Here is a 56,365-nt window from a genome sequence, read left to right on the forward strand (position 1 = left end):
GCGATGCGGGCGAGATCCGGGTCGTCGGGGAAGTCCCACATGGTGCCGTGGCCGCCCGCGAAGACGATTACGTCGTACCCGGCCGGGTCGACCTCGGCGGCCTTCGGCGTGTCCGTCACGCCGGCCGTCGTGAGGAAGGCGTTCTGGGTCTCGTCATCCGGGTCGTGGCCGTCCACCGGCGGGTGGCCACCGGCCACGGAGACGAGGTCGACGTCCCATCCGGCGGCGCGGAACACCTCCCACGGTTCGGCGGCCTCACCGACGTAGAAGCCGGTCTCGCGGCCGGTGTTCCCGAGCTGGCGGTGACTGGTCAGGGCGATGAGTGCACGAGTCATGCCGACCATGCTGGCGCGCCGATCCATAGCTGACCAATAGGCGAAGCGCACCACTGCGATAGGTTTCGTGATGTGAAGGTCTCGCTCGACCTGCTCCGCAGCTTCCTCGCCGTCCACCGCACCGGGTCGGTCACCGGCGCGGCCCAGCTGCTCGGGCTCGCGCAGCCGACCGTCACCGCCCAGCTGCGGGCGCTGGAGGAGGCGGTGGGCCGGCCGCTCTTCGACCGCCTGCCGCGCGGAGTGGCCCCGACCCCCGCCGGTGACGAACTGGCGCGACGGGTCGCCGAGCCCCTGGACCGGCTCGACGAGGTGCTGGCGGAGGACCCGGGCGAGCCGTACCCCCGGACGGTCTTCCTCGGCGGACCAGCCGAGTTCCTGGCCGAGCGGGTCCTGCCGGCGCTCGCGGGGCTGGTCGCCGACGGGTTGGAGCTGCGCGTCACCGCGGGCCTGCCCGAGCGGCTCTCCGACGACCTCGCCGCCGGCCGGCTCGACCTGGCGGTGACCAGCGTCCGCCCGCGTCGGCGCGGGCTGACGACCGAGGCGCTCTACGACGAGGAGTTCACGCTGGTCGCCGCCCCGGTGTGGGCGGATCGGCTGCCGGCTCCGGTCACCCCGCAGGCCCTGCGGGAGGTGCCACTCGTGGCGTACGCGGAGGAGGCCCCGATCCTGCGCCGCTGGTGGCGTACGGTCTTCGACACCCGACTGACCCGCACGCCGAACCTGGTGGTGGCCGACCTGCGCGCGGTGCTCGGCGCGGTCGTGGCCGGTGCCGGGGCGAGCGTGCTGCCGACGTACCTGTGCGACCGGCACCTGGCCTCCGGCGGGTTGGTGGCGCTGCTGCGACCGGCCGTGCCCCCGCTCAACACGCTCTTCCTCGCCACCCGGCCGCAGGCGGCCGGCCGGCGGGAGGTGCAGGCGGTACGCCGGACCCTGCTGGCGGCCGCCGGAACCTGGTGAGCGGCGGGTTGATCCACTCCATGCCGGCGGCATCGCGCGATCAACCGAGGACGGACACCGCCATGCCGGGGGCATGGAGTGGATCAGATCACCTACCGCCCCGAGCAGGGGCCAACGCCGATATCGTCGCCGCACCGGGGACCGGCCCGGTGGCCCGGAGGGAGAGTGGCGGTGGCGGACGCGGAACTCCTCGTCGAGGTGACCGGCGCGGTGGCGACGGTGGTGATCCACAATCCGGCGCGGCGCAACGCGATGACCGCCGCCATGTGGCGGCAGTTGCCGGAGGTGCTGGACCGCCTGGAGGCCGACCGGGCCGTGCGGGCCCTGGTGCTCACCGGCGCCGACGGCACGTTCTGCGCCGGGGCGGACCTCGGCGATCTGGACGAGCTGCTGGACGCCGGTGACGCCAGCATCGCCGTGGAGGCGGAGGAGCGGCTGGCCGCCTTCGCCAAGCCGACCGTCGCCGCGATCCGGGGCGCGTGCGTCGGTGGCGGGTGCCAGCTCGCCGTCGCCTGTGACCTGCGGATCGCCGCCGACGACGCGCGTTTCGGCGTACCCCCGGCGCGGCTGGGCCTGGTCTACCCGGCACCGACCACGCGGCGGCTGACCCGGCTGGTCGGGCCGGCTGCGGCGAAGCACCTGCTGTTCACCGCCGAGCTGGTCGACGCCGAGCGGGCCCTGCGGATCGGCCTCGTCGACGAGGTGCTGCCCGCCGACGGGCTGGCCGCCCGGGTGGACGAGATCACCGCGGCGGTGGCGGCGCGTTCGCAGCTCACCGTCGCCGCCGCCAAGGAGATCATCGACGGCCGCGCGGACGCCGACCGGATCGCGTGGTGGCACGGGCAGGTCCGGGCCAGCGGCGAGGCCCGTGAGGGCGTGGCCGCCGCCAACGAACGCCGCCCGGCCCGCTTCACCTGGACCCCGCCCCTCACCTGACGGGCCTCTGGCCTCGATTGACGCCGGTCGACGGATTCCGGTCGTGCCGGACGCCGGCCGCTCTGGCAGGCTGTCCACCGTGCAGCGTGATCAGTTGCTCGCGGATCGCTACCGCCTGACCGACCGGCTCGGCACAGGCGGGATGTCGACCGTCTGGCGGGCCCACGACGAGGTGCTGGAACGGGACGTCGCGATCAAGGTCCTCACCGCGACCGACCCGGCGGCCCGGTGGAGGATCCGGGCGGAGGCGAAGGCGGCGGCCCGCGTGGCGCACCCCAACCTCACCAACGTGTACGACTTCGGGGAGTCCCCGCTCAACGGGGAGCAGGTGCCCTTCGTCGTGATGGAACTGCTCACCGGCACCACGCTCGCGCGGCGCCTCACCACCGGTCCGCTGTCGCCGACGGAGGCCCTGCGGGTGTGCGCGGACGTGGCCGCCGGCCTCGCCGCGGCACACGCCCAGCATCTCGTGCACCGGGACGTGAAGCCCGAGAACGTGATGTTGACACCGACCGGGGCCAAGGTCCTCGACTTCGGCATCGCCGCCGGCGTCGGCACGCCCGAGATCGACAGGGAAGGGCGGCTCCTCGGGACCCCGGCCTACACGGCGCCGGAGCGGCTGGACGCCGGGGAGGTGCTGCCCGCCGCCGACGTGTACGCGCTGGGCCTGCTCGTCCACCACGTGCTTGTCGGCCGGCTTCCGTGGCGGCGTACCCGGACCGGTTTCCTGCGTGCCCACGCGTACGACGAGCCGGGGCCGCTGCCCCACGTCGACGGGGTCCCGTCGGAGGTCGGCCGCCTCTACCGGCAGTGCCTGGCGAAGAACCCCGCCGACCGGCCCACGGCCGCCGAGGCGGCGCGCATCCTGACCGGGGCGCTGCTCCGAATGCGGGGACCGGAGGCGGGCGATGTGCCGGACGGGTCACCCGGCCGGCTCCACGACGCGGCGGCTCCCGCCCTGCGACCGCCGGCCGCCCCGCCGGAGGGCCGCCCGGCGAGGCCCACCCGCCGGTCCCGGAACGGCACCCGCCTTCTCGTGGTGGTCGCCGCGGCGATGCTCGGCGCGGTGGCGCTCGCCGGCACGATCGGCACCCCCTCGGTCCGGCGGCCCGGCACCGCCGAGGAGCCGGAGACCGGCCTCGGCACTGGCGCCACGTCCAGCGTCGCGCTGCCGGTCACCGGCGACGCGCCCCGACCGGAGACCCGGTCCGCCGCCCCGGCCGCGTCCTCGGAGGCCCGGTCCTCGCCGGCCCCGATCGCCTCCGCCACCGCCGCCCCGGGCCCGGGCGGGACACCGTCGGACGGGCCGACGCCGACCGGCGGGGCCCCGTCGACCGGGGACCAGTCCCCGACCGAGGTCGACGCGCGCGGCGGCACCGTCTCGGTCCGTTGCGACGGGAAGATGGCCCACGTCGTCGACGTCGCCCCGGCCGCCGGCTACCAGCTCGGGCAGTACGAGCCGGGCCCGGCCCGGGAGGTGCGGGTCGAGCTGGTGTCCATCGAGAACCGCAGCCTGGTCACCGTCCGGTGCGCCAACGGCCGGCCGGTGGCCCGGGTGAACGAGACCCGCCGGTGACCGACCCTGCCCGGACGGGCCGGCCGGTCACCGGAGGGGGCCGGCGGGTGCCGCCCCGGGAGACGTGCTCACCGAGGCGGCCCCCCGTACCCCGCCGGCCGGTCTGTCACCGCCCGGCGAGGGACGCCCAGGTCGGGGTCACCGGCTCGCGCCGCAGCGGCATGCCCGCCTCGGCGGGCGTCCGGTCACCCTTGCGCTGGTTGCACTCGTAGCAGGCGGCGGTCGTGTTCCGCCACGTGTTCCGGCCGCCGCGCGAGCGGGGCAGGATGTGGTCGATGGTGCTGGCCGGGCCTCCGCAGTACGCGCAGCACCGGCCGTCCCGGCGCAGCACACCGGCCCGCGACCAGGCGGGGCCGGCGCTGAACCGCCAGCGGGTCACCACGTACCGGACGAGCCGCACCACCCGGGGGACGGGGAACACCCCGATCACCCGGTCCGGCTCGGCCTCGTGGATCTCGGCGACCCGGCGGCAGAGCATCCGGATCGCGTGCTGGACGGTGACCCGGTGCAGCGGGCCGAGGTCGGCGTTGACGACGAGGACGGCGTTCACCGGAATCTCCCTCCCTGACTGGCGGTCCCCCCCGGACGACGAGAGCCGCCCGGTCCTGCGGCGGACGGGCGGCTCGACGTGGGTACGCGTCAGTCGGGCCGGCCACCTCCACCGGCACGGCAACCGTCGCCGGGCAGCACCGACGGCACACGGCTGACGTGCGACATCGACATGAACAGCTCCCGCAGCGGTGGTTGACCTTGCGCGATCACGGTAGGGGCGGCAGCGAACCCGGGCAACGCATTTCGATCTCCGCCCGGCGGCCCGGCCCGCCACCCCGGCGACCCCGGGCGCCCGGCCGCCGGGGCGGCCGTCACGTCGGCCCGGTCAGCCGCGCCGCGCCAGCAGGCCGCGCGGGCGGATCGAGCGGACCGGCTCGGCCGCCCCGCCCTCGGCCCGCAGGATGTGGTTCGCGGCGATGATGCCGGTCGCCGCGGACCGCTCCATCAGGGCGCTCGGGAACTCGGTGCGGATGCCGTCACCGGCCAGGTAGAGACCGTCGGCGTCGGTGCGGACGCCCGGGCGCCACACGTGGCTGCCGGGGGTGAACGCGGGCGCCTGCGCCCCCACCCGGGCACGCAGGTCGCGGATCCGCAGGCGGGCCGCCTCCGGCCACAGCGTGGTCAACTCGGCCCACATCCGCTCCGCCAGCTCCGCGGCGGGCACGCCGGGATCGCAGGCGTACGCGTGCAGCTCCAGCACCGAGCCGCCGGTGCGCTGTGCCCAGCGGCGGGGCTCGTTCTCCAGCCGGTGGTAGAGCGTCACCGAGTCCAGAGTGGGCTGTCGGGACACGCCGCTGAACACCGCTCGCCCCGCGTCCACGTCCCCGTCGCACCAGTAGCGCGCCACCGCGTACGGCGGACCGGGCCGGCCGAACGCGGGCATCCGCGTCACCAGCTCGGGAGCGACCTCGACGAGCGTCGGGGAGGCCGCGACCAGCGCGGCGAGTGCCGGCGGGTCGAGGGCGAGCACGACGTGGCGGGCGGCGTACGCCCCCTCGGTGGCCTCGACCCGCCAGCCGGCGGCGTCCCGGTGCAGCGCGGTGGCCGCGGTGCCGGTGACGACCCGGCCGCCGTGCTTCTCGACGTGCCAGGCGAGCGGCTGCCAGATCGACGTGGCGTAGTCCTCGTCGGGGCAGTCGAACGCCAGCCCTTCCGGGTTGCCGAGCAGGTAGAAGTGGAACTGCGCGATCAGCTCGGCGGCCGACATCTCCGCCTCGTGGTTGAAGAACGAGTGGGAGAAGACCTCGAAGAGCATGGCCCGCGCCCGGTCCGGCAGCCTGAGCGAGGTCAGCAGATCGTCGGCGGTGGTGTCGTCGAAGTCGGCGTACGTGCGGACCGGGTCGTAGGTGAGCAGCGGCAGCGCGGCATCCCGGTCCATGCTGCGCAGGTCGGCGAGGCGCAGGCTGGGGCTGCGCAGCAGGAGGGTGAGCAGGTTGGCCGGGGGAGCGGGCGGAAGCCGGCCGAACTCCTCGGTGGGCCACTCCGCGGAGAGGATCGGGTAGCCGGGGACCGGCCGGAGGAAGCCCAGCGCCGGGTCGACCCGGCGGAGGACGGACCGCCAGTTGTAGTACTGCCGGAAGAACGCGTGGAACCCGTGCTCGTTCATCTGCGTGCCGTCGGGCAGGGCCTCCGGCCAGGCGCCGAGCCGGCCGCCGAGGGTGGGGGCCGCCTCCAGCACGGTGACGGGCACGCCGCGTTCGGCGAGCACCACGGCCGCCGACATGCCGGCGATGCCGCCGCCGACCACCACGGCCGGGGCCGGGTGCGGCACGCGGGGGGCGCCACCGCCGCCCGGGTCGACCAGGTGCTGGCGTACGCCGATGAGCCGGCCGACCACTTGCGACAAGGCCATGTCGCTCAGTCTGCCGGACGTCGATGCCGGTCACTCGGGTTGCAGGCAGCGGCGCTCGCGGTCGGAGGAGGGCCAGACGTATTCCAGGTCGGGCGGCACGTCGTCGCCGAAGATCGGGCGGTAGTGCTCGGGGTCCTTGCGCAGCAGCGACGAGCGGTGACTGCGGTGCAGGTCCTCGCGGCCCAGCCAGGGTGGCAGCTCGCCGGCGTCGGCCAGTTCGGGCTGGGTACGGATGCGGCTGATGCCGCAGGCGGCGGCGAGGTCCGTCGTCAGCGTGGCGGCGCAGGTGTCCGCCCGGCCGGGTTCGGACCAGACCGCGCACATGTCCAGCCCGTACCGGGTGAGCGCCTCCTCGTACCCGGCCCACATCTTCACCGCCGGGTGGTTGCGCCACCCGTACGTCGGCCGGGTGAGGCCCCGCAGCACCTGGATGGTCTCCACGCGCTGCTTGCCCAGCCGCTTCTGGTCCAGCACCCGGGCGCTCGCCAGGAAGTCCGGGTACGGGAGGAATGTCTGCACACCGGTGCTCTACCCACCCGCAAGTCGGACATTCGTCATGATCGCGGGGCTGCGCGCGCCGCTGTCGGCTGACTACCATGCGGCACATGGCGGAGCCCCTGCTCGATCGTGCGCGGCGGGCCGGCCGTCGGTTCCGGGTCAACGGCGATCCCCGGGCGCACTACGTGATCTGCGGTCACGACGCCCTGGCGTACTGGGTGGTGAAGGCCCTGCTCGCCACCGAGCTGCAGACCGCCCGGATCCGGATCACCCTGGTCGTCCCCGAGCGGCGGCGTACGGACAGCCCCGACGGCCGGGACATCGAGGGCGTCGAGGTGATCCGGGCCGACCGGCTGGACGAGGTGACGTTCCGCCGGGCCGGCCTGGTCGGGGCCGACGGGTTGGCGCTGCTGCACCAGGACGACGTCGGCAACATGCACGCCGCGCTGTGCGCGCAGGAGGTGGAGCCCCGGCTGCGGCTGGTGGTGCGCATGTTCAACACCGGCCTGGCCAACGGCGTACGGCAGATCTTCCCCGACTCGGCGGTGCTCTCCGACGCCTCGATGGCCGCCCCGGCCTTCGTGGCCGCCGCCCTCGGCGAGATCGCGCCGACCCACTTCCGGCACGGCGGGCGCACCCTCTACGTGGCCCGCCGCGACGACGTCCGCGACCAGGACGTCGTGTGCGGGGTGGCCGACACGAGCGACCCGCAGGAGGTCCGGGTTCTCCCCGCCGACGTACGCGCCGCCGACGTGGTGCTCGCCGAGGCGACCGGCGCCCCGCCCGGCACCGAGGTGGCGGCGCGGCGGCTCCGGCGGGCCCGGCGCCGGCGCCGGCCGGTGATGATGCTGCTGCGGGCGGTCCGCAGCTTCGCCACCCGCAAGATCGGCATCGCGGTGCTGGTGCTGCTGGGGGTGATCGCCGTGCTCGGCGGCCTGTACGCGGGCACCGCCCACGTGAGCCTGGGCGAGGCGCTCTACCTGACCCTGGTCACCACGTTGAGCGGGCAGGATCCGAACGCTTCGAAGCCGATCGGCGAGCAGATCCTCCAGGTGGTGCTCAACCTCGCCGGGCTGGCGCTCATCCCGCTGATCACGGCCGTGGTGGTCGACGGCATCGTCAACGCCCGGCTGGCCCTGCACTCCGGGCGGATCCTGCCCGAGCGCTCGGGCCACGTCGTGGTGGTCGGCCTGGGCAACATCGGCATGCGGGTCATGGCCCAGCTCAACGACTTCGGCGTCGAGGTGGTCGCCATCGACAAGAACCCGGACGCGCGGGGTGCCGGGCTGGCCCGGCGGCTCGGCGTACCGCTGGTGGTGGGGGACGCCGCGACGGAGGAGACGCTGCGCGCCGCCTCGGTCGGCGCCTGCCAGGCGCTGGTCGTGGTCTCCACCGACGACGGCGCGAACCTTCGGGCCGCGCTGAACGCGCGCGCCCTCAACGACGAGGTCCAGGTCGTGCTGCGCCTGTTCGACGGGCACTTCGCCGAACGCATCCAGCGCGCCTTCGGCATCGGTGTCTCGCGCAGCGTGTCGTACCTGGCGGCACCGTCGTTCGCCGCCGCGCTGCTGGACCGCGCGGTGATCGCCACGATCTCGGTGGGCCGACACGCCCTGCTGGTCACCGAGGTCTCGGTGGCCGCCGGGTCGGCGCTGGACGGGCGGCCGCTCGCGGCGGTGGGCCGGGACGAGAGCATCCGGCTGCTCGCGCACGCCCGCGCCGGCCAGAAGTACGACTGGTCGCCCGACCGGCGTCTGGTGATCGTGGCCGGCGACCGGCTGACCGTGGTGGCCCGCCGTGCCGGGCTGAACGCGCTGCTCCGCGAGGCCGGGCCACCCGAGCCCCCACCGCCCGCTCCGGCCGGCGCCCCGAGCCCGCGAGAGGCGGAGGAGTGACGGTCAGCGGCGGACGGCGTACCAGAGGGCGCCGAGGGCGAGGACGCCGAAGCCGGCGAGCACGCTCGACAGCGGCAGGTTGACCGCGAGCACCAGGCACCCGGCCAGCCCCGCCACCGCGAGCGCCTGCACCGGCAGCTTCCGCGCCGGCTCCCGGCCGAGCGTCAGCGCCGCCGCGTTGGTGATCGCGTAGTAGACCAGCACCGTGACGCTGGAGAAGCCGATCGCGTCGCGGACGTCGCCGAGGAGCACCACCAGGATCACGACGGCGGCCACCGCCAGCTCGGCCCGGTGCGGCACCCGGTGGACCGGGTGGACCGCGTCCAACGCTCCGGGCAGGTCGCGGCGGCGGGCCATCGCCAGGGTGGTGCGGCCGACCCCGGCCACGAGGGAGAGCAGCACTCCGGTCACCGCGAGGGCCGCCCCGGCGCGGACCACCCAGGCCAGGCCGGGAAGGCCGGCGGCGGCGACCACGTCGGCCAGCGGCGCGGCGGACCCGGCCAGCCGCGCCGGCCCGAGGACGCCGAGCGCGATCACGGCCAGCACCAGGTAGATCACGAGGACCAGGGCGAGTGCCAGCGGCACCGCCCGGGGGATGGTGCGCTCGGGGTCGCGCACCTCCTCGCCGAGGGTGGCGACGCGCGCGTAGCCGGCGAACGCGAAGAAGAGCAGGCCGGCTGCCGTGAGCACGCCTCGGGCCGAACCGCCGGGCCCCTCAACCCGGTCGAGGGACACGCCGGTCGCGCCGGCCACCGCGACCAGGGCCAGCACCGCCAGGACGACCACCACCAGGATCCGGGTGGCCGTCGCGGTCTTCGTGACGCCGCGCAGGTTCACGGCGGTCACCGCGACGACGGCGGCGACCGCGACGAGCCGGGCCTGGCCCGGCCAGAGGTACGCCCCGATCGTCAGGGCCATCGCCGCGCAGCTCGCCGTCTTGCCGACGACGAAGCCCCAGCCGGCCAGGAAACCGGCGAACGGGCCGAGGCGTTCCCGGCCGTAGACGTAGGTGCCGCCGGACTCGGGGTACCTGGCGGCGAGCCGCGCCGAGCTGGTCGCGTTGCAGAAGGCGATCACGCCGGCGAGCGCCAGCGCCACCAGCAGGCCGACACCACCGGCCGCAGCCGCGGCGGGGGCGAACACCACGAAGACGCCCGCGCCGAGCATCGAACCCAGGCCGATGACCACCGCGTCGCGTACGCCGAGCCGGCGCGCCAGTTGATCCACGGGCGCGACTCTAGGGGGACGAGATGAACGGCCGGTTCCAGCGGTCGACCGCCCTGGGCAGCGGAATGTCGTCCCAGGGCACCCGGTGCAGCAGCCGGTCCAGCAGCAGGCCGAGCAGCAGCCCGGCCACCGAGTCGGTCAGCCAGTGCCAGCCCAGGTAGGTCGTCGTGCAGAGCACCACGAGGGGCGGGACGATCCGGACCACGGTCACCAGTCGGGTCGGCATGGCCCGGCCGTAGGTGCGCAGCAGCGGGGCGAGCAGCAGGGCGATCACCGCGTACCAGACGATCGCGTTGGCGACGTGGCCGGACGGGTACGACTGGGCGAAGCGCAGCGGCAGATCGTCCTGGAAGAGCGGCAGCGTCCGCTCCGGCGGCAGGAACGGCTCCTGGGTGCTGGCGCTGGGCGCGGGCCGGGCCGTCCACACCTTGAGCGGCCCGATCGTCAGGTAGGTGACCGCGAACCCGGCCACCGGCGGCAGCAGCGGACGGACCGACCGGAGGCGGACGGCCAGCAGGGCGCCCAGCCCGGCGGCGATCAGCGTCAGCGGGGTGCCCTGCCCGAGGTAGTTGAGGATCCGCGCGACCCAGTAGGCGACCGCCGGGCGGTGCGCGTCCGACCAGTCGTCGACCGCCCGGTCGAGACCGAAGAGGTGCTCCGCGGCGAGGGCGGCGGTCAGCGCCACGAGGCCGGCGAGCAGCAGGGCGTCGAACCACCACCCGGCCGGGCGGACCGGCCGGAGCCGCGGCTCCCGCCGTACCGTCGTGGTCTCGCGCACGCCGCCACGCTACCGGCCCGGCCCGCCGGCCGACCCGCGCGGTCCGGGGCGGTTGTGCGCCCGGCCACGTGGGGAAGCGCTCCGGCGGGGTAGGCGTCACACTTGTCGCCGTGCGGATCACCTCGGCTCTCGTCGACCCGGCGCTGCTCGACCTCCCCTGGTCGACGCCGCTCGAGGAGTGGCCTGCGCAACACCTGGTGGCGCTGCCGCAGGGCATCTCGCGGCACGTCGTCCGCTTCGTCCGGCTCGGCGGTTACGTGTACGCGGTGAAGGAGACCGGGGAGCGGGTCGCCGAGCGGGAGTACGACCTGCTGCGCGCGCTGGAGCGGATCGACTTCCCGTCGGTCGAGGCGGTGGCGATCGTCGCCGACCGGCAGACCGACGACGGGGAACCGCTGGACCCGGTGCTGATCACCCGGCACCTCCAGTTCTCCCTGCCGTACCGGGCGCTGTTCTCGCACACGCTGCGGCCGGAGACGATGCAGCGGCTCCTCGACGCGCTGGCCGCGCTGCTCGTGCGGATGCACCTGACCGGCTTCTTCTGGGGCGACTGTTCGCTCTCCAACACGCTGTTCCGCCGCGACGCCGGTGCCTTCGCCGCGTACCTGGTGGACGCGGAGACCGGCGCCCTGCACCGCTCGCTCTCCAAGGGGCAGCGCGGCGAGGACCTGGAGATCGCCCGGGTGAACATCTTCGGCGAGGCGCTGGACCTCCAGGCCGCCGGGCTGCTGCACGAGTCGATCGACCCCGAGACGGTCTGCGAGGAGGTCGTGCAGCGCTACGAGCGGCTCTGGCACGAGATCACCTACGAGCAGCAGGTCGAGCGGGAGGCCCGGCACGACATCGAGGGCCGCATCCGCCGCCTCAACGAGATGGGCTTCGACGTCGCCGAGATCGCGGTGTCGACCATCGACGACGGGCGGTACCTGGTGCGGCCGAAGGTGGTCGACGCCGGCTACCACACCCGGCGGCTGCTGCGCCTGACCGGGCTGGACGCCGAGGAGAACCAGGCCCGCCGGCTGCTCAACGACCTGGACGCGTACCGGGCGGAGAGCGACCTGACCGACGAGCAGCAGGCGGCGCACCGCTGGCTGACCGAGGTCTTCGAGCCGGTGGTCCGGGCGGTGCCCGCGCACCTGCGCCGGAAGCTGGAGCCGCAGGAGATCTTCGCGCAGATCATCGAGCACAAGTGGCTGCTCTCCGAGCAGGCCGGCCGGGACGTCGGCATGGCGCCCGCGGTGCAGTCGTACCTGTCGAACGTCCTGGTGCACCGCCCGGACGAGCAGGCCGTCCTCGGCATGGAGATCCCCGCCGCCGGCTGACCGCCTACTCCAGCCAGGTGCCGGCGCGCATCACCCGGACCACCTCGAGGTCGTCGTCGAGCACCACCAAGTCGGCGCGCAGCCCCGTCTGGAGCGCGCCCAGCCGGTCGCCGAGACCGATGGCGCGGGCGGGGGTGGTGGCGACCATCCGGGCCGCGTCGGAGACCGGGATGCCGGCGGCGACCGCGTGCCGCAGGGCGGCGTCCATGGTCAGGGTGCTGCCGGCGATCGCGCCGTCCCGGGCCAGCCGGGCCACCCCGTCGGCGACCGTGACCGACTGGCCACCCAGCTCGTACTCGCCATCCGGCATGCCGGCGGCGGCCATCGCGTCGGTGATCAGCGCGGCCCGGTCCGGGCCGGTCGTGGCGGTCACGAACGTCAGCATGCCGTCGTGCAGGTGCACCCCGTCGGCGACCAGCTCGCACACGACGTTCGGGGCGTCCAGCAGCGCCACCACCGGGCCGGGCTCGCGGTGGTGCACCGGCCGCATTCCGTTGAACAGGTGGGTGGCGACGCTCGCGCCGGCCGCGACGGCGGCGCGGGTCTGGTCGTACGTGGCGTCGGTGTGCCCGACCGCGGCGACCACGGCGTGCGCGGTGAGCAGCTTGACCGCCTCCAGCGCGCCGTCCCGCTCGGGGGCGAGGGTGACCATCCGGACGGCGCCGCCGCCCAGCTCGATCAGCTCGGCCAGCTCCTCCGTCGACGGGTCGCGCAGGTACTCCGGGTTCTGCGCGCCGCAGCGGGCCGCCGACAGGTACGGGCCCTCGAAGTGGATGCCCGCGAGCACCCCCTCGGCGAACAGCGGGCGGTACGCGGTGGTGGCGGAGCGCATCAGCTCGAAGGGCGAACTCACCAGGCTGGCCAGCAGCGTGGTGGTGCCGTGTCGCAGGTGGAACGCGGCGGCCTCGCGCGCCTCGTCGGCCTCGCCGGTGGTGAAGGTGCGCCCGCCGCCGCCGTGGGTGTGCATGTCGACGAAGCCGGGCAGGATCCAGTGCCCGTCGCGCACCGACGGGTACTCGGCGACCGCGGTGATCCGCTCGCCGTTGACCTCGACGCAGCCCTGCCGGACCACCCCGTTCGGGGTCACCACCTTGCCGGTCACCCGTACGGTCATCGCTTCTCCAGAGTGTCGAGGGCGAGCAGAGCGGCGCCGAGACAGCCGGCCTCGTCACCGAGGGCCGCCGCGACCAGCCGTGGCTCGCGGTGGAAGGTCATGCGGTCGTGCAGCGCGACGCGCAGCGGGTCGAGCAGTTGCGCGCCGGCTTGGGCCAGGCCACCGCCCAGCACGATCGTCTCGACGTCGAAGAGCGCCTGACCGGTGGCGAGCCCGTCGGCGAGCGCCTCGACCGCCTCCGACCAGGCCTGGAGGGCCGGCGGGTCGCCGGCGGCGGCCCGTGCCGCCACCTCCGCCGCGCTCACGGTCCAACCGGTGGCCAGTGGGTCGGTCAGCTCCGCGTACCGGCGGGCCACCGCAGAGGCCGACGAGACCGCCTCCAGGCAGCCCGCCCGGCCGCAGCCGCAGCGCGGGCCGCTGGGGCGTACCAGGATGTGGCCGATCTCCCCGGCGGCGCCGTGCGCGCCGGTGGCGGCCGAGCCGTCGACCACGTGGGCGGCGGCGATGCCGGTGCCGATCGCGACGAAGAGGACGTGCCGGGCGCCGCGACCGGCGCCGAGCCGGGCCTCGGCGAGGCCGCCGACGCGCACGTCGTGGCCGAGCGCCGCCGGCAGTCCCAGCCGTGTCTCGGCCAGCTCCCGCAGGGGTACGTCCCGGAAGCCGATGTTCGCCGACCAGACCGCCACGCCGCGCGCCTCGTCGACGACGCCCGGGACGGCGACGCCGAGCGCGACGGGGGTGAGCCCGTCCAGGTGGGCCTTGCCGGCCAGGGCGTCGGCCACGTCCAGGATCGTCTCGACGACCGCCGCCGGCCCCCGCGCGGCGTCGGTCGGGTGCCGCTCGCTGTGTACGACCGTGCCGTCCCGGCGGACCAGGGCGCACTTCATCCCGGTGCCGCCGACGTCGAGCGCGACGACGACCTCGTCGGCGAGCGGCCCTGCGTTCGCGACGACGACCTCGTCGGTCACGCGAGGACCACGGAGCGGCTGAGGTGCCGGGGCGCGTCCGGGTCGAGACCCCGGGTGGTGGCGACCGTGACCGCGAAGCGCTGCGCCAGGATCAGGTCGGCCATCGGGTCCAGCGGCGTCCGGCCGGCGGCCCAGTTGCCGATCACGCTGCGGCAGCCGTGGGTGCGGCTGTGCACGAACGCGGCGCCGGTGGCCGCGACGTCCTCCGCGAGCCCGTCGGGCAGGTCGCCGAGGGCCCAGACCAGCCGGCCCGGGGCGGCGATCGAGATCGGGCCGTGCCGGTAGTCCATGGCCGGGTACGCCTCGGCCCAGAAGGTGGCGGCCTCGCGGCACTTCAGCGCGGCCTCGTGGGCCAGGCCGATCGTCCAGCCCCGACCGAGGAAGGTGACCTGCTCGATCCGGGCCGGGTCGATCGGCAGGGGAGCGCGTACCGCCACCTCGGCGTCGGCGGAGAGCGCGCCGATGTTGTCGCCGAGGTGGGCCCGGAGCAGGGCCAGCGCGGTGGTCGCGAACCGCGTCTGCACCACCGAACGCTCGTCGGCGAAGGGCAGGGGCACCGCGGCGTCGGCCAGCTCGACGGCGGGCGAGGCAGGGTCGCCGACCAGGACGGTGGTGGGCAGCACCCCGCGCAGCCCGGCCAGCAGGTCGGTGACCTCGGTGGTGGTGCCGGAGCGGGTGATCGCGACGACCCGGTCGTACCGCCGGGCGACGGGGAACTCGCTGGCCTGGAAGGCGTCGGTCTCGCCCTGGCCGGCGTGCTCGCGGCGGGCCGCGTACGCCATCGCCATGAACCACGACGTGCCGCAGCCGACGACCGCGACCCGCTCGCCGGGGCGGGGCAGGTGCTCGGCCACCGTGGCGGCCAGTTGCGCCGCCTCCCGCCAGCAGTCGGGCTGGCTCGCGATCTCCGCGTCGACGTACGACATGAGAACTCTCCCGAGAGCGGTGCGCAATACGGCTCGTTAGAGCCATCTTTCGCGCGTTATTCTGCGCGAGCCCGGGTGGCCGTGGCAACCGTGCCGGTGATCGAGCAGAGCAGACTTTTGCGTCCTCGTAGTTTCGCGCACTAGTGTGCACGCAATCAATCACCGACCGCGCAGTAACTGGAGGACCTGGGGTGGACCGGTACGCCAGATGGAACGCCCTGCTCGAAATGCTGACCGACAGCGGTCGGGTCAGCGTCGAAGACGCAGCCGAGCGGCTGGACGTCTCCCAGGCCACTATCCGGCGCGACTTCGACCAGCTCGCCCAGCAGCAGATGATCACGCGTACCCGGGGCGGCGCGGTCGCCAACGGCGTCTCGTACGACCTTCCCCTGCGCTACAAGACCGCCAAGCACTCGGCGGAGAAGCAGCGGATCGGTGCGGCCGCCGCGGCCCTGGTGTCGCCGGGCACCGTGGTCGGCCTCAACGGCGGCACCACCAGCACCGAGGTGGCCCGCGCCCTGGCCGTCCGGCCGGACCTGAACACCAGCGCCGAGGGTGCCCAGCTCACCGTCGTGACCAACGCCCTGAACATCGCCAACGAGCTGCTGGTCCGCTCGCGGATGAAGGTCGTGGTGGCCGGCGGCGTGGTGCGGCCCAAGTCCTTCGAGCTGGTCGGCCCGCTGGGCGGGGCGCTGCTGCGCGAGGTCACCCTGGACGTTGCCCTGCTCGGCGTGGACGCGATCGACCCGCAGCTCGGCGCCGCCGCCCACCATGAGGGTGAGGCGGCGATGAACAACCTGATGGTGGCGCGGGCCAAGCGGGTCGTCATCATCGCGGACTCGTCCAAGCTGGGCGGTCACGCCTTCGCCCGGATCTGCCCGGTCGACCGGGTCGAGACGCTGGTCACCGACTCCGGGGCGTCCCCCGAGGTGGTCGACGCCTTCCGCGCCGCCGGAGTCCACGTCATCTGCGCCTGAGCGCCTCCGGGGCATCACGGAGAGTCGCGGCGGCGCCCCATTCGGACGGTTTTCGGCGTGGCGCTGCATACCGAGTATTGCGCCGCGCTGCATACCGCGTATGGTGTCCGTCGTTACCACACACCGGCGGAGGTGCAGCTTGCCAGCTGTCCTGGAGATCGAAGGTCTGCGTAAGACCTACAAGAGTCGTCGGCGCGGCACCCGCAACGCGCTGGACGGCTTCGACATGCGGGTCGAGGCGGGCCAGGTGCACGGCTTCCTCGGGCCGAACGGGTCGGGGAAGACGACCACCCTGCGTACGCTGCTCGGCCTGATCCGGCCCGACGGCGGCCGGATGGCGATCCTCGGCGAGGAGGTGCCGGCGGCCCTGCCGGCGGTCGCCGGCCACGTCGGCGCGATCGTGGAGAGCCCGCAGTTCTTCCCGCACTTCACCGCCCGGGACACGCTGTCCCTGCTCGCCAGCGCCGGTGACGTGCCGGCCCAGCGCATCGACGAGGTGCTGGAGTTGGTCGGGCTGCGCGACCGGGCCGGCGAGCGGGTGAAGACCTACTCGCTCGGCATGAAGCAGCGGCTCGCCGTCGCCTCCGCCCTGCTGAAGAACCCGAAGCTGCTGATCCTCGACGAGCCGGCCAACGGCCTCGACCCGGGCGGCATCCGCGAGATGCGCACGCTGATGCGCAACCTGGCCGAGTCCGGCATGACCGTCGTGCTCTCCAGCCACATCCTCGGCGAGATCCAGCTGATCTGCGACTCGGTCACGATCATCTCGTTGGGCCGCCGGGTCGCGTTCGGCCCGGTCGACGAGGTGCTGGCGCGCCACTCCTCCGGAGCCGTCCGCGTCCGCGTCGAGGCGGCCACCGACCTGCCGGCCGCCGCCGAGGCGCTGACCCGGGCGGGAATCCGGGTCACCGGCAGCGAGCCGGACCACCTGATGCTCGCCGGGGTGGACAAGCCCGCCGCGGTGACCCGGCTCCTCGCCGAACAGGGCCTCTACGTCAGCGAGCTGACCCGGGTCGCCGCCGACCTGGAGAGCGTCTTCCTCGACCTGACCGCCACCGCGCCGGTCCCCGGCCAGCACCGGCAGGTCGACCAGTCCACGAAGGTCGGTGGGGCGGAGCAGCCCACCTCGGGAGGGTGGGGCGCGTGAGTCTCTACCGTACGGAGCTGCGCCGGCTCGCGAAGCGGCGCTTCACCCGCTGGATGACCGTGCTCGGCCTGCTGGTGCTGGCCGCCGTGGTCGTCGGGGTGTTCTTCACCAACGAGAAGATCGACGCCACGGCGCGGGCCAAGGCCGAGGCCGCCGCCGAGCAGCAGTACCAGGAGCAGACGCGCTGGGCGCAGCAGGAGCGGGCCGCGTGCGAGGCGGCGAAGTCGGGCGGGACGACGGTCGACCCCGGCCGGTTCCCGGACGACTGCTCGGTGATCAGCGCGCCGCCGCGCGAGTCGATCCAGGCGGAGTGGTTCCTCCCGTCCACATTCAACTTCCGGGAGAGCTTCGGCTTCACCCTGCTGCCGCTCGCGGCGATCCTGGCGCTGGTCGGGTTCGTGGTCGGCGCCTCCTTCGTGGGGGCCGAGTGGAGCACCGGCGGCATGATGAACCTGCTGCTGTGGCGGCCGAAGCGGCTCACCGTACTCCTGACCAAGCTGGCGGCGCTGCTCACCGGCCTGCTCGCGCTGGCCGTGACCACGACGGCGCTCTGGTTCGGCAGCTTCTGGATCGTCGCGACGTTGCGTGGCACCACCGAGAAGATGACCTCGGGCGCGTGGCAGTCGTTCGCCCTGACCGGGCTGCGCGGCGTGGTGCTCGCGCTGGTCGGCGCTGCGGTCGGCTTCGCCCTGGCCTCGCTCGGCCGGCACACGGCGATGGCCCTGGGCGGGGCGATCGGGGTGATGGTGGTCGGGCAGTTCGGCGTCGGCATCCTGCTCGCCCTGGCCGGGGCCCGCTTCGCCGAGGTCTGGTTGCTGCCCACGTACGTGGCCGCGTGGATGCAGAAGAAGGTCACCCTGGAGAACTGGGAGGCCTGCCAGTCCACCTTCTCCGGAGAGTGCAAGCCGGAGACGCTCGACATCACGTGGCAGCACTCGTCGCTGCTGCTCGGCGTCTCGCTCGTGCTGATCCTCGGCGCGGCGCTCTGGACGATGCGCCGGCGGGACATCTCCTGACGCCCGGCCGTGGGAGGCTCCGGTTCGGGGCCTTCCACGGCCGGTGCCGAAGTCCCGGCGCGGTCGGGCGGTGACGTCGAGCGGGCCATGACGGCGCGGGTCGACCCGTGCGGCCGGTAGGGAGTCCCACTAGGCTGGGGCTCCCGGGTCGGCGTCGCCGCGCCGACCGCCCTCGCGAGGAGAGCCATGCCGCCCGACGCCGCCCCGACCGCCGCCGAGCCGTCCGGGGACGGCCGGACCGGCGGCCGGACGACCGGCGACACCCGGGCGCGGGCCGCGGTACCCCCGCCCCGCCCGGCGCCGGACGTGGAGGCCGTCCCGCCGGACACGGAGGCGATCCCGCCGGATGATGACCGCGACGGTGTCGCGGCGCCGCAGCCGGCCACCGGGCCGACGGACGGCCTGACCGAGCGCGAGCGGGGCATCCTCGACTTCGAGCAGCAGTGGTGGCGCCACGCGGGTGCCAAGGAGCAGGCCATCCGGGACCGGTTCGGCCTGTCCGCGACCCGCTACTACCAGCTGTTGAACGCGCTGCTCGACAATCCGGCCGCGCTGGCCGCCGAGCCGGTGCTGATCGGCCGTCTGCGCCGGCTGCGCTCCTCCCGCGCCCGCAACCGCCGCCGCTGAGGTCCCCGCACGGCGGGCGGCATGCCGGCCTTCGGCGCGGGTAGGCGGGTCGTACCGGCACGGGCCGGGTCGGGACGGGCCGCGGCGGCGGGGGAGGGAGCGGGCCATGGGTGGGACGGACCGGAGCGGGCGACCGGCGGGGCGGCCGGCCCGATCGGCCGCGCCGGCACCGGCGACGGCGACCGGGCCGCAGCCGCACGAGTGGGTGGTCGACGCCCCGTACACGGTTGAGGACCTGGGCACCGGGGTGAGCCGGGTCCGCGACCCGGCCGACCCCCGGGTCGGGAGCCGGGCCCCCGAGGCGGTGGACGATCCGCGACGGTCGGCGGTCGCGCGGACGATGCGGGTGCGCTCGGCGTCGGCTCCGTCGCCCGACCGGCCGGTCAACGAGGACGTGGTGTTCCGGGTCGGGCCGCTGGTCGGCGTGCTGGACGGTGCCACCGTGCCGGAGGGCTTCGACACCGGCTGCGAGCACGGCCCCTCGTGGTACGTCCGGCACCTCGCGGCCCGGATCGGGCTGGCCGAGGCGGCCCGACCGGCGGCGACGCTGATGAGCAACCTCGCGGCGGCGATCCTGGCGGTCCGGGCCGACCACGGCGACCGGTGCGACCTGGACCATCCGGGTACCCCGTCGAGCACGGTGTGCCTGCTGCGGGACGGCGGCGACCAGGTCGACTGGCTGGTGCTCTGCGACAGCCCGCTGGTGCTCGACGTGGGCGGCCAGGTGAGCGTGGTGACCGACGACCGGCTGCACACCGCGCTGGCGGACGTACGGGCCACGGCGGCGGGGCTCCCGGACGACGCCGACCGGGCCACCCGGTTCCGGCACGCGGTCGGGGTGCAGCGGGAGCGGATGAACCGGACGCACGGCTACTGGGTGGCGGCGTCGGACCCGGACGCCGCGTACCACGCGCTGGCCGGCACGCTGCCGCTCGGCGGGCCCGGAGGGCTGCGCCGGGCGGCGCTGCTCAGCGACGGGGCGTCCGCCGCCGTGGAGCACTTCGGCCTGTTCGACTGGACCGCTCTGCTGGACCTGGTCACCGCCGAGGGGCCGGCGGCGCTGATCGACCGGGTACGGGCGGCCGAGCGGGACCTGCCGGACCGCCTCCGTCGGCACAAGGCCGCCGACGACGCCTCGGCCGTTCTCTGCGAGTTCGGCGACGGAGCGTGAGGAGGAACACGATGGGGGCCGACCGGCCGATACCTGCGACCGGACCGCCAGTCGGGCCTCAACAGGGTGGACTCGGGCCGGTAAGCCCGGCAGACTGCGGCACGTGGCGAGTGCGGTGCGGTTGGAGCCGGTCAGCGAACGCAACCTGGAGTCGTTGCTCTCCGTAGCGGCTGCGGAGGCGGAGCCGGCCGACGTCATGCCCCCGGTCGAGGCGCCAGCCGGCTGGTCGCACGCGCGTCGGGAGGCGTTCCGCGAGTTCCACCGGGCGAGCTTCGGCGGGCTGGACGGCCCCACCGGCACCCAGATGTACGCGATCCTGGCGGGCGGCGAGGTCGTCGGGATGATCCGCATGACGCGCTGTGACGAGCCGGGCACGGTCGAGACCGGCCTGTGGCTCGGGCGCTCGGCGCGGGGCCAGGGCATCGGGCCGGCCGCCCTCCGGGAACTGCTCAACGAGGCAGCCGCCGTCGGCATGCGGCAGGTCGTCGCCGCCACCACCCCGGACAATTCCGGAGCGCTGTCCGTGCTGTTGAAATGCGGAGCGAAATTGCGCGAGGACGGCGGCCGGATGTACGCGCAAATCTGCCTCGACTCCGCGCCTCCGGCACTCTGAGAATTGTCTTCCTGATCGCGTAGTCCCTGCTCCTTGCGGCCCTGCTGCCCGTTTTGCGAGGCTCTCCCCCTCGATTCTGATTGTCGCGGCAAGGCATTGCCGGGCCACCAGCAACATGTTTTGCAAATCTGCCTCCGGGTACTGCCCGCCGGGTCCGCTTAACCGGGCACCTGATCGCGGGCCCCACGTGCTGCTCCCCGGTGGCTGCTCTTTCGGTCCGCCGTCGATCAGGTGTCTCCGCTCCGGGGAGCGAAGGAGAACTGATGAACAGCGGAGCACGAATCGGTCTCGCGGTGGGCGCCGGCTACCTCCTGGGGCGCCGCCGCAAGCTGCGGAAGGCCCTCGTCCTGGCGGCGGCGGTCGCGGCCGGCCGGACCAGCCGGAACCCCGGCGGGCTGATCAAGGTCGGCCAGAACCTGCTGCAGTCGTCACCGCAACTGGCCAACCTCGGCAAACTCGGCGGTCCGCTCGCCACCGCCGGCAAGGCGGCGGCGACCGCCGCCGCGGGCAGCGGCATCGACGCGCTCAGCGGCAAGCTGCGCGGCTCGGCCGACGCGCTGCGCCGCAAGGGCGGTGCCGCGGAGTCAGGTCAGGACCAGCCGGGCGGTACGGACCGGTCGGCGGACGACACCGGGGCCGACGACGGTGAGCGGGGGCGGTGAGCATGACCGCGGCCACGAACCCCGGCGGGCTGGCGGACAAGGTCCGGAACCAGCTCGGTGGCGAGGTGCGGAACCTGGCGAGCGCGATCGGTGAACGCGCGGTGCAGGTGGTGACCGAGCGGATCACCGGTGCCACCGGACGGCTGAGCGAGTACGCCAAGCAGGGCGGTGGCCCGGGCCTGATCGCGACCGCGACCGGCGCGCAGAAACTCGCCGAGGGCAGCTCACCGATGAAGGCGATGGTCCATGCCGGGATTGCCGGCGGTAAGGAGAAGCTCATGTCGGCCCTCGGCGGCGGTAAGGGCGGCAAGGGTGGCGGCAAGAAGCTGAAGGTCACCAACATCGTCGAGACGATCGAGGTCGGGGTCCCGGTCCGGGTCGCGTACAACCAGTGGACCCAGTTCGCCGACTTCCCCAGCTCCATGAAGAAGGTGGAGCAGGCCGAGAACGACTCCGACGAGAAGATGACCTGGAAGGCACAGGTCTTCTGGTCGCACCGCACCTGGGAGTCCACCATCGTCCGGCAGATCCCGGACCGGCTGATCCACTGGCGGTCCAAGGGCGAGAAGGGTTCGGTGGACGGCACGGTCAGTTTCCACGAGGTGGCGCCGGACCTCACCCGGATCCTGGTGGTGCTCGAGTACCACCCGCAGGGTCTCTTCGAGCACACCGGCAACCTGTGGCGGGCCCAGGGGCGGCGCGTCCGGCTGGAGCTCAAGCACTTCGTCCGGCACGTGATGACGCAGACCGTGCTGGACCCGGAGTCGGTCGAGGGCTGGCGCGGCGAGATCGAGGACTCGCAGGTGGTCAAGGACCACGAGACGGCCCTGCGCGAGGAACAGGAGCAGCGCGACCGCGCGGAACAGGAGCAGCGCGGACGCGCGGAGCGCGGCCGGCCCGAGCCCGAGCCCGAGCCGGAGGAGGAAGTCGAGGAGGAGCCCCGCGAGGAGCGGCGGCCCGCCGCGCGCGGCCGCCGTCGCCCACCCGTGCGTCGCCGCCCGCCCGAGGAGGACGAGTACGACGCCTACGACGAGGGCGAGGACTACGACGAGGGGTACGGCGAAGAGGAGGAGCCGGAGGAGGAGGCGCCCCCGCCGCGACGCCGGCAGCCGGAACGGGCTCGCCGTCCGCAGCCGCGCGAGGAGGCCACGGAGCGGCCCCGCCCGGTCCGTCGTGCGCCCGAGGCACCCCGTCGACCGGTGGTGCGCCGCCGGCGAGAGGAGCGTGGCGAATGACTGTGGCAACCACTACGGGAGGCCAGCCGGGCGGTGCGTTGGAGCGCGCCGGCAGCGGTGGCAGCAACCTGGCCGATGTCGTGGAGACGGTGCTGGACAAGGGCATCGTGATCGACGCGCAGGTGTCGGTCGCGGTGGTCGGCATCCAGCTACTGGAGATCAACGCCCGGATCGTGATCGCCAGCGTCGAGACGTACCTGCGGTTCGCCGAGGCGGTGGATCGGCTGAGCATCGTTCCGAAGGATCAGAAGGGGCTGCCCGACCTCGTGGAGGGCGCCTCCGGCGCGGTCACCAAGGGCAAGGCCGTCGGTGGGCTCGGCAAGGCCGCCAAGGAGATCAGCGGTGCGGTGGTGGACTCCCTCACCGACCGCGGATCGGAGCGGGAGCGGGAGCGGCCCCGTCGGCGGCGGGACGAGGAGCGTTGAGATGAGCGACGAGAACGTCCAGCCGGCCGGCGAGACCGGTCTGTTCATCTACGGCATCGTGCCGTCCGACGTGGAGCCGACCCCCGACGCGCAGGGGGTCGGCGACCCGCCGGGCGACGTCGACGCGATCCGGCACGGTGACCTGGCGGCGCTGGCCAGCGAGGTGCGGCTGGAGGAGCCGATGGGCCGGCCGGCCGACCTGACCGCTTACGAGAGGCTGCTGGACGGGACGGCGGCGGTGGCACCCGTGCTGCCGGTGCGGTTCGGCACGGTGGTGACAGGGCCGGACGCGGTGCGGGACCTGCTGGAGGCGCACCACGACACTTTCGCCGCCGCGCTCGACGAGTTCGAGGACCGGGTCCAGTACACGGTGCACGGCCGTTTCGACGAGCCGGAGGTGCTCAGCCAGGTCCTGGCCGCCGACCGGCGCGCCGCCGACCTGGCCGGGCAGGTGCGCGGTCGCCCGGAGGCGGAGACCCGCGAGCAGCGGATCCGGCTCGGCGAGATGCTCAGCCAGGCGGTGGAGCTGCGCCGGGAGGCGGCCAACCGCGAGCTGATCGAGGCGCTCACTCCGTACGCGGTGCTGACCGCGCCCCGGGCGCCGAGCCACGAACTGGACGCGGTGAACGTCGCCTTCCTGGTCGAGGTCGAGGATGAGGAGGACTTCATCCGGGAACTGGAGGACTTCGCCGAGCAGCGGCGCGATCTGATCCGGATGCGCCTCCTCGGCCCGCTCGCCCCGTACGACTTCGTCAGCGCGCACCAGTTGGTGGAGTGACCGGTGGACATCCTCTGGTCGCTGCTCACCCTGCCGTACGCCCCGGTACGCGGGCTGACGGCGATCGTCAAGGTGATCGCCCGGGAGGCGGAGTCGCAGCAGTACAACCCGGTCAACATCCGGCGTGAGCTGGAGGAGCTGGACCGCGCGGCGGAGGCCGGCGACATCACGCCGGAGCAGCGGGACCGGGCACAGCAGCAGGTCCTGGACCGGCTGACCGGACCGGCGGGCGGCGGCGTGGGAACACCCCCCGCCGCCGGTCGGCGGTCGCCCCAGGCGGGTCGTCGACGGCGGACCGCCGGACGACCCGCCGAGCGGCGGGGCGGCCAGGATCGCGGGCGAGGGAGATGAGATGGCACCAGGACGGATCCGCGACGACCAGGAGCGCATGCGTGACCGGGGCGACCGCGACGACGACCGGTACGCCGAGGAGGAGGAGTACGAGACGGTGTCGGCGTCCGAGGCGGCCCGGGAGGGATTGCGGCAGATCGTGTCGCTGACCGGCAAGGACCCGCTCGGGATCACCTCGGTCGAGCCCACCGACGACGGCTGGCTGGTCGGCGTGGAGGTGGTCGAGGACCACCGGATCCCGGCCTCGACCGACCTGCTCGGCCTCTACGAGGTGGAGCTGGACATGACGGGCAGCCTGTTGGGCTACCGGCGAACGCGCCGCTACCAGCGCGGCAAGGGGGACGGGGGCTGAGATGACCATGGCGCGACCACCTGCGGTGGTGCAGAACTCCGGGCAGGTCCTGCCCGCCGGCCACGAGCCGGCGAACCTCGGCGACATCCTGGAGCGCGTCCTCGACCGGGGCATCGTCATCGCCGGCGACATCCGGGTGAGCCTGCTCGACATCGAGCTGCTGACGCTCAAGCTGCGCCTGGTCATCGCCTCCGTCGACACGGCGCGGCAGATCGGCATCGACTGGTGGGAGCACGATCCGTGGCTCAGCTCGCGGGCAAGGCCGCCGGTCGAGCCCGGTCCCCGCGACCCGGAGGAGGTGGAGGCCGAGCGCCGGCCGCGCGTCGCCCGGCGGGCCGCCCGGGAGGAGGAGTGGGAATGAGTGCGACGACTGCGGCGGTCACCGCCGCCTGGCTGCACGGCGTGGTCCGGGACGTCCCGCCGGAGACGCTCGCCACGACGCTCGCCACGACGACCGGCATGACGGGCACGCCGGTGCGCGCGGTGCGTGCCGCCGGCCTGGCCGCCGTGGTCAGCGCGGCACCCCTGTCCGAGTACGGCGAGGAGCCGCTGCGCCGGAACCTGGAGGACCTGGCCTGGCTGGAACGCGCCGCGCGGACCCACCACGCGGTGGTGGCGGCGCTGGCCCGGACCGGCCCGGTCGTGCCGGCCCGGCTGGCCACCGTGCACCACGACGACGAGCGCGTCGCAGCGCTGCTCACCGCCCGCCGGGACGAGCTGGCCGCGGTCCTGGACCGGCTCACCGGGCGCGAGGAGTGGGGCGTCAAGGGGTACCTCGTGCCCGGTGCGGCTCCGGTCGCGGCCACCGCGCCGGAATCGGGCGGTGCCGGGGCGGCGTACCTGCGACGGCGTCGGGCCCAGCTCACCGCCCGGGAGGAGGGGCAGCGGGTGGCGGGTGCCGCCGCGGCGGCCGTCCACGACGCCCTGGCCGGGCACGCGGTCGCCGCCCGGCGGCACCCGCCGCAGGACCGTCGACTGTCCGGGGCGCCGACCCCGATGGTGCTCAACGGGGCGTACCTGGTCGACACGGCGGACCTCCCCGGCTTCACCGCGCTGGTCGGTGAGCTGGGCGAACGGCATCCGGAGCTGCGGCTGGAGCTGACCGGCCCGTGGCCGGCGTACTCCTTCGTGGACGGGACCGGGCCGGCGGAGGCAGCGCCCGCCGAGGGCGTTCCGGTGGACGAGGTGCCGGCGTGACCACGCAGCTGGCGCCGAACAGTGCGGACGGGCCGCTCGCGTACCGGCCGGTGGCGCTGGTCGACCTGCTCGACCGGGTGCTCGCCACCGGGGTGGTGATCAGCGGCGACATCACCATCGCGATCGCCGACGTCGAACTCGTCCGCATCTCGCTGCGCGCCCTGGTCGCGTCCGTCGGCGCCCTCGCGGCGCCATCCGACGCCGCCGCGGCTCCCCCGGAGACCGCCGTGCCGGGATCCGCCGTGCTTCCCGGGGAGGTGACATGACGGAGCGGGACGAGGCGGCCGAGCTGGCGGCGGCGGTGCACGGGACGGCGGCGGGCCTGGACGGGCCGACCTGGCGGACGCCGCGGGTGAAGCCGCTGGACCGCCGGCTCGCGGTGGACCAGGACTCCGTCGAGCGGGGGCTGGCCAGCCTCGTGCTCACCGTGATCGAGCTGCTGCGTCAGCTCATGGAACGGCAGGCGCTGCGCCGCGTCGACCTGGGTGACCTCACCGAGGAGCAGGTCGAACGGATCGGGACGACGCTGATGGCGCTGGAGGAGCAGATGGCGGAGCTACGGACGTACTTCGGCCTCGCCCCGGAGGACCTCAACCTCGACCTCGGCCCCCTGGGCCCCCTCCTCCCCACGGACTGACCCACCGCTCAGCGGGACGGGACCTGCTTCTCGGCGTACGCGGCCAGCCAGGCGACCTGGGCCGGGTCCAGGGAGGGGCGGACGCGGGAGCGGGCGGTCGCCACGTGGGCCGCCGTGACCGTGGCGGCGGCCAGCGACTCGCGCATCGCGGCCAGCGCCGCCTCCCGCACCAGCGCGGCGCAGTCCGCCGCGGAGAAGCCGTCCAGTTCCTCGGCGAGCGCGGCGAGGTCCACGTCCGGTGCGAGCGGCACGGTCCGGGACGCGGCACGCAGGATCTCCGCGCGGGCCGGCCCGTCCGGTGGCGGGACGTGGACCAGCCGCTCCAGCCGGCCGGGGCGCAGCAGGGCCGGGTCGACCAGGTCGGGCCGGTTGGTCGCGCCGACCACGACCACGTTGCGCAGCGCCTCCACGCCGTCAAGTTCGGTGAGCAGGGCGGCCACCACGCGGTCGGTCGTACCGCCGTCGGTGGCCTGCCCGCGTACCGGCGCGAGCGCGTCCACCTCGTCCAGGAAGACCAGCGTCGGCGCGGCCTCCCGGGCCCGGCGGAACAGCTCGCGGACCGCGCGTTCGCTCTCGCCCACCCACTTCGACAGCAGCTCCGCGCCCTTGACCGAGAGCACGTTCGCCCGGCCCGAGCCGGCCAGCGCCGTCACCAGGTACGTCTTCCCGCACCCCGGCGGCCCGTAGAGCAGCACCCCGCGCGGCGGCTGCACGCCGAGCCGCGCGAACGTGTCCGGATAGGTCAGCGGCCACAGCACCGACTCGGTCAACGTCTGCTTGACCTCGACCAGGTCGCCGACGTCGTCGAGGGTGACCGACGCCAGCTCCAGCGTGGACGCCGCCATCGTGGTCGGGCGGACCACCTCCAGCGCGGCGGCGAAGTCGGCCATCGCCACGGTCGGGCGCTCCACCGCCTTCTGTCGCAGCGCCGCCCGGACGCCGGCCTCGCGGACCAGCGCGGCCAGGTCCGCGGCGACGAATCCGGGGGTACGCGCGGCCACCTCGTCGAGCCGGACGTCCTCGGCGAGCGGCACCTGCCGGGTCAGCACGCTCAGCTGTTCCCGCCGGAGGGCGGTGTCCGGCAGCGGCACGGTGATCCGCAAGGAGAGCAGGTCCGGGGCGCGCAGGGCCGGGTCGATGGCCTCGGGGCGGCCGGTCGTGCACACCACCGCGGCCCCGGCCGCGATGGTCTCGGCGATCACCTGCCGGAACACGGTGGCGACCGGGCCGGGCGCGTCGGCCGGCGCGAGCGCCTCGACGTCGGTGACCAGCAGCACCGCCGGGCCGTCCGCCCGTACGTCGGCAGCGGCGGCGCGCAGCCGCTCGGCCGCCGCCGCGTTGGTCAGCGCGGCCAGTTCGGGCCCCCACAGCGGCCGGACCCGTGCCCCCACCTGGGCGGCGACCGCACGCACCAGCGCCGACTTTCCGGAGCCGGCCGGGCCGTCGACCAGCACCCCGAGGGACACCGTGGTGCCCAGCCGACGGAGCACCTCGCGGTGGTGGAAGCCGAGGTCGAGCAGCTCGCTCAGCTCCTCGGCCTGGGCCCGCAGCCCGGGCAGCTCGTCCACCGACGGCGCCCCGGCCGCCGCGCCCACACCACCCGCCACGCCCGCCCCGGCATTGCGCACGTTCTCGGAAAGAGTGGCTTCGGGCGCCGTGGAGGCCCCTCTTTCCCGGAAAGTGCGCGGATCGTGATCGCGCTCGGCGGTGGTCGCGGGGGTCGCGGAGCCGTGGGTGGCCGGGCCGTGCTCCCAGGCGACCACCGTGTCCATCGTGACCAGTGCCGCCGCGTCCGGCTCGGCGGTGACCACCGTGAGGAGGGTGCTGGTCCACGCGTAGCCCACGCGGTTGGACAGGCTGTTCCGGGCCGCCTCGACGAGGCTGCGCACCGACGCGTCCGGCAGCACGTCCTGCGGGAGCAGCGAGACGTCGTCCCCGGCGGTGACCATCTTGCCGAGCAGCGCGAGCCGGAGCATCTCCGGGGAGACGGCCGCGACCACCGCTGCCGGGCCGGCCAGCACCACCCGACGCGCGGCGGTGACCGGGGTCGGGCGGACCGTCACCTGACTGCCGTCGCGTACGCCCAGGTTGCCCAGCGTCAGGTCGTCGGCGTACAGGAGCCCCGGGCCGGCAGACGGCTCGGCCGCCGCGACGATCCCGGCGGTCACCCGCCGGCCGGCGAGCCGGACCGGGTCACCGGGGCGCAGCCCGAGCGCGGTGAGCGCCTCCGGGTGCAGCCGGACGATGCCGCGCCGGGCGTCCAGCGCCGCCGGCCGCAGCGACGCGGTCAGGGTGAGCTCCGATTCCCCCATCCGCCGAACCATAGCCGGTGCGGGGAAGAGCACCCCTGCCGACGCGTTACCGACCCGCGCCCGGCTAGCGCGGCGGGTCGATGTCGGTCAGCAGCGACGGGTCGTGGCGGATCAGGTCCGCGAGCCGGGCCGCCGGGTCCGGCCGTACGCCGTCCGGCCCGGACGACCGGTCCGGCACGGTCCGCGCGGACAGCGGCCACGCCGGAGGGGGCGCGACCGCGGGCTCCGCGCTGACCGTCACGCTCCCGCCCGACCAGGCCACCCCCAGCGGGTACGCCTGACCGTCGTGCTCCACCCGCACCGCGACCGCCAGGCCCAGGTGCCGCTCGACGATCCGGCGTACCGCCTCGGCGACCTCCTCGACCGGGTCCGGTCCGGGAGCCTCGGCCCGGTGCTGGCCGGCCGACCGGCCGGTCGGGTCGTCCCGCCACGCCGCCGGCGTCGCGCCGCGCCGTACCCCCGCGTCCCGGTGGTCCGGCCACGCCGGGCCGGCGTTCCGGCCGGCCTCACCGCGCCCGGTGTCCCCACGCGCGGCCTCCGCGCGCGCGGCCTCGCCCTGCCCCGGCTCCCGGCGGCCCGCCTCCGGGCCGGGCAGCCGGACGGAGTCCCCCTCCGTCCCCGGCTCGGCGCCCCGCCGCCGCAGCGCTTCCTCGCGCCGCGCCAGCCGGGCCAGCGTCTCGTCCAGTCCACCCCTCATCACGACCACCCCTCATCGAGGAAACGGGTTCGACCGCCCGTCGGTTCAGCTCCCCAGGTCCTCGTCGGTGGACCGCCAGGACTGGCCGAAGAGGACGCCCAACGGTGCGAGGAGTGCCAGCAACAGCAGCAACGGCAGCAGGCGGCCGGCGGCGGAGGGTCGCCGGCGGGCCCGCGGCGCGGGGACGGTCATGGTCTGTTACTCCTCCGGCGGAGGCGAGGGGTGGGCTGGCACCGGGATCGACGTCCAGTCCCATGCACCGGACCGGACCCGGAAACTAACCGACGCTCCGCGCACCCTTCCCCTCGTCAATCAGTCAGTTTCCCGTCACCTAGCGCAAAGTGACGTGTGGTTGACCGGGCCGGCACCCTGCGTGTGATCGTGGGAGCGATCTGAAGGGATGAGGGCGATTTCCGCTGAAGATCCGAATTCACGTGATCCGAATTCATCGCGCTGGATGGACGGGCCGCGACGCGGCCGCCCCGGTCCCGCGCGTCGATCGGGGCAACCGGACGAACGTACGGCGGATCTCAGGCAACGCTCAGGATCCGGGCCGTACCGTGTGCCGCATGAGATCGCCGTTCTCGGCCGCGCGGATCCGGCGTGCCCTGCCCACCCGCCGGCGCGCGGTGGCCGCCGCGGCGGTCGTCGTCCTGCTCGCCGCGGCCGTGGCCTGGGCCGTCCGCCCGCAGGGGTCGGACCTCCGCACCGAGTCGGCGCTCCTCACCGTCCGGTCCGGACCGTCGGGCGACGAGCCGGTCGACCTGGACACCACGCTCTACCTGCCGGAGGACGCGTCCGCCGACGCGAAGGTGCCGGCGGTGCTGCTCGCGCACGGCTTCGGCGGCACGAAGGAGTCGGTACGCGCCGACGCCGAGGAGATCGCCGGCCGGGGGTACGCCGTGCTGGCCTGGACGGCCCGCGGCTTCGGGCGCAGCGGCGGGCAGATCCACCTGGACCACCCCGACTACGAGGTGCGCGACGCGCAGCGGCTGCTGGACTGGCTGGCCGCCCGACGGGAGATCCGCACCGACGCCACCGGCGACCCGAGGGTCGGCGTGGTGGGCGGCTCTTACGGCGGCGGCCTGGCGCTGCTGCTCGCCGCCCAGGACCAGCGGGTCGACGCGATCGTCCCCATGATCACGTGGAACGACCTCTCCCGCGCGTTCCTGCCGGAGAACACCGGCAAGGAGCCGGTCGAGGGCGTGTTCAAGAAGAGCTGGGCGGGGCTGTTCTTCGGCGGCGGCGGGAACGTCGGCTCCGGGCCGGCCGGCATTTCCGGGGCGACCGGTGCCCAGCCGGAGGGTGCCCCCGCCTCGGCCGGGCCGCCCAGCCCCGGCCCGACCGCCGGCCCCGGGACCGGCCCGGGTCGGGCCCCGGCCGGCGCCGCCGACCCGTCGTGCGGGCGGTTCGCCGCCGACGTCTGCGCCGCGTACCTGCGCATCGCCACCACCGGCCGCGCCGACCAGGCGGGCGTGGACCTGCTGCGCCGGTCCAGCCCGGCCGGCGTCCTCGACCGGATCGAGGCGCCGGCCCTGCTGGTGCAGGGTGCGGCGGACAGCCTCTTCCCGCTCACCGAGGCCGACGCGAACGCGCGGGGGATCGCCGCCAAGGGCACCCCGGTGCGGGTCGCCTGGTTCACCGGCGGCCACGACGGTGGTGAGGGCCCGACGACCGACTCGGACCGGGTGAACTTCCTGACCGTGCAGTGGCTCGACCACTACGTCAAGGGCGCGGGCCCGACCCCGGGCGACGACTTCACCTTCTCCCGGATCGCCGGCTTCGACGCCCTCGACCGGGGGCTGGTCGCCACCGGCTACCGCACGACCGACTACCCCGGGGTCACCGGCACCGGCCGCCGCGAGGTGGTGGTCGCCGGCCCGCCGCAGCGGATCGCCAACCCGCCGGCGGGCAACCCGGCCGCGATCTCGTCGGTGCCGTTCGCCGGGGAACTCTCCTCGCTGCTGGGCGGGGTCGCCGGAGACATCCCCGGCCAGCACGCCCGCTTCGAGTCCGCCCCGCTGCCCGAGGCGGTGGACGTGGTCGGCGCGCCGACCGTCTCGATCCGCGCCGCGTCCCCGACCGGCGAGGCGGTGCTCTTCGTCAAGCTCTACGACGTCGACCCCAGCGGCGCGGCCACCCTGCCCAACGGGCTGGTCGCGCCGGTCCGGCTGACCGGCCTGCCGAGCGAGGTCGAGGACGCCGCGCCGGTCACCGTCACCCTGCCGGCGATCGTCCGCCGGATCGAGGCCGGGCACCGGCTGCGGCTGGTGGTGGCGACCTCCGACCAGGCGTACGCCACCCCGGTCGAGCCGACCGTGCACACCGTGGCCCTGGGCGGCGGTGCGGTCGCCCTGCCCACGGTCACCGGCGAGCCGATCCCCACCACGGCGACCGTCTGGCGCTGGGTCCTCGCCGGCCTGCTCGCCGCGATCGCGATCGGGCTCGTCGTGCTCGTCGCCGTGCTCCGCCGCCGGCACCGCCGCCAGGAGAGCAGCGTCCACCCGGCGTACGCGGACACGCCGCTGGTGGTCCGGGAACTCCGCAAGGAGTACGCGGACGGCTTCGTCGCGGTCTCGAACGTGGACTTCGAGGTGCACCCGGGGCAGGTCGTGGGCCTGCTCGGGCCGAACGGCGCCGGCAAGACCACCACCCTGCGGGTGCTGATGGGGCTGACCCAGCCCACCGCCGGGGAGATCTACGTGTTCGGGCACCGGCTGGTGCCCGGCTCGCCGGTGCTGTCCCGGATCGGCGCGCTGGTGGAGGGCCCCGGCTTCCTGCCGCACCTGTCCGGACTGGACAACCTGAAGGCGTACTGGCGGGCGACCGGCCGGCCCTGGGACGACGCGCACTTCGACGAGGCGCTGGAGATCGCCGGCCTGGGCGCGTCCGTGCACCGGAAGATCAAGACGTACAGCCACGGCATGAAGCAGCGCCTGGCGATCGCCCAGGCCATGCTCGGCCTGCCGGAGCTGCTGGTCCTCGACGAGCCGACCGACGGGCTCGACCCGCCGCAGATCGCCGAGATGCGCCGGGTCCTCCAGCGGTACGCCACCGGCGGGCGCGCGGTGCTGGTGTCCAGCCACCTGCTCGCCGAGGTGGAGCAGACGTGCACCCACGCCGTCGTGGTGAACAAGGGCCGGATCGTCGCGTCCGGCCCCGTCGAGGAGATCGTCGGCGAGTCGCCGAGCGTCCTCGTCGAGGTGACCGACCCGGAGGCCGCGCGGAACGTGCTGGACCGCCTGGCGGGCGTCCGGGTGCTCCCCGACGGTGACGGCCAGCTCGTCGTGGACACCAACGGCACCGCCCGCAGCGAGGTGGTGGCCGAGCTGGTCCGGGCCGGCATCGGGGTGGACCGGGTGGTGCCCCGGCGCCGCCTGGAGGACGCGTTCCTCGCCCTGGTCGGCGAGAACTCTCGGGGAAGCGGGGACCGGTGATGGCGGGAACGACTGTCGAGGATGGGACGGGCGGTCCCGGCGGTACGGGCGGTCCCGGCGGTCCCGGCGGCGCGGCCTCCGGTGCCGCGGCGGGCTATCGTCCGTCCGCCACGCTGCCCTTCGTCGCCGAGTTCCGGCGGCAGGCGGCCCGACGGCGTACTCAGCTCGCGCTCGGGTTCATGGTGCTGCTGCCGCTGATCATCCTGATCGCGTTCCAGTTCGACTCGGGGGACGACGACGACAACGGGCGGGGCGAGTTCGGCAGCCTGATCGAGTTCGCCACCACCGGCGGGCTCAACTTCACCCTGTTCACGATCTTCGTCTCCGCGTCGTTCCTGCTGGTGGTCGTGGTGGCGCTGTTCTGCGGTGACACCGTGGCGAGCGAGGCGAGCTGGGGGAGCCTGCGCTACCTGCTCGCCGTACCGGTGCCCCGGGCCCGACTGCTCGCGGTGAAGCTGCTGGTCGCGCTCGCGTACTCGGCCCTGGCCCTGCTGACGCTCGCCGGCACCGCCCTGCTGCTGGGCACCCTCCGGTACGGGTGGGAGCCGCTGCGCAGCACCGTCGCCGCCCAACTGGAGCCGGGGGAGGGGCTGCTGCGGTTGCTGGCGGTGCTCGGGTACCTGGCCGTCGTACTCCTCGTGGTGGCCGGCCTGGCGTTCCTGCTGTCGGTGTCGACGGACGCCGCGCTCGGCGCGGTCGGCGGCGCGGTGCTGCTGTGGATCCTGTCCAGCATCCTCGACCAGATCACCGCGCTGGGCGTGCTGCGTACCTTCCTGCCGACCCACTACAGCACCGCCTGGCTGGGGCTGCTCTCCACGCCCGTGCAGACCGACGACGTGGTCCGGGGGACCATCTCGGCGGTCAGCTACGCGACGATCTTCTGGGGGCTGGCCTTCTGGCGCTTCACCCGCAAGGACGTCGTGTCATAGCAGCGAGGCCGCCGGGGTGGGCGCGCCCTCGGTTGGGGCTCCCGGCGTCGGCGTGGGTGGCACCGGGGCGGGTGTGGCCGGCTCGCGCTTCTCCCACGCGCTGACCCCGATCCGGTCGGTGTTGCCGAGGTCGATCGGCCCGTCCGTGTCGACCTCCTGCCCGGGCTGGCCGGCGGCCGGGGCGACCTCCAGGTGCTCGGCGTTCGTCGCAACAACGGCCGGATCGGTGACCAGGTTGCGCCAGAGCACGGCGGCGCCCGCCCGCTCACCGGGGGCGAGGACGAGCGGCCGGGGCGGGTCGTCGAAGCCCGACGTGATTCCCTTCGCCCCGGGGATCACCCGGACCGGCACCGGGCCGCCGTCGGCGTCCCGCAGCCGGAGCGCCGGGTACCCGTGGAGCGGGTAGGCGCGCGTGCCGCAGTTGACCAGCTCCACGCCGAGCGCGCGCAGCCCCATGGGGGCGCTGACGCCGAGCGCCCGGATCCGGATGCCCGATGCCGGGCAGTCCGCCATCGGGTCGACCCCGGCCGACGGGGTGATCGGGTCGACGCCGGCCGACGGGGTGACCTGGGGCGGCGACGGGAGCCGTACCGGCACCGGCCCGGCCTCGGGCGGGTCAGTCGGCCCGCAGCTGGCGAGCAGGACGATCCCGGCGAGCGGCACGGCGAGCCGGCAGCGGATCAGGGTCCTGCGGAGGAACACCCGCCGATCCTCGCGCCGGCCCTGTGGGTGGCCGGATGCGCACGGCGTCCTGTCGAGCTGCCCCGTTCATGGGACCAGAGCGCGTTCCTGGCCGCCGCTCATTACGGGGTTTCCACGCAGGTCATCCGCTCCGCGATGTTGATCCTCCGCGCCGAGGGGCTGGTCGAGGGCCACCAAGGGCGCGGCGTCTACGTTCGGGAGCGCGGGAACTCACCGTAGATCTTGGAAGATTTCGGCCCCTGGGGGGAGGGGCCATTTCCTTCCAAGATCTCGAAGAGGTGGCCGGTCGCACAGATGGGGCAGCTCGACAGGGAGCGAAGGGGCACCTCGGCGCTGCGGAGTAGGTCACATCTGGCCACAGCGTGGGAACGGACGGTGGACAGCCGCCGGCCTTTGCTTAGACTCGGCAGCACAACTGCATACCTCATCCAGAGGGGCTGAGGGATACGGCCCGACGACGCCCCGGCAACCACCCCGCGCGCTCATCGCAGAGCGACCGGCGGGGCAGGTGCCAATTCCGTCCCCGCCGCAGAGTGCGACGCCGGGGAAAGATGAGAGGACTCTCGACATGACGTCGACGATCGCCCCCTCGGGGATCGACACCGCCAGCAGCCCCGCCCGCGCCCTGGTCTGCCGCGCCTGTTCGGCCCGCTACCCGCTGGCCGCCCAGCACGCCTGTTACGAGTGTTTCGGCCCGCTGGAGGTCGACTACGACGCCGCCGCCCTCGCCGCCGTCACCCGCGAGCAGATCGAGGCGGGTCCGCAGAACATCTGGCGGTACGCGGCGCTGCTCCCCGCCGGTCAGGACCCGGCCACCCGGGTCACCCTCGACCCGGGGCTGACCCCTCTGGTGGCCGCCCCGCACCTCGCCGCCGAACTGGGCATCACCGCGCCGCTGTGGGTCAAGGACGACAGCGCCAACCCGACGCACTCCTTCAAGGACCGGGTGGTCTCGGTGGCGCTGACCGCCGCGCGGGCGCTCGGTTTCAACCGGTTCGCCTGCGCCTCCACCGGCAACCTGGCCAACTCGGTCGCCGCCCACGCGGCCCGGGCCGGCGCGCCGTCGGTGGTCTTCATCCCCAGCGACCTGGAGCAGGGCAAGGTGATCACCACCGCCGTGTACGGGGGTGACCTGGTCGCCATCGACGGGTCGTACGACGACGTGAACCGGCTCTGCGGTGAGCTGGTGGAGACCGACGAGTTCGAGGACACGGCGTTCGTCAACGTGAACGTGCGCCCCTACTACGCCGAGGGGTCGAAGACGCTCGGGTACGAGGTGGCCGAGCAGCTCGGCTGGCGGATCCCCGCCCAGGTGGTGATCCCGATGGCGTCGGGCGAGCTGCTGACGAAGATCGACAAGGCGTTCAGCGAGCTGGTCGAGATCGGGCTGGTGGAGGCGCCGGCGGGCGGCTGGAAGGTGTTCGGCGCCCAGTCGGCGGGCTGCAACCCGATCGCCACGGCCCTGCACGCCGGCAGCGACACCATCACCCCGGTCAAGCCGACCGGCATCGCGAAGTCGCTGAACATCGGCGACCCGGCCGCCGGCCTGTACGCCCTCGAAGCCGTCCGCCGCACCGGAGGCTGGATGGAGTACGTCGACGACGACGAGATCCGCGCCGGCATCCGGCTGCTCGCCCGGACCACCGGCGTCTTCGCCGAGACGGCCGGCGGGGTGACGGTGGCGGTGCTGCGCAAGCTCGTCGAGTCCGGCCGACTCGACCCGGCCGCGGAGACCGTCGTCTTCAACACCGGCGAGGGCCTGAAGACGCTCGACGCCGTCGCCGGCCAGGTGGGCCCCACCCACCGGATCAAGCCCTCCCTGCGCGCCGCCCGCGACGCCGGCCTCCTGGGCTGACGGAGCACCGCCGCTCGGCGGGGAGGGCCCGCTAGCCCGCACCGGGACGAATCGCCCGGACGGGGGATCGGGCGATCCGCGCAGTAATCGGCTTTTCGCGGTGAGTGCGGAAAACGCGCCGTGAAGGACTTGACGGCAGCAATCGGGCGGCGCAAGATGCTCCGTGCGGGAGGGCGTTTCGCCGGAGACTTTGCGAAGTTCTTACGACCCAGCGCCGGAGGCGTTGTGCGATCGTCCCTCCCGACCACGTCCGATCGGGGCCGGCGGAAAACCGCTGGCCCCGATCGCGTTTTCGGCGCACGCTCGCTCCCATGAGCATCGCCGTCACCCCGTACGACGCCGCCGACCCGGCCGCGATCGACGCGGCGCACCGGATCGTCACCGCGGCCACCGCTGCGGACCTGCCCGATTTCCCGGTCCAGACGCGGGACGAGTTCGCCGCGTACGCGACCCACCCGATGCCGGGCTACGTCGTGACCCGCGCGCTCGCCCGGCTCGACGGCGTGGCGGTCGGCCATCTCGAGCTGCGGTTCCCGCAACTCGACAACACCGACAACGCCAGCGTGACCTTGAACGTCCACCCGGAGCACCGGCGCCGGGGCGCGGGTCGGGCGCTGCTCGCGTACGCCGTCGAGGAGGCCCGGAAGAACGGCCGCAAGCGGCTCTACTGCGACACGGTGGTGGCGCTGCCGGACGGGCCGGCGCGGCCGGAGGCCGGCGGGGCCTTCGCCGCGACCACCGGCGCCCAGGCGGCGCTGGCGGAGGTCCGGCGGCGGCTGGACGTCACCACCGTCGACCACGCCGCGCTGGACACGCTCCTGGCGGAGGCCCGCACGCACACGGCCGGGTACCGCGCGGTGGGCTGGCACGGCCCGGTCCCGGAGGAGTACGTCGCCGACGTGGCCCGGCTGGAGAGCCGGATGAACACCGACGCGCCGCTGGGTGACCTGGAGATGGAGGCCGAGAAGATCGACGCCGGGCGGATCCGGGGGGTCGAGGAGGCGCTCGCGGCCCGGGGGCGGCGCACCTACCACTACGGGGCGGTGCACGAGGCGACCGGCCGGCTGGTCGCCTGGACCATGCTCGACGTCAGTCCCGGCTCGCCGTGGCACGCGTGGCAGCAGACCACGATCGTCGACCCGGACCACCGTGGGCACCGGCTGGGTCTCCTCGTCAAGGCCGAGAACCTGCGGTACGCGCTGGCGCACGAGCCGCAGCTCCGGGCCGTCGACACCTGGAACGCCGCGGTCAACGACCACATGATCCGGATCAACGAGCAGCTCGGCTTCCGCCCGGTCGACGGCTGGACCGACTGGCAGTTGACGATCTGAGTTGTGACACGCCCCTACTGATCGTGCGGCTTTCTGTTGCATGATGGCGGGCATGACGGAGACCCCGCACCCCCTGTACGACAGGCACGCCGACACCCTCACCCGTGCGCTGACCGCCATCTCGGAGCGCGGGTACTGGTCCGCCTACCCGGAGTCGCCCAGCCCGCGGGTGTACGGCGAGACGGCCGCCGCCGACGGCAAGGCCGCCTTCGAGGCGTACCTCGGCCGTAACTTCCCCCTCGACCAGCCCGGCGACGGGAGCACGGTCGCCACCGAGGCCAGCCCGTTCGGTGTCGACCTGGACGTCCGCTACCCGCACGCGGCGGCCGACCAGCTCGTCGCCGCGGCCACCGCCGCACTGCCCGGCTGGCGTGACGCCGGCCCGCAGGCCCGGGTGGGGGTCTGCCTGGAGATCCTGGACCGGCTGCACAGGAACATCTTCGAGCTGGCCAACGCGGTGCAGTTCACCAGCGGCCAGGCGTTCGTGATGGCCTTCCAAGCCGGCGGCGCGCACGCCCTGGACCGCGCGCTGGAGGCGCTCGCCTACGCGTACGCGGAGATGACCCGGCACCCGGGGACGGCCGGCTGGGAGAAGGCGGCCGGCAAGGGCGACCCGCTGCGGATGACCAAGACGTTCCACGTCGTGCCGCGGGGCGTGGCGCTGGTGATCGGCTGCAACACCTTCCCCACCTGGAACTCGTACCCGGGGCTCTTCGCCTCGCTGGTCACCGGGAACCCCGTCATCGTCAAGCCCCACCCGCGGGCGGTGCTGCCGCTCGCGATCACCGTGAAGTACGCCCGGCAGGTGCTCGCCGAGGCCGGCTTCGACCCCAACCTCGTCCTGCTGGCGCCCGAGGCGTCCGGCGAGAAGCTCGCCTCGACGCTGGCCCTGCACCCGTCCGTGAGGATCGTCGACTTCACCGGCTCCACCGAGTACGGCGACTGGCTGGAGGCCAACGCCCGGCAGGCGCAGGTCTACACCGAGAAGGCCGGCCTGAACACGGTGGTGGTCGACTCCACCGACGACTTCACCGGGATGTGCCGCAACCTGGGCTTCACGCTGACCCTGTACAGCGGGCAGATGTGCACCACCTCGCAGAACATCCTGATCCCCCGGGACGGCATCGAGACCGACCAGGGGCACAAGAGCTTCGACGAGGTGGCCGCCGGCATCGCGGCGGCGGTCGGCAAGCTCACCGCCGACCCGGCCCGCGGCGTCGAGCTGACCGGCGCGATCGTCAACGACGGCGTGCTGGAGCGCCTCGACGAGGTGACCAAGGTCGGCGAGCCGGTCCTGGAGTCCCGTACCGTCGAGCACCCCGCCTTCCCCGGCGCGGTCGTGCGGACGCCGACCATCGTCAAGCTGGACGCCGGTGACACCGCGACCTACTCGCGGGAGTGGTTCGGCCCGATCTCCTTCGCCATCGCGACCGACTCCACCGCGCACAGCCTGGAGATCCTGCGGTCCACCGTCGGCGAGAAGGGCGCGCTGACCGCGGCGGTCTACTCCCGCGACGAGGCCGTGCTGGACGCGACCGAGGCCGCGGCGATCGAGGTCGGGGTGCACCTGTCGGCCAACCTGACCGGCGGCGTGTTCGTGAACCAGTCGGCGGCGTTCTCCGACTTCCACGGCAGCGGCGCCAACGCGGCGGCCAACGCCGCGCTGACGGACGGCGCGTACGTGGCCAACCGGTTCCGCGTCGTGCAGAGCCGCCGCCACGCCTGAGGTGTAAGCAGGGGCCCCTTCTCAACGCCTCTGGTAGCGGAAGGGGCCCTTGTCAACACCCCGGCTCACGCCGGGCGGCGCATCTGGAGTTCGGTGAGGGTCGGGATCGTCGGGTGCGGCACGCGTACGCCGCTGTCGACGAAGCCCAGCCGCTGGTACGCCCGGTAGGCCCGGTCGTTGCCGACCACGACCTCCAGCATCAGCTCGGGGCGGCCGCAGGCGCGCGACCAGCCGGCGACCGAGTCGATCAGGTCGCCGAGCAGCCCGGTGCCCCGCCAGGTCGGTGTGACGTACACGGCGTAGACGACGGTGAGCCCCGGCTCCTCCGGAGCCACCGTGCCGCCGGCGTGCCCGACCAGGCGGCCGCCCGGGTCGGCGACGAACTGGGCGGTGTCCGTGCCCACGGCCGTGTACGCGATTCGCGCGGCGTACTCGGCGTGCGGGCGGGCGGCCGCGTCGGCGATCGTCTCCAGGAAGGCGAGCGGTGCGTCGGCGAGCATCTCCAGCCGAAGGGCCCGCATCCGGGCGGCGTCGCGCGGCCGGACCCGCCGCACCTGCGCCCTTGCCGCTGCCACCTGCCCCGGGCCGGGCCCGCCCGGAGTGCTCGTCATGCCGAATGCCTACCACAGCGATGAACGGCAATGCGGATCGCTCGGAATATGCCCGATTTGTGGTCGTGCGCCGCCGTCACGCCTCGTGTAGCGTGCGATTTCGGTCACCGATTCAGCGGCCGTCGCCGATCGCCGAGCCGGTGCCGCCCGCGGTCCGGCGCGCCCGGCCCCCGGGTGAGTGGGAACGCCGCGCAGAGTGAGGAAGTGCACCGTGGCACAGGGCACCGTGAAGTGGTTCAACTCCGAAAAGGGCTACGGCTTCATCGCCGTCGACGGCGGCCAGGACGTCTTCGTCCACTTCTCCGCCATCGAGATGGACGGCTACAAGGCGCTGGACGACGGCCAGCGGGTGGAGTTCGAGATCGCCCAAGGCCAGAAGGGGCCCCAGGCCGAGCGGGTGCGCGTCATCGCCTGAGCCGACGACCGGCCCAGCGTCAGGCAGGGCCGCCCGACGACGGCCGTGATCCGCCGAGAACCACGGCCGTTCGGGGGTGCGGTGCCGGCACCGCACCAGGGAAGATCATGAACCGTTCCAGCCATCGCTGAGGAGGGTTCATTGTCCGACCAGCCACCCCCGGCCGCGCCGCCGCCAGCGCCGGGCGATCCCGACCCGGTGCCCGGCGCCACCCCGCCCCCGCCCGCCGCGGATCCGGGGACTCCGTCGGGCCCGTCCGGGCCGCCGCCGGCCCCGCCCGCCGCGGATCCGGGGACGTCGGCCGCGCCGCCGCCCGCCCCGTCGCCGCACGCGTGGGACCCGTCCGGGCCGCCGCCACCCCCCGGGAGTCCGACCCCCTACCCGTACCCGTCGTATCCGGCTGCGGGACAGCCGTGGGGCCCGGGCGGTGCCCAGCCGTGGGGCACCCCCGGTTCCGGCTACCCCGGCGCTCCGGTCTGGCCCCCGCCGCCGTTCTCCGGTTGGACCATGCCGGGTTTCGACCCGGCCGATCCACTGGTCACTCCGCCGGGCGCGGGCCTGGAGGGCTGGTTCAACCGCTGTCTGGGGGCGGTACGCCGCGGATGGCGGCTGCTCCTGCCGATCCTGCTGCTGACCCAGGTGCTGCCGGGTGCGCTGGTCGCGATCCTCACGTACGCGGTCGACCCGAGCGCCGAGTGGGAGGCCGCCGCGGCCGACGATCCGGCCGCCCTGCCCGACGGCTTCGCTGCGGATCTCGGCACGCTGCTCGCTGTCACCATCGGGGGCGCGGTGGTCTTCGGTCTGGTGCAGAGCCTCGGGTGGGCGGCCGGCACGTGGGTGATCGCCCGTCAGGCGGCCGGCGAGACGGTCAGCCTCGGCGGGGCCTTCCGCTACGGCCTGCGTCGCGCGCTCGGCCTCTGGGGCTGGACCCTGCTGATGGGGCTGCTCATCGGCGTCGGCGTGTGCTTCTGCGTGCTTCCCGGCATCTATCTCGCCTTCGCGTTGAGCCTGGCCGGGCCGGTGTACCTCTTCGAGCGTCAGGCGCCGATCGGCCGCTCGTTCCGGATGTTCCACGAGCGCCTCGGGCTGGTGCTCGGCCGGGTGGCGCTGATCGCGGCCGTGGCGGTGGTGGTGACCGTGGTGGCCGGCGTGATCGAGGGCTTGGCCGCGGCCCCGCTGGGCGCCGCTCCGCTGGAGTCGCCGGGCACGGCCGCGGGGATCCTCGTCGTGGCGGCTCTCACCGCGCTGCTGTCCCTTCCGGCCCACCTCGCGCAGCAGGTCGGGCTCGTCGTGACGTACGCCGAGCAGCGCGCTCATGAGGGGCCGGTGAACGCCGCGCGGCTGGCCGCCGAACTCGGCTGACCGGGTCGGTCGTGCTTGCACTCGGCAAGGGAGAGTGCTAAACAAGTCATTGGCACTCGCAGACCGTGAGTGCCAATGGTCGGGGCGGTAGGGCCACGGCCGCGCCGGCGTCGCGAGACGCCGGTGCGGCACATGGCCGGTCGTCGCGGGCTATCCGGCCCGGCCGGCGGACGTCGCCGTCGCCAGGTGGCGACGTCCCAAGGTGCGTACACCAGACGGCCCATCCGGGCACACACTCGGGTGGCCCGTGAGTGTCCAGGAGGACAACGCCGTATGGCCAAGATGATCGCGTTCGACGAGGAAGCTCGCCGCGGCCTCGAGCGGGGCATGAACCAGCTCGCCGACGCCGTGAAGGTGACCCTCGGCCCCAAGGGCCGCAACGTCGTGCTCGAGAAGAAGTGGGGTGCCCCCACCATCACCAACGATGGTGTGAGCATCGCCAAGGAGATCGAGCTCGAGGACCCGTACGAGAAGATCGGCGCCGAGCTGGTCAAGGAGGTCGCGAAGAAGACCGACGACGTCGCCGGTGACGGCACGACGACGGCGACCGTCCTGGCCCAGGCACTGGTCCGCGAGGGCCTGCGCAACGTGGCCGCCGGCGCCAACCCGATGGCCCTGAAGCGGGGCATCGAGGCCGCGGTCGCGAGCGTCTCGGAGGAGCTGTCCAAGCTCGCCAAGGACGTCGAGACCAAGGAGCAGATCGCCTCCACCGCCTCCATCTCCGCTGGTGACACCAGCGTCGGCGAGATCATCGCCGAGGCGATGGACAAGGTCGGCAAGGAAGGCGTCATCACCGTCGAGGAGAGCAACACCTTCGGCCTGGAGCTCGAGCTCACCGAGGGCATGCGCTTCGACAAGGGCTACGTGTCGGCCTACTTCATGACCGACCCGGAGCGGATGGAGGCCGTCTTCGACGACCCCTACATCCTGATCGTCAACAGCAAGATCTCCTCGGTGAAGGACCTGCTCCCGATCCTGGAGAAGGTCATGCAGTCGGGCAAGCCGCTGCTGATCATCGCCGAGGACATCGAGGGCGAGGCCCTGGCGACCCTGGTCGTCAACAAGGTCCGCGGCACCTTCAAGTCGGTCGCCGTCAAGGCGCCGGGCTTCGGTGACCGCCGCAAGGCCATGCTCGCCGACATCGCCATCCTCACCGGTGGCCAGGTCATCAGCGAGGAGGTCGGCCTCAAGCTCGACGCCGTCGGCCCCGACATGCTGGGCCGCGCCCGCAAGGTCGTGGTGACCAAGGACGAGACCACCATCGTCGACGGTGCCGGCGACGCCGAGCAGATCCAGGGCCGGGTCAACCAGATCCGGGCCGAGATCGAGAAGAGCGACTCCGACTACGACCGCGAGAAGCTGCAGGAGCGCCTGGCCAAGCTGGCCGGCGGTGTTGCGGTGATCAAGGTCGGCGCGGCCACCGAGGTCGAGCTGAAGGAGCGCAAGCACCGCATCGAGGACGCCGTCCGCAACGCGAAGGCCGCCGTCGAGGAGGGCATCGTCCCGGGTGGTGGCGTCGCGCTGGTGCAGGCCGGCAAGAGCGCCTTCGACAAGCTGGACCTGACCGGTGACGAGGCGACCGGCGCCCAGATCGTCAAGATCGCGCTGGACGCCCCGCTGCGGCAGATCGCCGTCAACGCCGGCCTCGAGGGTGGCGTCGTCGTCGAGCACGTCCGCAACATCGAGGCGGGCCACGGCCTCAACGCCGCGACCGGCGAGTACGTGGACCTGCTGGCCGCGGGCATCATCGACCCGGCCAAGGTGACCCGGTCGGCGCTGCAGAACGCGTCGTCGATCGCGGCGCTCTTCCTCACCACCGAGGCTGTCGTGGCGGACAAGCCGGAGAAGACCCCGGCCGCTCCGGCGGGCCCGGGTGGCGGGGACATGGACTTCTGAGTCCAGGCTCCACAACACCGGGAGGGGCGGGCCGCGTCAGCGGTCCGCCCCTCTTCGTCATGTCGGCAACGGCCGTTGGTTGCGCCGCTTGTGCGTCCGGTCGTACGGCTGGGGTACCTGGACCGGCTCGTCCACCACCGCCGCCGGCTCGTCCACCGGCGGGTCGTCGGTGCCGTCCATCTCCACCCGCTGCTCCGCGTCGCCGTAGTCGAGGCGGTCGAAGGGCAACGGGCCGGGCCGTTCGTCGTCCGTGGTCATGGCGCCTCCTCTACCGAAACGGTAGGGGGCGTCGATGGGCGACGGGGGCAAATGACGCTATCAGGTGATCTATCCTATTCGCCCCTTATCGATCCGCGAGCGTCCTCCGGTACAGGAAGAAGACCCGCTCGATCCGGGCGCCCGCGCTGCCCGAGTAGAACCGGACCGGCCCCACCCAGCCGATCTGCGCGGCCGTGACCCCCGCCGCCCGCTGATCGGCCAGGCAGCGGCGCAGCAGCACTCCGCCGACGCCGGAGCCCTCCGCCGCCGGCGCGGTGCCCATCGGCCCGAACCAGCTCGGCCGGGACGAGCCCCACGCGGCGAACCCCAGCACCTCGCCGCCGCGCTCCGCCAGGTGACACCCCGCCAGCTCACGGCCCACCGAGCCGGCCAGCTCCGCGTCCCACGTGCCGCCGAACACCGACCGCGCGAAGGCCGCCAGCGCCGGCAGGTCCGCCGGCTCCGCCCGCCGTACGGTGACACCCTCGCCGGCCAGCCGCTCCTCCGCCGGCGCCGTCGTGCGCAGGGCCGGGCTGCCGTCGTACGACAGGTCGGCGGTCATGTTCCAGGCCGTCCGGTCCTGGGTGTAGCCCAGTGCCTGCGCCGCGCAGACCGCCGGCGTGTAGCGCACGTCGATGCCCGGCCAGGCGTAGTACGGCGGGTTGCCGGCCAACAGCACCTCCACCGCGCCGAGCGTGGCGAGCTTCTCCTCGGCGTACGACAGCAGCGCCCGCCCGACGCCGCGCCGCCGCTGTGCCGGATCCACCGCCACCAGGTCGACGTGTCCGTGACTGCCGTCGCGGCCGGAGAGCGAGCCGATGAGTACGCCGGTGAGGCGGCCCTCCCGGTACGCGCCGAGCGCGACCACCGGCCGGTCGGTGGCGGCCCGGGACCAGAGCACGTCCACGATGGCGGGTGCCTCGGTCGCGTCCTCCGGCAGGTCCAGCGCCCGGCCGCACAGCTCCACGACGGCGGGCAGCCGGTCCGGGCTCAGCTCAACGATCTCCAGGTCCATGGACGCCGACCCTAGGCCACGGAGGCTCAACTGTTAAGAAGGGGCCCTTTTACTCGCGTTTACTCGCGCGGCGTTGAGAAGGGGTCCATCATCACCGTTGTGCGGCACGCACGGCCGCGTACGCGTCGACCAGACCGGCGCCGGTCACGTTCCGCGCGTCGCCGCACGTGTCGTTCCCGGGCTGGGCCGGGATCGCGGTCTCGGCCAGGATCCGCCGGGTCCGGGGCAGGTCACCGACCAGCGCCGGGTTGGCCGACCACATCAGGGCCACCACACCCGCCACCTGCGGGGTCGCCATCGACGTGCCGCTCAGCTCGGCGTACCCGCCACCGGGCATCGCCGAGAGCACCTTGTCGCCGGGCGCCACCAGGTCGGGCTTCGCCGTTCCGCCGGGGGCCGGGCCACGCGAGGAGAACTCCGCCACCCGGCGCTGCCGATCAACCGCGCCGACGGTCAGCACGTCCTCGTACGGAGCCGGCGGGTCGTCGACCGAGCGGCAGTACGGCCCGGTGTTCCCGGCGGCGGCGACCATCAGGATGCCGGCGGCGTCCAGGGCTGCGGTGGCCGGCCGCAGGGCGCGCGGGTCGCAGCCCTCGAGCGTCGGGCAGCCCCACGAGTTGGTGAGGATGTCGGGCGCGCGCTCCGGACGGCCGTCGGTGAAGGGGTCCCCGCCGGCCGGGAAGGGCGCCAGCATGAACTGGAGGCAGTCCAGGTAGTAGGCGGGGTTGCCGAGGTTGCGGTCCAGGTTGACGCAGCCGGTCCAGGAGGCGCCGGGGGCCACGCCGACGCCGTTGCGGCCGACGGCGCTGCCCAGCGTGTGGGTCCCGTGCCCGCCCTGGTCGGTCGGGGTCACGGTGTCGTCCCAGGGGTCGTGCCACGAGTCGTCCCCGCCCCGGAAGCCATCGGCGAGTGCCGGGTGGGCTCCGTCCACACCGGAGTCGGAGCTGCCCACCGTCACGCCCGTGCCGGTCACGCGCAGCTCCGACCAGACCCGGTCGGCGCCGATCAACCGGACGTTCCACCCGGGACCGTTCGGCGCGGGCGCGTCCCCGCGGGTGGTGGCCGCCGGCGCGGGCAGCGGCCGCACCCGCTGGCTGACCAGGACCCGGTCCACCTCGGGGCGGCCGGCGAGCCAGGCCCGCACGGCCGGCCCACCGTCGACCTCGATCGCGTTGACCAGGTAGTACGGGGTGTGGTCCAGCCGGAAGCGGCGCAGGTCGCGCCGCAGGTCGGCCTGCGTGCGGTCGGCCGTCTCGACCAGCCGCCGGTAGACCTCCGTGGCCCGGGCGTCGCGGCCGGCCCTACCGGTCGTGTCGGGTACGCCGCTCAGATCGGCCTGCTCCCGCAGCACCACGAAGAGCCGTTCGCCGTGCAGACCGGGCTGGCCGGGTCCCACAGCCACCAGCCCCGTCGTGAGCAGCAGGACGGCGGCCGCCACCGCGGCCACCGTCCGGTGGGGTGTGGTGGCGTGCCGGCGGGCAAGCAGGACGCCGTACGCGGCGGCGAGCAGGACCGCGACGGCGAGCCCGGCGCCGGCGGCGACCGCCACCCAGAACGGCACGTCGCGGGTGGCCGCCAGGACGAGGGTGATCTCCTCGTTGTCGGTCCAGGCGAGCGGGCCGAGGACGCCGAGCCCGACCAGCCAGGCGATCGCCGCCCCGCCGCCGACCGCCGTGCGCCGCCCCGCCGCGGCCAGGGCCGCCAGCGCGAAGCCGGCCGGGGGCAGGGTCAGCAGGAGCGGGAGCTGCGCGCCGGACTGCCCGACGCCCGCGCCGAGCGGCAGCAGCGCGACGCCGGCGACCAGGCCGCCGACCAGCACCAGGTGGGCCGGTCGGGGCGGCGTGCCGATGGCGAACCGGGACCAGAAGGCGTCGCCCAGCAACGCGGCGGCCAACCCGCCGACGGCCGCCGCCGCGAGCCCGGCGAGCAGCGTCTCCAGCAGCCCGCCGAGCGCGCCGACCCACACCCACGGCAGCAGCAGCGCGAGCCCGCCCGCGAGCCCGAGCAGCGTCACCGGGGCGGGACGCGACACCCGTCCCTGGGCCCAGGGACGCCGCTCGTCCGCCACGCCGTCGCTCCCGACCGCCGGGCCCGGTGCCGGCGGGGGTACGGCCGGGGGTGCGGCCGGTGCGGCCGGCGCGGTCGGGGGTACGGCCGGTGCGGTCAGGGGAGCCGCGTAGGGGCCACCCGGCGGTGCGGCGACGGGGGTGACGGCCGTCCGGCGGCGCAGCCGCCGCACGACGAGTGCCGCCAGGGCGGCCGTGGCGGCCAGTGCGGCCAGGTGCGCCTCGTGGTGCACCGGCGGCAGCGCCCGGAGCAGGCCGAACGCGCCGAACGCGAGCAGTCCGACCAGCCAGACGCGACCGGTGGTGCGTACGGCGGCCGAGCGGGGTGCCAGGGCCAGGGCCAGGGTGGGTGTACCGGCCAGGAGCACGACGGCGACGGCCACCACCGGCCAGAGCCAGACCGCCCGGTCCAGCCCGGAGGCCAGCCGGATCTGGTCGGCCAGCCATCCACCGACCTGAGACAGCACGATGAGCCCGACGATCCACAGCCCGGTGGACACGGCGGCCACCACCGCCCAGGGACTTCCCGGCTCTGCGCCGTGCGGAGTCGGGGCGAGGTGTCCCGGGCCTTCAGGTTGCACGGGCAAACAGTACGTCGCCGCCACAAAGTCGGCAGCGCCACGGCCCGAACCGCACTCGGAATGAGATCTTGGAAACGAGCGGCCCCTCGAAGGGCCGAAATCTTCCAAGATCTACGAAGCGCCGTGTCCGCCGCACCGCATCGTCACAGAATGTGAGGGCGGGGGCCGGGTGACCACCACCTTCGTCGGCCTTTGCTCTGCAGCCATAGACGCACCGGTGACGGAGTGCGCCCGGTGCATATGAGGGTGCAGAGCAAAGGCGCGGAGGCGGGGTCTGTGGCATGGCGAGCCGGCGGCGGCATAAGTCCTGGTCAGAGATTCTCAGAGAGCTGAGGTCGATGAGAGGGCGGGCTGCCGGGACGGTGGACGGTGACAATATGTGACGGCTGGCGGAGCCGGTCGCCCGATCACGGTGGGTGGTCGGGTCGCTCGCGTCGATCGGGCCGCGACGTACGGGCGTCGTGCGTGTCGTCCACGCGGTCCGGGCGGTTACGGTGGAGGCGTGCGCGACCCCAACGTGTCCCGAGCGGCAGCCGGCCAGCTCTCCCCGGAGCGGCGGGCCGCCGACCTGCGCCGCCTGGCCGCCGAGCGCTTCGACGTCCTGGTGATCGGCGGCGGGGTGACCGGCGCGGGCGCCGCGCTGGACGCCGCCTCGCGTGGCCTCAAGGTCGCCCTGGTCGAGGCCCGTGACTACGCCGCCGGCACGTCCAGCCGGTCCAGCAAGCTGATCCACGGCGGCCTGCGCTACCTGGAGCAGCTCGAGTTCCACCTGGTCCACGAGGCGCTCACCGAGCGGGGCCTGCTCGCCACCCGCCTGGCGCCGCACCTGGTCCGGCCGGTGCCGTTCCTGGTGCCGCTGCCAGCCGGCAAGGGTCTGCGTGACCTGCCGGCCCGGGTCTTCCGCCGCTCCTACTACGGGGCCGGCGTGGCGACGTACGACGCGTTCGCCGGGATCTTCGGCGGCGGTCGGGGGATGCCGCTGCACCGGCATCTGACCCGCGAGGGCACCCGCCGGATCTTCCCCAGCCTGAAGGCGGAGGGGTTGGCCGGTGCCATCCGCTACTACGACGGCCAGGTCGACGACGCCCGCCTGGTGGTCGCGCTCGCCCGCACCGCGGCCAGCCTCGGCGCGACGGTGGTGACCAGCGCCCGCGCCGTCGGCCTGATCCGGCAGGCCCGGGAGGTCACCGGAGTCCGCGTCCGCGATCTGGAGGCGCCGGCCGGCTCGCCGGACGCCGAGTTCGAGGTGCGCGCCCGCACCGTCATCGCCGCCACCGGCGTGTGGAGCGACGACATGTCGCGGATGCTCAACGACGTCGGGCTGCGCCCCGGCGTGCGGGTCCGGGCGTCCAAGGGCGTGCACCTGGTGGTGCCCCGGTCGGCGATCACCGGCGAGACCGGGCTGATCCTGCGCACCGCGACGAGCGTGCTGTTCGTCATCCCGTGGGGCGGGCACTGGATCATCGGGACCACCGACACCGACTGGCGGCTCGACCGGTCCCACCCGGCCGCCTCCGCCCGCGACATCGAGTACCTGCTGGCGCAGGTCAACGCCGTCCTCGACCGGCCGCTCACCACCGCCGACATCGAGGGCGTGTACGCGGGTCTGCGGCCGCTGCTGGCCGGCGAGGCGGACTCCACCTCGAAGCTGTCCCGGGAGCACGCGGTGTTCGAGCCGATGCTCGGCCTGCTGCTGGTCGCCGGCGGGAAGTACACGACGTACCGGGTGATGGCCTCGGACGTGGTCGACCGGGCCGCCCACCGGCTCGGGTCCGTGCGCCCGTCGCGCACCGCCGACCTTCCGCTGCTCGGCGCCGACGGGTACGCGGCGATGTGGCGGGACCGGGCCGACCTGGCGCGCCGGCACGGGGTACCGGTCGGCGTGGTGGAGCACCTGCTGGAGCGGTACGGCACCCTCACCCTGGAACTGCTCGCCCTGATCGACGCGGACCCGCTGCTCGCCTCGCCGCTGGCCGGCGCACCCGAGTACCTGGCCGCCGAGGTGACCTACGCGGCCCGCGCCGAGGGGGCGCTGCACCTGGAGGACGTGCTGACCCGGCGTACCCGGATCTCCATCGAGACCGCCCACCGCGGCCTGGAGTCCGCAGAGCACGCCGCGGAGCTGATGGGTGCGGTGCTCGGCTGGGACGCCGAGGTACGGGCGCGGGAGATCGCGCACTACCGGGCGCGGGTGGCGGCCGAGCGGAATTCCCAGCTCATGCCGGACGACGCGACCGCCGACGCGGCCCGGCTCGGCGCGCCGGACGTCCGGGGCTTCGCCGCGGACCGCGGCGGGGACGGCGACGCGGTTGAACTTCCGTCCTCGTCCCGCTGACCGATCCGCCTACGGAACGTCCATCATCGATGCCCGACCGGTCGGTGGGTTACGTGCGCTACCTACGGTGGGGTAGGTTTCGGCGCGTGCTTGCCGCATCCTGGTCGCGCCCGGTCTTGCTGTCCGTCGCCGCAGTGCTGGCGGCCGTGCTCACCGGCTGTTCGGGCGCCGATGCGGACGGCTCGCCGAGCGGCAACCCTGCGGCGTCGCCCCAGCAGCAACTCGGCAACGCGGCGACCATCAGCGAGGGCCGGGTCAGCCTGATCCAGAAGCTGGGCGAGACCGGGCCACTGCGGACACTCAATGTGGAGGTCGACGGCCGGTGGGAGTGCGTGGACTGCGCCGGCGACGGGGTGACGTCGACCGGCGCGCTCACGCCGGAGCAGCTGGCACGTCTCCAGACTCTGCTCGCCGACCCGGGGCTGACCAAGGAGACCGACCAGGCTCGGCAGTACCGGGTCACCTGCCTCGACGCGTTGACCTCCAGCCTGCTCACCTCGTCGGGTCTGATCACCTCACAGGACTGCCCCGGCGAGGAGCAGCCCCCGATCGCCCACGAGATCCTGCTGCTGCTGACCCAGGCCACCCCGGCCGAGCCGACCTCCTGAGCCGGCGCTGACCCGGCGCGGCGGCCGGCGCGCGACTCGGGACCGGCGGTGGCTCAGAGGACCTTGCCGGGGTTGAGCAGGCCGGTCGGGTCGAGCGCGGCCTTGATCGCCTGGTGCACCCGTACGCCGACCGGGCCGATCTCCCGGGCCAGCCAGTCCCGCTTGAGCAGGCCGACCCCGTGCTCACCGGTGCAGGTACCGCCCAGGTCGAGCCCCAGCCGCATGATCTCGTCGAAGGCCCGGCGCCCGCGTTCCAGGCTCGCCGGGTCCGCCCGGTCCACCACGATGTTCGGGTGCAGGTTGCCGTCCCCGGCGTGGCCCACGACGCCGATCGGCACGTCGCACTCGGCGGCGATCCGCGCCACCCCGTCGAGCAGGGCGGCCAGCGCGCCACGGGGCACCGCGACGTCGTCGATGACCAGGCCGCCGTTGCCGGCCGGGTACGTGTCGGCCGCGAACTTCTCCATCGCCGGGTGCGCCAGCCGCCGCGCCTGGAGCAGCGCCGCCGCCTCGACCGCGTCGGTGGCCGCGTACACCTCGTCGGCGCCGGCCGCCTCGCAGACCGCCGCGAGGCCGGCCAGGTCCTCGGCGGCCCGCGAGCCGGTGTCCACGGCGGCCAGCAGTAGCGCCTGCGCGTCCGTCCGAAGCCCCATCGGCCGGTACGCCTCGATCGCCAGAAGGTGGGTCTGGTCGAGCAGCTCCAGCAGGCTGGGGGAGAGCCCCTGGGCGGCGATCTCCGCCACGGCGGCGCCGGCGGCGGCGGTGGAGGGGAAGACCGCCACCATGGTCAGCGACTCCGCCGGGGCGGGACGCAGCCCGACGGTCACCTCGGTGATCACGCCGAGGGTGCCCTCGGAGCCGACGAAGAGCCGGGTCAGGTCGTACCCGGCCACGCCCTTCGCGGTCCGCCGGCCGGTACGCAGCACCTCGCCGGATGCGAGCACGATCTCCAGGCCGAGCACGTACTCGGTGGTCACGCCGTACTTGACGCAGCACATGCCGCCGGCGTTGGTGGCGACGTTCCCGCCGATGGTCGACGACTCCCAGGAACCGGGGTCGGGCGGGTACCAGAGGCCGTGCTTGGCGACGGCGGCGGCGAGCGCCGCGTTGACCACGCCGGGCTGCACCACGGCGATCCGGCTGACCGGGTCGATCTCGAGGATGGCGTCCATCGCGGCGGTGCTGATCACCACGGCGCCGTCGATCGCGTTCGCCGCGCCGGCCAGCCCGGTGCGCGCGCCCTGCGGCACCACGGGTACGCCGTGCCGGGCCGCCGCCCGGACGACCGCCGCCACCTGGGCGGTGTCGCGCGGCCGGGTCACCACGAGGGGCGTGCCGGAGGCGCAGAGGTCCGCCTCGTCCCGTTCGTGCATCCGGAGCAGGTCCGGATCGGTCAGCACGGCGTCGTCACCGAGCGCGCCACGCAGTTCATCGAGGAGGGGACCCATGCGCCGAGGCTACGACCCCCGTCACCTGATCATCAAACCCGGTCCCCGACCCTCACGATCTTGCACTTTCGGCCCTTGATCCGCCCCTTGCGAGCCGATTCGCCGGGGCAGGAAGTGCAAGATCGCGGTCAGCGGTGGGAGGTCAGCGGCGCAGGGCCACCGCAGGATTCGGACGGCGCGGTACGGGTAGTACCTCCCGTGGCCCGGAACGAACAACGCTCGTTGGCGCAACGGTTCGGGTTGCGCGACGGCGGCGTGGACATCGACGGCGCGCGGATCGCCGAGGCCGTGAACCAGCTGCACCACCGTGGCAAGGCGACCCTGCACGACCGCCTGCACCGCGTCCGCATGGCGCTGGGCCTCGCCGTCCAGGCCGGACTCGCCGCCGGGCTGTCCTGGCTGGCGGCGCACGAGCTGCTCGGCAACCCCCAGCCTGTCTTCGCGCCGATCTCGGCGGTCGGCACCCTGGCCGTCTCGGTGGGCCAGCGGTTCCGGCGGACCATCGAGCTGATCGTCGGGGTGGCGGTCGGGGTGGCCCTCGGCGACTTTCTCATCTACCTGCTGGGCACCGGCGCCTGGCAGCTCGGTCTCGTCGTGACGACGGCGATCATCCTGACCGTCTTCGCCGGGGCCAGCGTCGCGATCGTCATCCAGGCGGCGGCGACCGCCGTGCTGATCGTGACGCTGAGCCCGCAGACGGCGAACCTGGAGATCCCCCGCTTCGTCGACGCGTTGGTCGGCGGCGGCATCGCGCTGCTGGTCACCGCGGTGCTGCTGCCGCTCAACCCGCTGCGGGTGCTCAACCGGGCCGCCCGCCCGGCCCTCGACCTGCTCGCCGCCCAGCTCGACGTCACCGCGAACGGCCTGCGCGAACGGGACCGGGACAAGGTCCAGGCGGCGCTGGAACGGCTGCGCAACAACAAGGAGGAGCTGGCCGCGTTCAGCGAGGCGATCGAGGGCGCCAAGGAGACCGCCATGCTGTCGCCGGCGCGCTGGCACCGGCGCGACGAGCTCGCCCACTACTCCGAGGCGGCCGAACCTATCGACCGGGCGATGCGCAACAGCGGCACCTTGATCCGGCGCGCGGTCACCCTCATCGAGGACGAGGAGCAGATCCCCGACCCGATGCCGGACGCGGTGGCCCACCTCGCCGAGTCGGTGCGGCTGCTCAAGCACGAGTTCGCCGTCGGCGAGGAGCCCGAGAAGGCCCGCGAGCGGTCGCTGCGCGCGGTCAGCGAGGCCGGCCGCGCGTACGCGGAGGGCGTGGGCTTCTCCGGCAGCGTGGTGGTCGCGCAGGTGCGTACCGCCGCGAGTGACCTGTTGGTCGCCTCCGGCATCAGCCAGGACGAGGCGAACCGCTGGATCCGCAAGTCCTTCGGCGAGCTGGAGCCGCAGCCGGGGCAGCCGGCCGAGCCGGAGGGCGGGGCCAAGCCGCCCACCGCCCCACCGATCGGCTGAGGCCGCCGCCGGCCCGCCCGGCTGCCGCCCGTCCCGGCGAGGGCTCAGCCCAGCGTGGCGAGGGCGGCGAGCAACCGGTCCACGTGCTCCTCGGTGCTGCCCAGGCCGATGCTGGCCCGCAGCGCCGTCGGCGGCAGGTCGCGCCGTCCGCTGCGTCCGGCCGCCTCGGCGAGCAGTCGGCGGGCGAGCGGGTGGGCGCAGAACAGGCCGTCGCGTACCCCGATGTCGTGATGCGCGGCCAGGTGGGCCGCGACGTCGGCCGAGTCGCGACCGGCCACCACGAACGAGGCGATCCCCACCCGTGGCGCGTCCGGTCCGAAGGTGCGCAGCTCGACCACGTGCGGCAGCGCCGCGATGCCGTCGCGCAGCCGGGCCAGCAGTGCCTGCTCGGCGTCGTGCAGCGCGGCGCGGTCGGCCCCGGCCAGGGCGGTGCACACCGCGGCCAGGGACACCGCTCCGAAGAGGTTCGGGGTGCCGGCCTCGTGCCGGGCCGGGCCGGTCGCCCACCGGACGTCGTGGGTGGCCGCCCCGACGTGGCTCGTCGCGCCACCACCGGCCAGGTACGGCGGTGCCGCGTCCAGCCAGTCGGCCCGCCCGACGAGCACGCCCGCGCCGAACGGCGCGTACAGCTTGTGGCCGGAGACGGTCAGGTAGTCGACGTCGAGGGCGCGCAGGTCGACGGGGGCGTGCGGGGCGAGTTGGGCGGCGTCCACCGCGATCCGGGCCCGGTGCCGCCGGGCCACCCGGGCCAGCTCGGCGACCGGCCACCGCTCGCCGGTCACGTTGCTCGCCCCGGTCACCGCGACCAGCACCGGCAGTTCCCGGCCGGGGGTGCCGCCGCGGCGCAGCTCGCCGAGGGCGGCGTCGAGCGCGCGGACCGCCTCGGCCGGGCCGTCCGGCACCGGCAGCCGTACCGAGCCGCGCGGCCAGGGCAGCAGGTTGGCGTGGTGCTCCCCGCCGAACGTGACCACGGTGGCGCCGGCCGGCAGGGCCCGGGCGAGCAGGTTGAGCGCGTCCGTCGTGTTGCGGGTGAAGACCACGTGGTCGTCGGCGCGGGCGCCGAAGAAGTCGCCGACGGTCTGGCGGGCCCGCTCGTAGGCCAGCGTGCAGCGCCGCGACAGCGCCCCGGCGCCCCGGTGCACGCTCGCGTACCAGGGCAGCAGCTCGGCCACCGCGTCGGCCGCGGCCCGCGCGCACGGCGCGGTGGCCGCGTAGTCGAGGTTGATCTGACCGGGTACGCCGAGCACGTCGAGCGGTCCGGCCACGGCCCGCGACGTCACGGGCGGGGGTACGAGGGTGAGGGTCATCAGCGGCACCTCCGGGTCCAGGGACCCCGGGTGGGCACACGGGCGGGGTCCGCGCTTGCCCAGCACACGGATCGGGCCGGGCCCGGTCATCACCCGGGGCACCCCACCGCGAACCTCGACGAGGGTTGCCGGCCAGCAAGCCGGGGCTTGACGCTGGCGCTCGTGACCTGTCGGCAGCATAGCGGGCCGCGGTGCGGCCCGTCCGGCGGGCCGACGGTGACTACGCTGACGGCATGGCCGACACCCCGCCCGGCACGCCCCTGCCGACGCCGCCGACCGCCGCCCCCCTCCCGCCGTCGGTGGACAGCGTGACGAAGGCCCCCCGGCGCCGGGTCAGCTGGGTACGCGCCCTGGTGCTGACCGCGGTGATCCTGTTCATCGCCGGCTGTGCGGTGTTCATGGTCTGGACCCTCGGCGAGAGCCTCGGCGGTGAGGCGCTGCTGATCGGGGTGATCGCGGCGGTCCTCCCGGTTCCGGTGCTGGTGTCCTGCTTCCTCTGGCTCGACCGGTACGAGCCGGAGCCACTGAAGTACCTGATCTTCTGTTTCGCCTGGGGAGCGTTCGTCTCCACCGCCGCCTCGCTGACGGTGAACAACTTCGCCGCCGACTGGTTCGAGCGGCTGAGCCTGCCGACCGCGCTCACGGCGGTGCTGGTCGCGCCGTTCATCGAGGAGCTGACCAAGGCGCTCGGGCCGATCCTGCTGCTGATCTTCCGGCGCCGGGAGTTCTCCGGGATCACCGACGCCCTGGTCTACTGCGGGCTCTCCGCGATCGGCTTCGCCATGGTGGAGAACATCCTGTACCTCGGCGGCTACGGGTACGCGACCGGCGTGGAGCGGTACGGCCCGGCGACCGGCACGCAGCAGGTCATCGCCATCTTCATCGTGCGCATCCTGCTCTTCGGGTTCGCCCACCCGCTCTTCACCTCGATGACCGGTGTCGGGCTCGGCATCGCCGCCCGTGCGGCCGACCGGCGGGTACGCGTGCTCGCCCCGGCCGCCGGCCTGCTGCTCGCGATGATGCTGCACGGCACCTGGAACCTGCTGCCCACGCTCACCCAGGCCACCGGCCAGCCGCTGATCCTGCTGTACGGCTTCATCGGCGTGATGGTGCCGATCTTCTTCGGCATGGTGGGCCTCGCGGTCTGGCTGCGGTCCTGGGAGGGGCGGCTCACCGAGCGCACCCTGCCGGACTACGTCCAGGCCGGCTGGCTCACCCCGCCCGAGGTGGCGGCGCTCAGCAGCCTCGGGCGGCGGCACGCGGCCCGGGTGTGGGCCAAGCGGGTGGGCGGTGACGCGGGCCTGAAGGCGATGCGCGGATACCAGTTCGCCGCGACCCGGCTCGCGCTGCTGCGCGACGGCATGCGCCGTGGACTGGACCGCCGGCCCGTCGACCGGGCACGGGCGGCCGCCGAGGAGCAGCACCTGCTCCAGGCGCTCAGCGGCTACCGGGCGTACTTCGTGGGCCGGGATCCGCAGGCCCCCGTCGGCGTCTGGGACGGGCGCCGCTACCACCTGCGCTTCCCGGACGGCTCCCAGCGGCCCGTGGACGCCCCGGACGAGCCGGTCGTCCCGATCCCGGTCGTCCTCGCGCCGCCGCCTCCCCCGCCGATCTTCCCGGGCTACGGTCCACCTCCGGGCTGGCCCGGCGTCCGCCCGCCGGCCCCCTGGCCGCCCGGTCGTCCCTGACCACCACCACCGCCCGCGCCGCCGTCCCGAGCGACGACGGACGGTGCCGCTGGCGCCCGTCAGGTCATGATGCCGGTGAGGAAGTCACCGAAACCCTGGAACATCGCCACCAGGGCGGCGCCGATCGCCTTGAACATCTCCGCCGCGCCCTCGGGCCGGAACGCCATGTAATAGATCAGGAACGCGATGAAGGTCCAGAACAGC

53 protein-coding genes, 2 pseudogenes and 2 riboswitches (2 of these 57 cut by a window edge) are annotated in these 56,365 nt (G+C 74.3%); of the genes and pseudogenes, 34 read left to right on the forward strand and 21 right to left on the reverse strand.

Annotated elements, in window-relative coordinates:
* Positions 1-335 carry the 5' portion of a type 1 glutamine amidotransferase domain-containing protein gene (locus ACTMS0_RS09410; protein WP_441154760.1) on the reverse strand. The gene continues 328 nt to the left of window position 1, outside the view, so only the first 335 of its 663 coding nucleotides appear in the window; its start codon is at positions 333-335; its stop codon lies beyond the left edge, outside the window.
* Positions 336-407: 72 nt separating this feature from the next.
* Here ACTMS0_RS09410 and ACTMS0_RS09415 point away from each other — a divergent pair, with 72 nt between their 5' ends.
* From ACTMS0_RS09415 to ACTMS0_RS09425, 3 genes are all read left to right on the forward strand, one after another.
* Entirely contained in the window at positions 408-1,292 is an 885-nt protein-coding gene (locus ACTMS0_RS09415; RefSeq protein WP_441154761.1) for a LysR family transcriptional regulator, read from the forward strand.
* Between the two features lie 165 nt (positions 1,293-1,457).
* Complete coding sequence (locus ACTMS0_RS09420; protein WP_441154762.1) at positions 1,458-2,228, forward strand: enoyl-CoA hydratase/isomerase family protein; 771 nt, start codon at positions 1,458-1,460, stop codon at positions 2,226-2,228.
* Between the two features lie 79 nt (positions 2,229-2,307).
* Positions 2,308-3,804 carry a serine/threonine-protein kinase gene (locus tag ACTMS0_RS09425; protein ID WP_441154763.1) on the forward strand — a complete coding sequence of 499 codons (1,497 nt, stop codon included), beginning with the start codon at positions 2,308-2,310 and terminating at the stop codon, positions 3,802-3,804.
* 106 nt (positions 3,805-3,910) lie between these two features.
* On the opposite strand, the gene ACTMS0_RS09430 is transcribed toward ACTMS0_RS09425, so the two are convergent.
* From ACTMS0_RS09430 to ACTMS0_RS09440, 3 genes are all read right to left on the reverse strand, one after another.
* A complete protein-coding gene (locus ACTMS0_RS09430; protein ID WP_441154764.1) occupies positions 3,911-4,354 on the reverse strand; it encodes an HNH endonuclease in 444 nt (147 codons plus the stop codon).
* Positions 4,355-4,681: 327 nt separating this feature from the next.
* Positions 4,682-6,208, reverse strand: a complete 1,527-nt coding sequence (locus ACTMS0_RS09435; RefSeq protein ID WP_441154765.1) for an FAD-dependent oxidoreductase — start codon at positions 6,206-6,208, stop codon at positions 4,682-4,684.
* 30 nt (positions 6,209-6,238) lie between these two features.
* Complete coding sequence (locus ACTMS0_RS09440) at positions 6,239-6,727, reverse strand: MSMEG_6728 family protein (protein ID WP_441154766.1); 489 nt, start codon at positions 6,725-6,727, stop codon at positions 6,239-6,241.
* A 77-nt stretch (positions 6,728-6,804) separates the two neighbouring features.
* On the opposite strand from ACTMS0_RS09440, the gene ACTMS0_RS09445 reads away from it, so the two are divergent.
* Positions 6,805-8,601 (forward strand): potassium channel family protein, encoded by a 1,797-nt coding sequence (locus ACTMS0_RS09445; protein ID WP_441154767.1) that lies wholly within the window; start codon positions 6,805-6,807, stop codon positions 8,599-8,601.
* 3 nt (positions 8,602-8,604) lie between these two features.
* Here ACTMS0_RS09445 and ACTMS0_RS09450 read toward each other — a convergent pair whose 3' ends face one another.
* A complete protein-coding gene (locus tag ACTMS0_RS09450) occupies positions 8,605-9,828 on the reverse strand; it encodes an APC family permease (protein WP_441154768.1) in 1,224 nt (407 codons plus the stop codon).
* 10 nt (positions 9,829-9,838) lie between these two features.
* Positions 9,839-10,606: a phosphatase PAP2 family protein gene (locus ACTMS0_RS09455; protein WP_441154769.1), complete on the reverse strand. Its 768-nt coding sequence runs from the start codon at positions 10,604-10,606 to the stop codon at positions 9,839-9,841.
* Positions 10,607-10,716: 110 nt separating this feature from the next.
* On the opposite strand from ACTMS0_RS09455, the gene ACTMS0_RS09460 reads away from it, so the two are divergent.
* Entirely contained in the window at positions 10,717-11,928 is a 1,212-nt protein-coding gene (locus ACTMS0_RS09460) for a DUF4032 domain-containing protein (protein ID WP_441154770.1), read from the forward strand.
* 4 nt (positions 11,929-11,932) lie between these two features.
* On the opposite strand, the gene nagA is transcribed toward ACTMS0_RS09460, so the two are convergent.
* Genes nagA through ACTMS0_RS09475 form a run of 3 tightly spaced genes read right to left on the reverse strand, consistent with a single transcriptional unit; the run spans position 11,933 to position 14,936 of the window.
* Positions 11,933-13,042 carry an N-acetylglucosamine-6-phosphate deacetylase gene (gene nagA, locus ACTMS0_RS09465; RefSeq protein ID WP_441154771.1) on the reverse strand — a complete coding sequence of 370 codons (1,110 nt, stop codon included), beginning with the start codon at positions 13,040-13,042 and terminating at the stop codon, positions 11,933-11,935.
* The gene (locus ACTMS0_RS09470) at positions 13,039-14,010 is read right to left on the reverse strand and encodes an ROK family protein (RefSeq protein WP_441154772.1); all 972 of its coding nucleotides are present in this window, start codon (positions 14,008-14,010) and stop codon (positions 13,039-13,041) included. Before ACTMS0_RS09470 ends, nagA begins: the two co-directional genes overlap by 4 nt.
* Entirely contained in the window at positions 14,007-14,936 is a 930-nt protein-coding gene (locus ACTMS0_RS09475) for an SIS domain-containing protein (protein WP_441154773.1), read from the reverse strand. The genes ACTMS0_RS09470 and ACTMS0_RS09475 overlap by 4 nt, the downstream gene beginning before the upstream one ends.
* A gap of 191 nt (positions 14,937-15,127) precedes the next feature.
* Here ACTMS0_RS09475 and ACTMS0_RS09480 point away from each other — a divergent pair, with 191 nt between their 5' ends.
* The 16 genes from ACTMS0_RS09480 to ACTMS0_RS09555 all read left to right on the forward strand — a co-directional run bounded on the left by ACTMS0_RS09480 (position 15,128) and on the right by ACTMS0_RS09555 (position 26,124).
* Positions 15,128-15,913 carry a DeoR/GlpR family DNA-binding transcription regulator gene (locus ACTMS0_RS09480; RefSeq protein WP_441154774.1) on the forward strand — a complete coding sequence of 262 codons (786 nt, stop codon included), beginning with the start codon at positions 15,128-15,130 and terminating at the stop codon, positions 15,911-15,913.
* A gap of 139 nt (positions 15,914-16,052) precedes the next feature.
* A complete protein-coding gene (locus tag ACTMS0_RS09485; protein WP_441154775.1) occupies positions 16,053-17,060 on the forward strand; it encodes an ATP-binding cassette domain-containing protein in 1,008 nt (335 codons plus the stop codon).
* Positions 17,057-18,076 (forward strand): ABC transporter permease subunit, encoded by a 1,020-nt coding sequence (locus ACTMS0_RS09490; RefSeq protein ID WP_441154776.1) that lies wholly within the window; start codon positions 17,057-17,059, stop codon positions 18,074-18,076. Before ACTMS0_RS09485 ends, ACTMS0_RS09490 begins: the two co-directional genes overlap by 4 nt.
* A gap of 186 nt (positions 18,077-18,262) precedes the next feature.
* Entirely contained in the window at positions 18,263-18,703 is a 441-nt protein-coding gene (locus ACTMS0_RS09495; protein ID WP_441154777.1) for a DUF3263 domain-containing protein, read from the forward strand.
* Between the two features lie 106 nt (positions 18,704-18,809).
* Complete coding sequence (locus ACTMS0_RS09500) at positions 18,810-19,874, forward strand: hypothetical protein (RefSeq protein ID WP_441154778.1); 1,065 nt, start codon at positions 18,810-18,812, stop codon at positions 19,872-19,874.
* A gap of 103 nt (positions 19,875-19,977) precedes the next feature.
* Positions 19,978-20,487, forward strand: coding sequence for a GNAT family N-acetyltransferase (locus ACTMS0_RS09505; protein WP_441154779.1), 510 nt, complete (start codon positions 19,978-19,980; stop codon positions 20,485-20,487).
* 263 nt (positions 20,488-20,750) lie between these two features.
* Positions 20,751-21,149, forward strand: coding sequence for a hypothetical protein (locus ACTMS0_RS09510; protein ID WP_441154780.1), 399 nt, complete (start codon positions 20,751-20,753; stop codon positions 21,147-21,149).
* Positions 21,150-21,151: 2 nt separating this feature from the next.
* Positions 21,152-22,384, forward strand: a complete 1,233-nt coding sequence (locus ACTMS0_RS09515) for an SRPBCC family protein (protein WP_441155154.1) — start codon at positions 21,152-21,154, stop codon at positions 22,382-22,384.
* The gene (gene gvpJ / locus ACTMS0_RS09520; RefSeq protein ID WP_441154781.1) at positions 22,381-22,809 is read left to right on the forward strand and encodes a gas vesicle protein GvpJ; all 429 of its coding nucleotides are present in this window, start codon (positions 22,381-22,383) and stop codon (positions 22,807-22,809) included. Before ACTMS0_RS09515 ends, gvpJ (ACTMS0_RS09520) begins: the two co-directional genes overlap by 4 nt.
* Before the next feature lies 1 nt (position 22,810).
* Positions 22,811-23,587, forward strand: a complete 777-nt coding sequence (locus ACTMS0_RS09525; RefSeq protein WP_441154782.1) for a GvpL/GvpF family gas vesicle protein — start codon at positions 22,811-22,813, stop codon at positions 23,585-23,587.
* A gap of 3 nt (positions 23,588-23,590) precedes the next feature.
* Positions 23,591-23,938, forward strand: a complete 348-nt coding sequence (locus ACTMS0_RS09530) for a gas vesicle protein GvpG (protein ID WP_441154783.1) — start codon at positions 23,591-23,593, stop codon at positions 23,936-23,938.
* 1 nt (position 23,939) lies between these two features.
* Positions 23,940-24,290: a gas vesicle protein gene (locus ACTMS0_RS09535; RefSeq protein WP_441154784.1), complete on the forward strand. Its 351-nt coding sequence runs from the start codon at positions 23,940-23,942 to the stop codon at positions 24,288-24,290.
* A 7-nt stretch (positions 24,291-24,297) separates the two neighbouring features.
* Positions 24,298-24,651, forward strand: a complete 354-nt coding sequence (gene gvpJ / locus ACTMS0_RS09540; protein WP_441154785.1) for a gas vesicle protein GvpJ — start codon at positions 24,298-24,300, stop codon at positions 24,649-24,651.
* Positions 24,648-25,487 (forward strand): GvpL/GvpF family gas vesicle protein, encoded by an 840-nt coding sequence (locus ACTMS0_RS09545; protein ID WP_441154786.1) that lies wholly within the window; start codon positions 24,648-24,650, stop codon positions 25,485-25,487. The genes gvpJ (ACTMS0_RS09540) and ACTMS0_RS09545 overlap by 4 nt, the downstream gene beginning before the upstream one ends.
* A complete protein-coding gene (locus tag ACTMS0_RS09550; RefSeq protein ID WP_441154787.1) occupies positions 25,484-25,753 on the forward strand; it encodes a gas vesicle protein in 270 nt (89 codons plus the stop codon). Before ACTMS0_RS09545 ends, ACTMS0_RS09550 begins: the two co-directional genes overlap by 4 nt.
* Complete coding sequence (locus ACTMS0_RS09555) at positions 25,750-26,124, forward strand: gas vesicle protein K (protein ID WP_441154788.1); 375 nt, start codon at positions 25,750-25,752, stop codon at positions 26,122-26,124. Before ACTMS0_RS09550 ends, ACTMS0_RS09555 begins: the two co-directional genes overlap by 4 nt.
* An 8-nt stretch (positions 26,125-26,132) precedes the next feature.
* Here the strand turns inward: ACTMS0_RS09555 and ACTMS0_RS09560 are convergent.
* From ACTMS0_RS09560 to ACTMS0_RS09575, 4 genes and pseudogenes are all read right to left on the reverse strand, one after another.
* A pseudogene (locus ACTMS0_RS09560) lies at positions 26,133-27,701 on the reverse strand (AAA family ATPase); the annotation flags it as partial.
* Between the two features lie 134 nt (positions 27,702-27,835).
* A pseudogene (locus ACTMS0_RS09565) lies at positions 27,836-28,436 on the reverse strand (AAA family ATPase); the annotation flags it as partial.
* Positions 28,437-28,500: 64 nt separating this feature from the next.
* Positions 28,501-29,133, reverse strand: a complete 633-nt coding sequence (locus ACTMS0_RS09570) for a hypothetical protein (protein ID WP_441154789.1) — start codon at positions 29,131-29,133, stop codon at positions 28,501-28,503.
* A gap of 45 nt (positions 29,134-29,178) precedes the next feature.
* The gene (locus ACTMS0_RS09575; RefSeq protein WP_441154790.1) at positions 29,179-29,325 is read right to left on the reverse strand and encodes a hypothetical protein; all 147 of its coding nucleotides are present in this window, start codon (positions 29,323-29,325) and stop codon (positions 29,179-29,181) included.
* 377 nt (positions 29,326-29,702) lie between these two features.
* On the opposite strand from ACTMS0_RS09575, the gene ACTMS0_RS09580 reads away from it, so the two are divergent.
* Positions 29,703-32,570 (forward strand): alpha/beta fold hydrolase, encoded by a 2,868-nt coding sequence (locus tag ACTMS0_RS09580; RefSeq protein WP_441154791.1) that lies wholly within the window; start codon positions 29,703-29,705, stop codon positions 32,568-32,570.
* Positions 32,570-33,499 (forward strand): ABC transporter permease subunit, encoded by a 930-nt coding sequence (locus ACTMS0_RS09585; protein ID WP_441154792.1) that lies wholly within the window; start codon positions 32,570-32,572, stop codon positions 33,497-33,499. The genes ACTMS0_RS09580 and ACTMS0_RS09585 overlap by 1 nt, the downstream gene beginning before the upstream one ends.
* On the opposite strand, the gene ACTMS0_RS09590 is transcribed toward ACTMS0_RS09585, so the two are convergent.
* Positions 33,494-34,201 carry a DUF4232 domain-containing protein gene (locus tag ACTMS0_RS09590; protein WP_441154793.1) on the reverse strand — a complete coding sequence of 236 codons (708 nt, stop codon included), beginning with the start codon at positions 34,199-34,201 and terminating at the stop codon, positions 33,494-33,496. The two genes, ACTMS0_RS09585 and ACTMS0_RS09590, sit on opposite strands and share 6 nt — an antisense overlap.
* 27 nt (positions 34,202-34,228) lie before the next feature.
* Here ACTMS0_RS09590 and ACTMS0_RS09595 point away from each other — a divergent pair, with 27 nt between their 5' ends.
* The 4 genes from ACTMS0_RS09595 to paaN all read left to right on the forward strand — a co-directional run bounded on the left by ACTMS0_RS09595 (position 34,229) and on the right by paaN (position 39,113).
* Entirely contained in the window at positions 34,229-34,420 is a 192-nt protein-coding gene (locus ACTMS0_RS09595; RefSeq protein ID WP_441154794.1) for a GntR family transcriptional regulator, read from the forward strand.
* 202 nt (positions 34,421-34,622) lie between these two features.
* Positions 34,623-34,759, forward strand: a riboswitch (SAM riboswitch).
* A gap of 10 nt (positions 34,760-34,769) precedes the next feature.
* Positions 34,770-36,056, forward strand: coding sequence for a threonine synthase (gene thrC / locus ACTMS0_RS09600; RefSeq protein WP_441154795.1), 1,287 nt, complete (start codon positions 34,770-34,772; stop codon positions 36,054-36,056).
* A 311-nt stretch (positions 36,057-36,367) separates the two neighbouring features.
* Entirely contained in the window at positions 36,368-37,387 is a 1,020-nt protein-coding gene (locus tag ACTMS0_RS09605; RefSeq protein WP_441154796.1) for a GNAT family N-acetyltransferase, read from the forward strand.
* Positions 37,388-37,439: 52 nt separating this feature from the next.
* Complete coding sequence (gene paaN / locus ACTMS0_RS09610; protein WP_441154797.1) at positions 37,440-39,113, forward strand: phenylacetic acid degradation protein PaaN; 1,674 nt, start codon at positions 37,440-37,442, stop codon at positions 39,111-39,113.
* 65 nt (positions 39,114-39,178) lie between these two features.
* On the opposite strand, the gene ACTMS0_RS09615 is transcribed toward paaN, so the two are convergent.
* Positions 39,179-39,724, reverse strand: a complete 546-nt coding sequence (locus ACTMS0_RS09615) for an N-acetyltransferase family protein (RefSeq protein WP_441154798.1) — start codon at positions 39,722-39,724, stop codon at positions 39,179-39,181.
* A gap of 211 nt (positions 39,725-39,935) precedes the next feature.
* On the opposite strand from ACTMS0_RS09615, the gene ACTMS0_RS09620 reads away from it, so the two are divergent.
* From ACTMS0_RS09620 to groL, 3 genes are all read left to right on the forward strand, one after another.
* A complete protein-coding gene (locus ACTMS0_RS09620; RefSeq protein WP_067305333.1) occupies positions 39,936-40,139 on the forward strand; it encodes a cold-shock protein in 204 nt (67 codons plus the stop codon).
* A 507-nt stretch (positions 40,140-40,646) separates the two neighbouring features.
* Entirely contained in the window at positions 40,647-41,501 is an 855-nt protein-coding gene (locus tag ACTMS0_RS09625) for a hypothetical protein (RefSeq protein ID WP_441154799.1), read from the forward strand.
* Between the two features lie 273 nt (positions 41,502-41,774).
* The gene (groL, locus tag ACTMS0_RS09630; protein ID WP_441154800.1) at positions 41,775-43,397 is read left to right on the forward strand and encodes a chaperonin GroEL; all 1,623 of its coding nucleotides are present in this window, start codon (positions 41,775-41,777) and stop codon (positions 43,395-43,397) included.
* 57 nt (positions 43,398-43,454) lie between these two features.
* Here groL and ACTMS0_RS09635 read toward each other — a convergent pair whose 3' ends face one another.
* From ACTMS0_RS09635 to ACTMS0_RS09645, 3 genes are all read right to left on the reverse strand, one after another.
* Positions 43,455-43,655 carry a hypothetical protein gene (locus ACTMS0_RS09635; protein WP_441154801.1) on the reverse strand — a complete coding sequence of 67 codons (201 nt, stop codon included), beginning with the start codon at positions 43,653-43,655 and terminating at the stop codon, positions 43,455-43,457.
* Between the two features lie 85 nt (positions 43,656-43,740).
* Positions 43,741-44,670 carry a GNAT family N-acetyltransferase gene (locus ACTMS0_RS09640; protein WP_441154802.1) on the reverse strand — a complete coding sequence of 310 codons (930 nt, stop codon included), beginning with the start codon at positions 44,668-44,670 and terminating at the stop codon, positions 43,741-43,743.
* Between the two features lie 91 nt (positions 44,671-44,761).
* Complete coding sequence (locus ACTMS0_RS09645) at positions 44,762-47,236, reverse strand: S8 family serine peptidase (RefSeq protein WP_441154803.1); 2,475 nt, start codon at positions 47,234-47,236, stop codon at positions 44,762-44,764.
* A 598-nt stretch (positions 47,237-47,834) separates the two neighbouring features.
* Here ACTMS0_RS09645 and ACTMS0_RS09650 point away from each other — a divergent pair.
* Both ACTMS0_RS09650 and ACTMS0_RS09655 read left to right on the forward strand, forming a co-directional pair.
* Positions 47,835-49,652 carry a glycerol-3-phosphate dehydrogenase/oxidase gene (locus ACTMS0_RS09650; protein WP_441155155.1) on the forward strand — a complete coding sequence of 606 codons (1,818 nt, stop codon included), beginning with the start codon at positions 47,835-47,837 and terminating at the stop codon, positions 49,650-49,652.
* A gap of 86 nt (positions 49,653-49,738) precedes the next feature.
* The gene (locus ACTMS0_RS09655; protein ID WP_441154804.1) at positions 49,739-50,260 is read left to right on the forward strand and encodes a hypothetical protein; all 522 of its coding nucleotides are present in this window, start codon (positions 49,739-49,741) and stop codon (positions 50,258-50,260) included.
* Between the two features lie 53 nt (positions 50,261-50,313).
* Here ACTMS0_RS09655 and ACTMS0_RS09660 read toward each other — a convergent pair whose 3' ends face one another.
* Complete coding sequence (locus tag ACTMS0_RS09660) at positions 50,314-51,708, reverse strand: FAD-binding oxidoreductase (RefSeq protein WP_441154805.1); 1,395 nt, start codon at positions 51,706-51,708, stop codon at positions 50,314-50,316.
* 255 nt (positions 51,709-51,963) lie between these two features.
* On the opposite strand from ACTMS0_RS09660, the gene ACTMS0_RS09665 reads away from it, so the two are divergent.
* Entirely contained in the window at positions 51,964-53,166 is a 1,203-nt protein-coding gene (locus ACTMS0_RS09665) for an FUSC family protein (RefSeq protein WP_441155156.1), read from the forward strand.
* 44 nt (positions 53,167-53,210) lie between these two features.
* On the opposite strand, the gene ACTMS0_RS09670 is transcribed toward ACTMS0_RS09665, so the two are convergent.
* Entirely contained in the window at positions 53,211-54,473 is a 1,263-nt protein-coding gene (locus ACTMS0_RS09670) for an aminotransferase class V-fold PLP-dependent enzyme (protein WP_441154806.1), read from the reverse strand.
* 46 nt (positions 54,474-54,519) lie between these two features.
* A riboswitch (SAM riboswitch) is annotated at positions 54,520-54,641 on the reverse strand.
* 65 nt (positions 54,642-54,706) lie between these two features.
* On the opposite strand from ACTMS0_RS09670, the gene ACTMS0_RS09675 reads away from it, so the two are divergent.
* On the forward strand, positions 54,707-56,161 hold the full coding sequence (locus ACTMS0_RS09675) for a PrsW family intramembrane metalloprotease (protein WP_441154807.1): 1,455 nt from the start codon (positions 54,707-54,709) through the stop codon (positions 56,159-56,161).
* A 59-nt stretch (positions 56,162-56,220) separates the two neighbouring features.
* On the opposite strand, the gene ACTMS0_RS09680 is transcribed toward ACTMS0_RS09675, so the two are convergent.
* Positions 56,221-56,365 carry the 3' portion of a hypothetical protein gene (locus tag ACTMS0_RS09680; RefSeq protein WP_441154808.1) on the reverse strand. It continues 23 nt past the right edge of the window, so the window shows 145 of its 168 coding nt (coding positions 24-168); its start codon lies beyond the right edge, outside the window; the stop codon is at positions 56,221-56,223.

It is taken from the genome of Micromonospora sp. H33 (assembly GCF_052068455.1).
GTDB lineage: Bacteria > Actinomycetota > Actinomycetes > Mycobacteriales > Micromonosporaceae > Micromonospora.

Excerpts from the sequence above, each read along its gene's own strand:
- ACTMS0_RS09435 (WP_441154765.1), bottom strand. The coding sequence starts at position 6,208 with ATGGCCTTGTCGCAAGTGGTCGGCCGGCTCATCGGCGTACGCCAGCAC.
- ACTMS0_RS09445 (WP_441154767.1), top strand. The coding sequence starts at position 6,805 with ATGCGGCACATGGCGGAGCCCCTGCTCGATCGTGCGCGGCGGGCCGGC.
- nagA (WP_441154771.1), bottom strand. The coding sequence starts at position 13,042 with ATGACCGTACGGGTGACCGGCAAGGTGGTGACCCCGAACGGGGTGGTC.
- ACTMS0_RS09475 (WP_441154773.1), bottom strand. The coding sequence starts at position 14,936 with ATGTCGTACGTCGACGCGGAGATCGCGAGCCAGCCCGACTGCTGGCGG.
- ACTMS0_RS09495 (WP_441154777.1), top strand. The coding sequence starts at position 18,263 with ATGCCGCCCGACGCCGCCCCGACCGCCGCCGAGCCGTCCGGGGACGGC.
- ACTMS0_RS09500 (WP_441154778.1), top strand. The coding sequence starts at position 18,810 with ATGGGTGGGACGGACCGGAGCGGGCGACCGGCGGGGCGGCCGGCCCGA.
- ACTMS0_RS09510 (WP_441154780.1), top strand. The coding sequence starts at position 20,751 with ATGAACAGCGGAGCACGAATCGGTCTCGCGGTGGGCGCCGGCTACCTC.
- ACTMS0_RS09515 (WP_441155154.1), top strand. The coding sequence starts at position 21,152 with ATGACCGCGGCCACGAACCCCGGCGGGCTGGCGGACAAGGTCCGGAAC.
- gvpJ (WP_441154781.1), top strand. The coding sequence starts at position 22,381 with ATGACTGTGGCAACCACTACGGGAGGCCAGCCGGGCGGTGCGTTGGAG.
- ACTMS0_RS09525 (WP_441154782.1), top strand. The coding sequence starts at position 22,811 with ATGAGCGACGAGAACGTCCAGCCGGCCGGCGAGACCGGTCTGTTCATC.
- ACTMS0_RS09535 (WP_441154784.1), top strand. The coding sequence starts at position 23,940 with ATGGCACCAGGACGGATCCGCGACGACCAGGAGCGCATGCGTGACCGG.
- gvpJ (WP_441154785.1), top strand. The coding sequence starts at position 24,298 with ATGGCGCGACCACCTGCGGTGGTGCAGAACTCCGGGCAGGTCCTGCCC.
- ACTMS0_RS09545 (WP_441154786.1), top strand. The coding sequence starts at position 24,648 with ATGAGTGCGACGACTGCGGCGGTCACCGCCGCCTGGCTGCACGGCGTG.
- ACTMS0_RS09555 (WP_441154788.1), top strand. The coding sequence starts at position 25,750 with ATGACGGAGCGGGACGAGGCGGCCGAGCTGGCGGCGGCGGTGCACGGG.
- ACTMS0_RS09570 (WP_441154789.1), bottom strand. The coding sequence starts at position 29,133 with ATGAGGGGTGGACTGGACGAGACGCTGGCCCGGCTGGCGCGGCGCGAG.
- ACTMS0_RS09575 (WP_441154790.1), bottom strand. The coding sequence starts at position 29,325 with ATGACCGTCCCCGCGCCGCGGGCCCGCCGGCGACCCTCCGCCGCCGGC.
- ACTMS0_RS09580 (WP_441154791.1), top strand. The coding sequence starts at position 29,703 with ATGAGATCGCCGTTCTCGGCCGCGCGGATCCGGCGTGCCCTGCCCACC.
- ACTMS0_RS09585 (WP_441154792.1), top strand. The coding sequence starts at position 32,570 with ATGGCGGGAACGACTGTCGAGGATGGGACGGGCGGTCCCGGCGGTACG.
- thrC (WP_441154795.1), top strand. The coding sequence starts at position 34,770 with ATGACGTCGACGATCGCCCCCTCGGGGATCGACACCGCCAGCAGCCCC.
- ACTMS0_RS09605 (WP_441154796.1), top strand. The coding sequence starts at position 36,368 with ATGAGCATCGCCGTCACCCCGTACGACGCCGCCGACCCGGCCGCGATC.
- paaN (WP_441154797.1), top strand. The coding sequence starts at position 37,440 with ATGACGGAGACCCCGCACCCCCTGTACGACAGGCACGCCGACACCCTC.
- ACTMS0_RS09615 (WP_441154798.1), bottom strand. The coding sequence starts at position 39,724 with ATGACGAGCACTCCGGGCGGGCCCGGCCCGGGGCAGGTGGCAGCGGCA.
- ACTMS0_RS09625 (WP_441154799.1), top strand. The coding sequence starts at position 40,647 with ATGCCGGGTTTCGACCCGGCCGATCCACTGGTCACTCCGCCGGGCGCG.
- groL (WP_441154800.1), top strand. The coding sequence starts at position 41,775 with ATGGCCAAGATGATCGCGTTCGACGAGGAAGCTCGCCGCGGCCTCGAG.
- ACTMS0_RS09635 (WP_441154801.1), bottom strand. The coding sequence starts at position 43,655 with ATGACCACGGACGACGAACGGCCCGGCCCGTTGCCCTTCGACCGCCTC.
- ACTMS0_RS09640 (WP_441154802.1), bottom strand. The coding sequence starts at position 44,670 with ATGGACCTGGAGATCGTTGAGCTGAGCCCGGACCGGCTGCCCGCCGTC.
- ACTMS0_RS09660 (WP_441154805.1), bottom strand. The coding sequence starts at position 51,708 with ATGGGTCCCCTCCTCGATGAACTGCGTGGCGCGCTCGGTGACGACGCC.
- ACTMS0_RS09670 (WP_441154806.1), bottom strand. The coding sequence starts at position 54,473 with ATGACCCTCACCCTCGTACCCCCGCCCGTGACGTCGCGGGCCGTGGCC.
- ACTMS0_RS09675 (WP_441154807.1), top strand. The coding sequence starts at position 54,707 with ATGGCCGACACCCCGCCCGGCACGCCCCTGCCGACGCCGCCGACCGCC.